General features: G+C 46.4%; 47 protein-coding genes and 1 pseudogene. 29 read left to right on the forward strand and 19 right to left on the reverse strand.

Going from position 1 to position 52201, the window contains the following annotated elements; genetic code table 11:
* Positions 1 to 101: 101 nt before the first annotated feature.
* A complete protein-coding gene (locus QUB10_RS10985; RefSeq protein WP_333201993.1) occupies positions 102 to 830 on the forward strand; it encodes a DUF3891 family protein in 729 nt (242 codons plus the stop codon).
* A gap of 246 nt (positions 831 to 1076) precedes the next feature.
* Positions 1077 to 2039 (forward strand): YegS/Rv2252/BmrU family lipid kinase, encoded by a 963-nt coding sequence (locus QUB10_RS10990; protein ID WP_333201995.1) that lies wholly within the window; start codon positions 1077 to 1079, stop codon positions 2037 to 2039.
* A gap of 58 nt (positions 2040 to 2097) precedes the next feature.
* Here the strand turns inward: QUB10_RS10990 and QUB10_RS10995 are convergent, their stop codons facing one another.
* Complete coding sequence (locus QUB10_RS10995) at positions 2098 to 2454, reverse strand: hypothetical protein (protein ID WP_190740317.1); 357 nt, start codon at positions 2452 to 2454, stop codon at positions 2098 to 2100.
* Between the two features lie 830 nt (positions 2455 to 3284).
* On the opposite strand from QUB10_RS10995, the gene QUB10_RS11000 reads away from it, so the two are divergent.
* Genes QUB10_RS11000 through QUB10_RS11010 form a run of 3 tightly spaced genes read left to right on the forward strand, consistent with a single transcriptional unit; the run spans position 3285 to position 8435 of the window.
* Positions 3285 to 7745, forward strand: a complete 4461-nt coding sequence (locus tag QUB10_RS11000; RefSeq protein WP_333201997.1) for a WD40 domain-containing protein — start codon at positions 3285 to 3287, stop codon at positions 7743 to 7745.
* A gap of 19 nt (positions 7746 to 7764) precedes the next feature.
* Entirely contained in the window at positions 7765 to 8004 is a 240-nt protein-coding gene (locus QUB10_RS11005) for a hypothetical protein (RefSeq protein ID WP_333201999.1), read from the forward strand.
* The gene (locus QUB10_RS11010) at positions 7992 to 8435 is read left to right on the forward strand and encodes a PIN domain-containing protein (RefSeq protein ID WP_333202001.1); all 444 of its coding nucleotides are present in this window, start codon (positions 7992 to 7994) and stop codon (positions 8433 to 8435) included. Before QUB10_RS11005 ends, QUB10_RS11010 begins: the two co-directional genes overlap by 13 nt.
* Before the next feature lie 211 nt (positions 8436 to 8646).
* On the opposite strand, the gene QUB10_RS11015 is transcribed toward QUB10_RS11010, so the two are convergent.
* Both QUB10_RS11015 and QUB10_RS11020 read right to left on the reverse strand, forming a co-directional pair.
* Positions 8647 to 10374 (reverse strand): ABC transporter ATP-binding protein, encoded by a 1728-nt coding sequence (locus QUB10_RS11015; RefSeq protein ID WP_333202003.1) that lies wholly within the window; start codon positions 10372 to 10374, stop codon positions 8647 to 8649.
* Between the two features lie 221 nt (positions 10375 to 10595).
* Positions 10596 to 11078, reverse strand: coding sequence for an FxLYD domain-containing protein (locus QUB10_RS11020; protein ID WP_333202005.1), 483 nt, complete (start codon positions 11076 to 11078; stop codon positions 10596 to 10598).
* A 284-nt stretch (positions 11079 to 11362) separates the two neighbouring features.
* On the opposite strand from QUB10_RS11020, the gene QUB10_RS11025 reads away from it, so the two are divergent.
* Positions 11363 to 12139 (forward strand): Uma2 family endonuclease, encoded by a 777-nt coding sequence (locus tag QUB10_RS11025; protein WP_333202007.1) that lies wholly within the window; start codon positions 11363 to 11365, stop codon positions 12137 to 12139.
* 139 nt (positions 12140 to 12278) lie between these two features.
* Here QUB10_RS11025 and QUB10_RS11030 read toward each other — a convergent pair whose 3' ends face one another.
* Complete coding sequence (locus QUB10_RS11030) at positions 12279 to 14006, reverse strand: NAD(P)/FAD-dependent oxidoreductase (RefSeq protein WP_333202009.1); 1728 nt, start codon at positions 14004 to 14006, stop codon at positions 12279 to 12281.
* Between the two features lie 93 nt (positions 14007 to 14099).
* On the opposite strand from QUB10_RS11030, the gene QUB10_RS11035 reads away from it, so the two are divergent.
* A complete protein-coding gene (locus QUB10_RS11035; RefSeq protein ID WP_333202011.1) occupies positions 14100 to 15014 on the forward strand; it encodes a PPC domain-containing protein in 915 nt (304 codons plus the stop codon).
* A 182-nt stretch (positions 15015 to 15196) separates the two neighbouring features.
* Here the strand turns inward: QUB10_RS11035 and QUB10_RS11040 are convergent, their stop codons facing one another.
* Positions 15197 to 15808 carry a hypothetical protein gene (locus tag QUB10_RS11040; protein WP_333202013.1) on the reverse strand — a complete coding sequence of 204 codons (612 nt, stop codon included), beginning with the start codon at positions 15806 to 15808 and terminating at the stop codon, positions 15197 to 15199.
* Positions 15809 to 15860: 52 nt separating this feature from the next.
* On the reverse strand, positions 15861 to 17036 hold the full coding sequence (gene ribD, locus QUB10_RS11045) for a bifunctional diaminohydroxyphosphoribosylaminopyrimidine deaminase/5-amino-6-(5-phosphoribosylamino)uracil reductase RibD (protein ID WP_333202015.1): 1176 nt from the start codon (positions 17034 to 17036) through the stop codon (positions 15861 to 15863).
* A gap of 11 nt (positions 17037 to 17047) precedes the next feature.
* Between ribD and QUB10_RS11050 the strand changes: the two genes are divergently transcribed.
* From QUB10_RS11050 to QUB10_RS11060, 3 genes are all read left to right on the forward strand, one after another.
* Entirely contained in the window at positions 17048 to 17206 is a 159-nt protein-coding gene (locus QUB10_RS11050) for a hypothetical protein (protein WP_333202017.1), read from the forward strand.
* Positions 17207 to 17357: 151 nt separating this feature from the next.
* Positions 17358 to 18218 (forward strand): FAD-binding domain-containing protein, encoded by an 861-nt coding sequence (locus QUB10_RS11055; RefSeq protein WP_333202018.1) that lies wholly within the window; start codon positions 17358 to 17360, stop codon positions 18216 to 18218.
* Positions 18219 to 18361: 143 nt separating this feature from the next.
* Positions 18362 to 18775: a hypothetical protein gene (locus QUB10_RS11060; RefSeq protein ID WP_333202020.1), complete on the forward strand. Its 414-nt coding sequence runs from the start codon at positions 18362 to 18364 to the stop codon at positions 18773 to 18775.
* Positions 18776 to 18894: 119 nt separating this feature from the next.
* Here QUB10_RS11060 and QUB10_RS11065 read toward each other — a convergent pair whose 3' ends face one another.
* The gene (locus QUB10_RS11065; protein ID WP_333141825.1) at positions 18895 to 19434 is read right to left on the reverse strand and encodes a cyclic nucleotide-binding domain-containing protein; all 540 of its coding nucleotides are present in this window, start codon (positions 19432 to 19434) and stop codon (positions 18895 to 18897) included.
* A gap of 148 nt (positions 19435 to 19582) precedes the next feature.
* Here QUB10_RS11065 and QUB10_RS11070 point away from each other — a divergent pair, with 148 nt between their 5' ends.
* The 10 genes from QUB10_RS11070 (at position 19583) to QUB10_RS11115 (ending at position 32936) form a co-directional block, all read left to right on the forward strand.
* Positions 19583 to 19861, forward strand: coding sequence for a hypothetical protein (locus QUB10_RS11070; RefSeq protein WP_333202022.1), 279 nt, complete (start codon positions 19583 to 19585; stop codon positions 19859 to 19861).
* Between the two features lie 231 nt (positions 19862 to 20092).
* Positions 20093 to 21202 (forward strand): hypothetical protein, encoded by a 1110-nt coding sequence (locus QUB10_RS11075; protein ID WP_333202024.1) that lies wholly within the window; start codon positions 20093 to 20095, stop codon positions 21200 to 21202.
* Between the two features lie 326 nt (positions 21203 to 21528).
* On the forward strand, positions 21529 to 21792 hold the full coding sequence (locus tag QUB10_RS11080; protein WP_333025420.1) for a hypothetical protein: 264 nt from the start codon (positions 21529 to 21531) through the stop codon (positions 21790 to 21792).
* The gene (locus QUB10_RS11085) at positions 21793 to 22257 is read left to right on the forward strand and encodes a type II toxin-antitoxin system VapC family toxin (RefSeq protein ID WP_333202026.1); all 465 of its coding nucleotides are present in this window, start codon (positions 21793 to 21795) and stop codon (positions 22255 to 22257) included.
* Positions 22258 to 22361: 104 nt separating this feature from the next.
* A complete protein-coding gene (locus QUB10_RS11090; RefSeq protein WP_333202028.1) occupies positions 22362 to 22637 on the forward strand; it encodes a hypothetical protein in 276 nt (91 codons plus the stop codon).
* Positions 22630 to 22971, forward strand: a complete 342-nt coding sequence (locus QUB10_RS11095) for a type II toxin-antitoxin system PemK/MazF family toxin (protein WP_190657517.1) — start codon at positions 22630 to 22632, stop codon at positions 22969 to 22971. The genes QUB10_RS11090 and QUB10_RS11095 overlap by 8 nt, the downstream gene beginning before the upstream one ends.
* Before the next feature lie 64 nt (positions 22972 to 23035).
* Positions 23036 to 26359, forward strand: a complete 3324-nt coding sequence (locus tag QUB10_RS11100) for an AAA family ATPase (RefSeq protein WP_333202030.1) — start codon at positions 23036 to 23038, stop codon at positions 26357 to 26359.
* Between the two features lie 377 nt (positions 26360 to 26736).
* Positions 26737 to 30045, forward strand: a complete 3309-nt coding sequence (locus QUB10_RS11105) for a PAS domain S-box protein (RefSeq protein WP_333202032.1) — start codon at positions 26737 to 26739, stop codon at positions 30043 to 30045.
* A gap of 159 nt (positions 30046 to 30204) precedes the next feature.
* A complete protein-coding gene (locus tag QUB10_RS11110; protein ID WP_333202034.1) occupies positions 30205 to 32079 on the forward strand; it encodes an adenylate/guanylate cyclase domain-containing protein in 1875 nt (624 codons plus the stop codon).
* A 254-nt stretch (positions 32080 to 32333) separates the two neighbouring features.
* Entirely contained in the window at positions 32334 to 32936 is a 603-nt protein-coding gene (locus tag QUB10_RS11115) for a Uma2 family endonuclease (protein WP_333202036.1), read from the forward strand.
* 9 nt (positions 32937 to 32945) lie between these two features.
* Here the strand turns inward: QUB10_RS11115 and QUB10_RS11120 are convergent.
* From QUB10_RS11120 to QUB10_RS11135, 4 genes and pseudogenes are all read right to left on the reverse strand, one after another.
* Positions 32946 to 33140 (reverse strand): annotated as a pseudogene (locus QUB10_RS11120) (YebC/PmpR family DNA-binding transcriptional regulator); the annotation flags it as partial.
* Positions 33141 to 33190: 50 nt separating this feature from the next.
* Positions 33191 to 35470 (reverse strand): restriction endonuclease, encoded by a 2280-nt coding sequence (locus QUB10_RS11125; protein WP_333202038.1) that lies wholly within the window; start codon positions 35468 to 35470, stop codon positions 33191 to 33193.
* Positions 35471 to 35592: 122 nt separating this feature from the next.
* Positions 35593 to 36360 (reverse strand): YebC/PmpR family DNA-binding transcriptional regulator, encoded by a 768-nt coding sequence (locus QUB10_RS11130; protein WP_333202040.1) that lies wholly within the window; start codon positions 36358 to 36360, stop codon positions 35593 to 35595.
* Between the two features lie 148 nt (positions 36361 to 36508).
* Complete coding sequence (locus tag QUB10_RS11135) at positions 36509 to 37147, reverse strand: histidine phosphatase family protein (protein WP_333202042.1); 639 nt, start codon at positions 37145 to 37147, stop codon at positions 36509 to 36511.
* A 339-nt stretch (positions 37148 to 37486) separates the two neighbouring features.
* Between QUB10_RS11135 and QUB10_RS11140 the strand changes: the two genes are divergently transcribed.
* From QUB10_RS11140 to QUB10_RS11150, 3 genes are all read left to right on the forward strand, one after another.
* Positions 37487 to 37705, forward strand: coding sequence for a hypothetical protein (locus QUB10_RS11140; protein WP_333202044.1), 219 nt, complete (start codon positions 37487 to 37489; stop codon positions 37703 to 37705).
* 543 nt (positions 37706 to 38248) lie between these two features.
* Complete coding sequence (locus QUB10_RS11145) at positions 38249 to 38503, forward strand: hypothetical protein (protein ID WP_242716968.1); 255 nt, start codon at positions 38249 to 38251, stop codon at positions 38501 to 38503.
* Positions 38503 to 38838 carry a type II toxin-antitoxin system RelE/ParE family toxin gene (locus QUB10_RS11150; protein ID WP_333153864.1) on the forward strand — a complete coding sequence of 112 codons (336 nt, stop codon included), beginning with the start codon at positions 38503 to 38505 and terminating at the stop codon, positions 38836 to 38838. Before QUB10_RS11145 ends, QUB10_RS11150 begins: the two co-directional genes overlap by 1 nt.
* 77 nt (positions 38839 to 38915) lie before the next feature.
* Here QUB10_RS11150 and QUB10_RS11155 read toward each other — a convergent pair whose 3' ends face one another.
* Complete coding sequence (locus QUB10_RS11155; protein ID WP_333202046.1) at positions 38916 to 39599, reverse strand: class I SAM-dependent methyltransferase; 684 nt, start codon at positions 39597 to 39599, stop codon at positions 38916 to 38918.
* Between the two features lie 333 nt (positions 39600 to 39932).
* Here QUB10_RS11155 and QUB10_RS11160 point away from each other — a divergent pair, with 333 nt between their 5' ends.
* The gene (locus tag QUB10_RS11160; RefSeq protein WP_333202048.1) at positions 39933 to 41798 is read left to right on the forward strand and encodes a polysaccharide biosynthesis/export family protein; all 1866 of its coding nucleotides are present in this window, start codon (positions 39933 to 39935) and stop codon (positions 41796 to 41798) included.
* A 201-nt stretch (positions 41799 to 41999) separates the two neighbouring features.
* Here QUB10_RS11160 and larE read toward each other — a convergent pair whose 3' ends face one another.
* From larE to fraC, 5 genes are all read right to left on the reverse strand, one after another.
* Complete coding sequence (larE, locus tag QUB10_RS11165; protein WP_333202050.1) at positions 42000 to 42827, reverse strand: ATP-dependent sacrificial sulfur transferase LarE; 828 nt, start codon at positions 42825 to 42827, stop codon at positions 42000 to 42002.
* 20 nt (positions 42828 to 42847) lie between these two features.
* Positions 42848 to 43627, reverse strand: a complete 780-nt coding sequence (locus QUB10_RS11170) for a Uma2 family endonuclease (RefSeq protein WP_333202052.1) — start codon at positions 43625 to 43627, stop codon at positions 42848 to 42850.
* A gap of 123 nt (positions 43628 to 43750) precedes the next feature.
* Positions 43751 to 44524 carry an ABC transporter permease gene (locus QUB10_RS11175; RefSeq protein ID WP_333202054.1) on the reverse strand — a complete coding sequence of 258 codons (774 nt, stop codon included), beginning with the start codon at positions 44522 to 44524 and terminating at the stop codon, positions 43751 to 43753.
* Between the two features lie 202 nt (positions 44525 to 44726).
* The gene (locus QUB10_RS11180; RefSeq protein WP_333202055.1) at positions 44727 to 45725 is read right to left on the reverse strand and encodes a DUF5357 family protein; all 999 of its coding nucleotides are present in this window, start codon (positions 45723 to 45725) and stop codon (positions 44727 to 44729) included.
* A gap of 5 nt (positions 45726 to 45730) precedes the next feature.
* Positions 45731 to 46249: a filament integrity protein FraC gene (gene fraC, locus QUB10_RS11185; RefSeq protein WP_333202057.1), complete on the reverse strand. Its 519-nt coding sequence runs from the start codon at positions 46247 to 46249 to the stop codon at positions 45731 to 45733.
* A gap of 225 nt (positions 46250 to 46474) precedes the next feature.
* Between fraC and QUB10_RS11190 the strand changes: the two genes are divergently transcribed.
* The 5 genes from QUB10_RS11190 to QUB10_RS11210 all read left to right on the forward strand — a co-directional run bounded on the left by QUB10_RS11190 (position 46475) and on the right by QUB10_RS11210 (position 51167).
* Positions 46475 to 47608 (forward strand): cob(I)yrinic acid a,c-diamide adenosyltransferase, encoded by a 1134-nt coding sequence (locus QUB10_RS11190; protein ID WP_333153872.1) that lies wholly within the window; start codon positions 46475 to 46477, stop codon positions 47606 to 47608.
* Between the two features lie 280 nt (positions 47609 to 47888).
* Positions 47889 to 48065, forward strand: coding sequence for a hypothetical protein (locus tag QUB10_RS11195; protein ID WP_333202059.1), 177 nt, complete (start codon positions 47889 to 47891; stop codon positions 48063 to 48065).
* Between the two features lie 6 nt (positions 48066 to 48071).
* A complete protein-coding gene (locus QUB10_RS11200) occupies positions 48072 to 50048 on the forward strand; it encodes a calcium-binding protein (RefSeq protein WP_333202060.1) in 1977 nt (658 codons plus the stop codon).
* A 407-nt stretch (positions 50049 to 50455) separates the two neighbouring features.
* Positions 50456 to 50587 carry a hypothetical protein gene (locus QUB10_RS11205; protein WP_333202062.1) on the forward strand — a complete coding sequence of 44 codons (132 nt, stop codon included), beginning with the start codon at positions 50456 to 50458 and terminating at the stop codon, positions 50585 to 50587.
* 406 nt (positions 50588 to 50993) lie between these two features.
* A complete protein-coding gene (locus QUB10_RS11210) occupies positions 50994 to 51167 on the forward strand; it encodes a DUF4926 domain-containing protein (protein WP_333202064.1) in 174 nt (57 codons plus the stop codon).
* Between the two features lie 135 nt (positions 51168 to 51302).
* Here QUB10_RS11210 and QUB10_RS11215 read toward each other — a convergent pair whose 3' ends face one another.
* Positions 51303 to 51491, reverse strand: a complete 189-nt coding sequence (locus tag QUB10_RS11215; protein ID WP_333054441.1) for a CsbD family protein — start codon at positions 51489 to 51491, stop codon at positions 51303 to 51305.
* Between the two features lie 346 nt (positions 51492 to 51837).
* Positions 51838 to 52086 carry a DUF167 domain-containing protein gene (locus QUB10_RS11220; RefSeq protein WP_333202066.1) on the reverse strand — a complete coding sequence of 83 codons (249 nt, stop codon included), beginning with the start codon at positions 52084 to 52086 and terminating at the stop codon, positions 51838 to 51840.
* Positions 52087 to 52201 lie beyond the last annotated feature (115 nt).

Consider the following 52201-nt stretch of genomic DNA (forward strand, 5'->3'; position numbering starts at 1 on the left):
AAAAATTCAATTTGATTGTGGGTTGGGCACGCGAGCCCGCCCAAACAGGCAAGATACCTGTTCCACAAAACCAACTTCACTTAATTCAGGAGAAAAATTCAATGATTGCTAACTTAACCGCCACCGGCTGGGAAATTATTTACCACCGCGCCCACGCTTTGCTCGCCGCCCAACTTGGCGGACAGTGGAAGCGATCGAAATCTCCGCTTCGCTTGTACGAAACCATAGCCGCGATTTCGCATCACGATGATTTGGAGAAAGAGTGGGAAGAAAATATTTTGACTGAAGCGGGCGCGCCCTTTGATTTTACCTTGCAGACGGAAACTTCTCTGCCGAAAATTAAAGCCATGACGGAGAATTCCCTATATCGTGGTAGGTGGGTAGCCATGCTGATTTCTATGCACATGAGTTATCTCAACGAAGGAAAGCGGGGAGAGTCGAAGGAACTCGACGAGTTTTTGGACGAACAACTGGAAAATCAAAAAAAATGGCAAAAAGAGTTGAATATTTCCGAGGAAGATGCTAAGGCAGCTTATGCTTTTTTCCAGTGGTGCGATCGGCTATCATTAATTCTTTGCTGCCGCGAGTTACCCGCCGGAGAACGAGCTTTAGAAATTGCTGTCGGCCCGGACGGCAAGCGCTACGATATTGTACAGCACAGCAACGAACTCGTGACTGTAACTCCTTGGCCTTTTGAAGAAGATAAGTTTACTGTGAACGTCGAAGCGTGCAATTTGAATCAAGTCAAGTTTGACAGCAACGAGGAAATTAAGGAAGCGTTGCACAAAGCTCCCCGCGAAGTCTTAGAGTGGACTTTTGTGAAGTCTTAACTAAACCTTTGAAAAATAGGTGAGGGTTGTTGTCGAAGTTTAGCGGGCATGGCATTTGTGTTAACTTAATGTTAAAACCATGTCTAAATAAGGGTTATAGTTGAGTATTGATCCCCCCTAACCCCCCTTAATAAGGGGGGGACAAGAACACTCAAAGTCAACCCCTACTCCCCTTATCAAGGGGGATTTAGGGGGAGCGAAACTTCGATATAAACGTTACGTATTACCTATTACCTATTACAAACTATGAAACGTTCAGCTTGCCTAATTTTCAATCCCGTCGCCGGCAACAGCGACCCCGACCAAGACTTAGCTAAAATTCAGGAACTTTTAGAGCCTTTTATTGACTTAGACATTCGGCTGACAACCCCAGAATTAGACGCAGATCAAATCGCCCGCGAAGCAGTTGATAGAGGAGTTGAGGAAATTATTGCTTGCGGGGGCGACGGCACATTATCAGCAGTTGCTGGGGCGATTGTCGGCACAAATATTCCTTTAGGAATTATTTCGCGGGGAACGGCTAATGCTTTTGCTAATGCTTTAGATATTCCGAATACAATTGAAACCGCTTGCGCCACTATTTTTGGAGGGTTGACGCGGGTGGTGGATGCGGCGATTTGCAACGGTGAAATGCCGATGGTTTTGTTAGCGGGAGTGGGTTTTGAGGCGGAAACCGTCGAACTAGCCGATCGCGAAATGAAGAATCGCTGGGGAATGCTGGCTTACATTCTGTCAGGAATTAAACAGTTAAACAATTTAGAAAGATTTGAAGCGGAAATCGAAACCGAAGATAAAATTATCAGCCTTACTGCTGTGGCCGTGACAGTGGCGAATGCAGCGCCGGCTACTTCGATTTTAGCTCAAGGCCCGGCGGGGATTGTTTTTGATGACGGCTTGCTGGACGTGACGCTGGTTGCGCCTCAGAATAAAGCAGGGGCGATCGCAGCTTCTTATCACCTTTTGCAAACAGCTTTGAGTGGCAATCCTACCGATCGCGACGACATCGGTTATTTGCGGGCAAAAAAAATAAAAATTACTACCGATCCGCCTCAAAAAGTGGTTTTAGACGGGGAAATCATCGGCATGACTCCGGTTTCTATTGAGTGCGTTCCGGGAGGTTTAACTATTTTTGTACCGCGAATTGAAGAAGAGCCAGTGGTAGAAAAACTTACTGGTTTAGCGGACATCGAAATTACATTGAAACCATGAAGTTAAATTTTTGAGCGACAGAAACAAAAAGAAAGACCGCCCGGGCGGTCTTTCTTTTTTAGGCTTCTAAAATTTGGCGAATGCGGCGCTCCAAACGTTCGAGATCGAGTCCGCCTTCATCGCGGCTGATGCGGCGCACGGTGACGTTAACATTGCTCAAATCTGCCAGCAAATCTTGCAGGATTTCTTGTTGCTGCCGAGCTTGAGTTATTTCGCGCGGTTCCTGCACCAAATCGCGAACAATTGTATCTTCCGCGCGCGAAGCAACGATCGGGTCTGCTTCGCCGTCTACGTGCACGAAAGTGCGCCGACCAGGCCCCCGTTCTTCTTCAATTGGTATTACTGCTGTTACTCGATCGGAGCGTACATATTTGCCAAATCCCAGGTGGACTAAGACAGAAGATTGTATTTTCATAGATAGCAAGTTTTATTTGTTAGTTATCTATATTTTAACTTTGTCAACTCTGAGATGACCACTAAGCTGAGAGCTATTATTACTACAATATATGTCGGTTTTTTCTCGATATTATCGTTGTCAGGTTGCGGAAAAAATGGTAATATTTTTGGTTGATTTTCCGCCGTCTGATTTCGCACTATCTGACAGTCCGGCAGGGGTTTCAACCCCTGCCTCAAAGCTAAAGTCCTCTTAATAGGACTGAAGAATTTATTCAAAATTCTCGGAGTTGTGAATTGAATTTCATCAAGCAATCTTATTATATATCATATCAATTTCGGTTGGATATGATATGTTGCACCATTCGTGTGAAGTAGGGGCGGGTTCGCCCAGAGCCTTTTGGGGTGCAAATAGGTTAAATAAACCCGCCCGACCCCATCGAAAATCCCTTTATTGACTCTTTGTGCAACATCGAGCGTTCGATCGGAATGATTTAACCACAGAGAACGCAGAGAACACAGAGAAAGAGAAGAGAGAGATTAATAATTCTGATGTTAATAGATTTGATATCATTCAATATCTGGGTTGAATCAAATTACTAAATAAAAATACGATTCCACAGTCCTATGCAAGAGGAGTTTCGCTCTCTCGACAGGGGTTTCAACCCCTGGCGGGATGTCGGACTGTGCGAATATCTGTGAAAATCTCGGAATGTCAGTGGGCGACAGTTCGCTGATGGGTTAACATAAAAATAGAGCAGTTTGCGATCGCCCGCAGCGCATTTCAGGGACACAGCCTACCGATTCGAGATTTGAGCATTACTTCCACGGAAAAACAGGAAAGCCTAAATCATGTTAATTAGTCTCGACTTAGTTATCAGTATCCTGACGACAATTCCCTTCGGCACCATCAAAGACAAGTTTCAGCGCAACGAAACTGTCATCAAACTCTTAAAAAAATTTAACCTCGACCCCGATGCTCCGCCGGCAGATTTTAGCGGAGTTTATGTTTATACTTTAGTAGAATACGGCGCTGGCAAACCCAAGCAGATTTTAGAACTGTTTCGCCAAAAAGAGATTGAATCAGCATTTCGCAAAGCCTTCGAGTCCGACAGCCCAGCCATTTTAATTAAAGCAGGCGATGAATATCTGAATGAAAGTGCTTTAGGCAAAGAAATTCGAGATTTAGGCATTGACCCCAGACGGGAATTCATGGCATTTGCCGCCGTGTTTATGGAAGTAGCAAAGCGGACGCGGACGCTGGGAGATGTGATGGTGGGAAATGCGATATCCTCTTTGCAAAAACGCCTATCTATGGTAATGGATCGCATCGAACGCCTTCCCACTATCGAAGGAATTCGCACCGAATTTGCGCGGTTGGAAGCCGAAGATTATCCCGCACTTCCGGCAGCAGCATCAACTAATATTCAAAAGTCTCAAGCTTTTATTTTATCACAACAAGTTCGTGGGTGGTTTGAAACATTAAGTTATAAGTTTGAAACCTATCAAATCTCGGAGGATAACTATTTTGAGTGGATTATCAATGTTCCTGTCAGACGCAATCGGTACGATCGCATTTTAGTGCGCGGAATTGCCGGAGAAGCCGGACTCAGAGACATCTCAGCCCTGCGCGAGTCGGTGGAAAAACAGCGCACCGATGAAGGATGGTTAGTCACAGCCCGCCGCATCAGTAGCGCTGCGCGGGATGAAGTAGAAAAAGATGAAAATAGCGATATAGCTTGCTTTACCTTCGATGAATTGCTCGACCAAGATGCCGATTTTACCGCTTATCTCGATTGGCTAGAAACTGAAATCAAAAACAGGGAAATTGATACCAAATATGTGCCGCTAGCTTGTACAAAAGAAGAAATTGACCCCGATACTCACCGCAAGATAGGCGTGAGTCATTATGGCGAGCGAGATGGCTGGATTGAAGGTTATATTGACCTGTGGTTGGATGACCCAGTAAAAGAACATATTTCAGTTTTAGGAGAATTTGGAACCGGGAAAACTTGGTTTGCGATGCACTATGCTTGGATGGCGCTGCAACGCTACCGAAATGCTCAAAAGCGCGGCTTAGAACGTCCGCGTTTACCGTTAGTAATTCCGCTGCGAGATTACGCCAAAGCAGTTAGTGTCGAGTCGCTATTTTCCGAGTTTTTCTTTCGGAAACACGAGATACCTTTGGCGGGTTATTCGGCTTTTGAACAGCTAAATCGGATGGGCAAGTTTCTGTTGATTTTCGATGGTTTTGATGAAATGGCCGCTAAGTGCGATCGGCAAGAAACCATCAACAACTTCTGGGAACTAGCAAAAGCCGTCGTTCCCGGCGCAAAAGTCATCCTCACTTGCCGTACCGAACACTTTCCTGAAGGCAAGGAAGGACGGGCATTGTTCAATGCAGAACTGCAAGCATCAACAACCATTTTAACCGGCGAAACTCCCCAATTTGAAGTCTTAGAATTAGAGAAATTTAACGACCAACAAATTAGCCAAGCGCTGTCATTTCAAACAGAAGCGGCGACAGTAGAAAAAGTGATGGGAAACCCGCAACTATTGGATTTAGCGCGTCGCCCTGTGATGACAGAGTTAATTTTGGAAGCATTGCCCGATATTGAAGCTGGAAAACCAGTCGATATGTCGCGGATTTATCTGTATGCGGTGCGGCGGAAGATAGAGAGAGATATCAAAGCAGAACGCACCTTTACTTCGTTAGCAGATAAGCTTTACTTTTTGTGCGAACTGTCTTGGGAAATGCTGTCTACCAACCAAATGAGCCTGAATTATCGCGGTTTTCCCGATCGCATTCGCAGCTTGTTTGGTTCCGTCGTCCAAGAGGAAAAAGACTTAGACCACTGGCACTATGACATGATGGGTCAAACGATGCTAATCCGCAATGCAGATGGGGATTATACTCCGGCGCACCGTTCGTTATTAGAGTTTTTTGTCGCTTATAAATTTGCAGCGGAATTGGGAGTTTTGGCCGCAGATTTTACTGAATTAGTTGCGCCGGAACAGTCTTGTGTAAATCCTAATACTGAGGCTCAATTATACACTTGGTCTAATTATTGTCGGCTTCAGGCTCAGAAGAGAAATAACAACGAACTTATCGCCCCCTTGCAGGGATTTGTTGCTGAAAATTTAAGTAAACTTCGTCAGAGTTTCGGGCAAGCACCACTGACGAAAGCAGTCATGGATTTGTTGTTGCCGATGGTTTCAGAAACCGGGTTGTGGCAGCTTATAGAAATTCTGGAAGCAACGCGGGGTCAAAGTGAAAGTGAAGTAGATTATGTGGGAGGGAATGCGGCGACGCTGTTGTTAAAAAAGGACAAGACTGCTTTAGAAGGTAAAGACCTCTCTAGTGCCGTTATTTTAGGTGCTGATTTTACAAATGCGACGCTGCGCCACGTCAATTTTGCTGAAGCTAATTTGGCTAATTCTGCTTTTACTAAAATCTTCGGCAGCGTTCGATCGGTAATATTTAGTCCTGATGGCCAACTGTTAGCTACAGGTGATACTGATGGCGTAGTTCGCTTGTGGGAAGCTAGCAGTAGCAGAGAAATATTGACCTGTACAGGACATACCAACGTAGTGGAGTCCGTCGCCTTCAGTCCTGATGGTAAAATCCTTGCTAGCGGGAGTTATGAAAATACAATCAAGTTATGGGATGTCAAGACTGGTGAATGTTTAAAAGTTTTGCATGGACATACCGGATCGGTAATGTCAGTCACCTTCAATCCTGATGGAAATATACTCGCTAGCGGGAGTTTCGATCGCACGATCAGGTTATGGGATATCCGCACGGGTGAATGCTGCAAAATTTTGCAAGACCATACTAAAGTTGTATTTTCAGTCGCTTTCCATCCTGTTGGTGAGATGCTTGCCAGTGGCAGCGGCGACAATACAGTAAGGCTGTGGAATGTCGGTACTGGTCAATGCCTCAAAATTTTGCACGGTTATACCAAAAACGTGTTTTCAGTAGCTTTCCATCCTGCGGGTGAAATACTTGCTAGTGGAAGCGCCGACAAAACAGTGAAGCTTTGGAATATCGGTAGCGGTGAATGTCTCAAAACTTTGGAGGGACATGGCGATCGAGTACGGTCAATAGCCTTCAGTCCTTCGGGCGAAATACTCGCAAGTGGAAGTCACGATCGCACAGCAAAACTATGGGATATCCGCACTGGTGAATGCTTGAATACTTTGCAAGGGCATAGCAATCAAGTAGGGTCAGTTGCCTTCCATCCGGCTGGTGAAATACTTGCTAGCGGTAGTTACGACCAAACGCTGAGGCTGTGGGCGATCGACAGCGGTGAATGCTTAAATACACTGCAAGGGTATAGCAATCAAGTAATATCGATCACCTTCAGTCCAAACGGTAAAATACTTGCTAGCGGCGATGACGAACAAACTGTCAAGCTGTGGGATGTCAGCAGCGGTAAGTGCCTCCAAATTTTGCACGGACACCTCGATCGGGTAAACTTAGTTGCCTTCCATCCTTCGGGTCAAATACTTGCCAGCGCTAGTTATGACCAAACACTGAAACTGTGGGATATTCGCAGTGGTGAATGCCTTCATACTTTGCCAGAATTTGGCAATGAAACACGATCGATCGCCTTCAGTCCTTCGGGTGAAATACTTGCTAGTGCAGGTTATGACCAAACGGTGAGGTTGTGGGATATCGGTACTGGCGAATGCCTCAAAACCTTGCAAGGACATAATAGTTCAGTAAACTCAGTTGTCTTCAGTCCTTTGGGCGAGATATTTGCCAGTGAAGGTTTTGACGGAACGGTGAGGCTGTGGGATATCCATACTGGTGAATGCCTCCAAATCTTGCAGGGGCATACGGGTTGGGTACGCGCGATCGCCTTTAGCCAGAACGGTGAAATACTTGCCAGTGGAAGTATCGATCAAACCGTAAGACTATGGGATATCAACAGCGGTGAATGCCTCAATATTTTTCACGGGCATACTGATTGGATACGTTCAGTTGCCTTTAGTTATTCGGGTGAAATAGTTGCTAGTGGAAGTGTAGATGGAACAGTAAGAATATGGGATATCCGTACAGGTGAATGTCTAAAAATTTTGCAAGATCATACCAGTAGAATTAACTCAGTTGCCTTCAGTTCAAATGAAAAAATTATTGCTGCTTGTAGTCGGGATGGCACAATTATACTTTGGGATGTTGAGACGGGTGAGTGCCTCAAAATACTTAAAAGTGACAGACCTTATGAGGAGATGAATATCACGGGCGTTACGGGTTTAACTGAAGTTGAGAAAGCCACGCTCAAAGCTTTAGGGGCTGTGGAAAATTAATCGTCGCAAAGGAGGAAGTATGCAGTCAGCAATACGGATTACCACCAAAGTTCTGGCAGGAAATAAACTTGAAATTCAAGTGCCGCCTGGATCTGTTGGTGAAGAGGTTGAAGTTTTTGTGATTATACCAGAAAAGCCTCAAGGGGGGCGGCGTAAAGTGTTGGAATTACTTACAGAAATCCGCAGCCGTCATGTTTCCAGAACTGTTGAAGACATTGACCGGCAACTAGAAGAAGAAAGAAACTCATGGGACAACTAAACCTACCATCCTCTGCTACAATTTACTTGGATACACAAGTCATTATTTACACCGTTGAAGCTAACCCGAATTACTATTCGCTTCTTCAACCCTTGTGGGTGAAGTTTCAAACAGGTGAAATTGAACTTATGACCAGTGAATTGACGTTAATGGAAACCTTAGTTTTCCCTCTTAAAAATGCTAACAATATCTTAGTCAGTGACTACGAACAACTTTTATTATCCTCAGATATACAGCTAGTTCCCATCACTCAATCTGTACTGAGAACAGCAGCTAATTTAAGGGCTAATACCCATCTCAAAACCCCTGATGCTATTCATGCTGCGACCGCCATCAGTGAAGGTTGTACGCTGTTTCTCACCAATGACAATGGATTTCGTAATGTGCCCCATCTATCTGTTGTCATCCTGAGTGATGTTTTGGCATCATAATCATAGGCGATCGCCTTCCCAAAAGAATGCTATTCTTCCCTTTGAATATATCTGAAAACCTGTTCAACCGTCAGGTTAAGTTCGGGGAAGGCAGATGACAAAATACGATTTCTGATAGGGCTGACCCACGGGTAGTCAGAAACCGGGTTTTTTACGAGCATACTTCGCTGAGGCCAGCAGAAACGGTCAAAAACCCGGTTTCTAATGTACCCTACTGACTAAATTGCTGAGCGTAGTAGCCAGCATATCGATCGCCCTTTTCGAGCAACTCCTCGTGCGTCCCCGATTCCACAATTCTGCCTTTTTCCAAAACTAAAATGCGATCGGCTCTCCGCACAGTAGCCAAGCGGTGAGCGATAATAAACACCGTGCGATCGCGCATCAATCTTTCCAGCGCTTCCTGCACTAAACCTTCGGATTCCGAATCCAGCGCCGATGTCGCTTCATCCAAAATCAATATTCTCGGATTAAGCAAAACTGCACGGGCGATCGCAATTCTTTGTTTTTGTCCCCCAGATAAATTTACACCTCTTTCTCCCACCCAAGTTTGATAGCCGTCAGGAAACTCACTAATAAATTGATGAGCGTTAGCAATTTCCGCAGCTTTTTGAACATCTTTCAGTTCATAATAAGATTGACCGAAAGCGATATTTTGAGCGATCGTACCCGAAAAAAGAATAGTTTCCTGCGGTACAATTCCAATTTGCCGCCGCAGAGTATTTAAGGTGACATCTTGAATATCAATACCGTCAATTAAAATCTGTCCCGCTTGCGGATCGTAAAATCTGGGTAACAAATTTACTAAAGTAGTTTTACCGGCACCGGATGCACCCACGAGAGCAATCATTTCTCCCGGAAGCACCAACAAACTCATGTTTTGCAGAATGGGTGTCTCTGAGTTATAGGCAAAATTAATGTTGCGATATTCGACTTTGCCTGTAACATGGGGAAGTTCGATCGCCCCAGGCTTTTCGACTACTGTTGGTTGAATTGCTAATAATTCAAAAATGCGATCGCTAGAAGCTTCTCCCTGCTTAAAATCCCCGTAATTAGCAGTGGTAATGGCGATCGGGTCAATTAAAAGTGCCACCCCTGCGATATAACTGATAAATTGAGTACCTGTGAGATTTCCTTGAGAAATTTGCCAACCTCCCAGGAAAAAGAGCAAAATTACGCTCATCGCTTCCAGAAAGCCAACTACAACGAATTGAAGTGCTTTTATTCGTTCTGACAAATACTTAGCGCGCCGGTTTTGTTCTGCTTCTTCTGCAAAGCGGGCAATTTCGTAGTCTTCAGCCACAAATGCTTTGATTAAGCGAATGCCGCTGAATACTTCAGTCAGCAACGCGGATAAATCAGAGATGCGATTTTGACTTTGGCGCGAGTAACTTAGCAGTTTCTCACCAAACCAACCAATTAAAATAGCCATCAGCGGTGCAATAATTAATGCACCCAAGGTTAATTGCCAGTTGAGATAAATCATATATCCCAGGACGGCAATTAGCTGCAAAACACAAGGGATAAACTGATGAAAAAATTTATTTACTACTTCGCCAATGCGGTCAATATCTTCGGTGAGGCGGTAGGATAAGTCTCCGGTTTTGGCGGTTTCAAAGTAGCCGATATTGAGATTTTGAAGATGGGAGTAGACTTTTTTGCGGATTTCCAAAGCAATAGTCAAAGCTGCTTTTGCCATCAGCGTATCTTGACCGTACTGGGCTGTACCGCGAATTAGAAATATAATGGCGCTGAGTGCAGCAATTTGAGCGAACCCTTGTAAATCTCCTTTACCTATAAATTTGGCTGTTTCGCCAACTAGCCACGCTATAATCGGCCAAAATATGGTAAATACTACGGTACAAGCTAATGCTTTACCGATGGTTTGTTTTTGGGGACGGAGGTAGGGTAAGATTTGCCAGTATGTCGATCGAGTTTTCAAGATATTTTGCCCTCGCAAATTCTGTTTTTGGGGATCTCTGCAAGAATATTCAAACTTCGATCCCCCCTAACCCCCCTTAATAAGGGGGGGACAAGATTATTTATTATTCAAAGTCCCCCTTCTTAAGGGGGATTTAGGGGGATCTCTGGGTCACTCATTGCGTAAGTCATAGAGATATCTGAGCCAGAATATGATAACAGCGATCGGACAAATCTCAACAATCATTCTTGAGCGTCTGCATGAGTAGCTACTACCTTAGCCCCCGCGACAACTGCACCCCGAAAGGTGGCTGACTGTCCGGGTGCAAGAGTAACTGGTTGAGCGAAGATAAATCCGTTGTCAATTAAATTGCCTGACTCGTCCAAAACTTCATAATTGACTTTGACATTTTTGATTGTTTTGCAGCCTTGATTAAGCACTTGACCGCTAAAAAAGTTGCCGTCATAATTTGCCGCCGCAATTGACACTTTTGCAGCGATGTTGGAACCGGGAATGCAAGTTTTGGCAGTTCCCGATGCTGGCTGTTTATCGCACAATTTGCCCAAGTCTACTGTTTTGCCGTCGGGGGTTTTCATGTAGCAAAACGGCTCATCAACTGGTAAATTTTGAGCCAGTGTATTTGTAGCGTCTGCAAGCCAAGGACGAGCAGATATCGGCGATATTAGCAAACTCGATAAAGCTACGGTTAAATGTAAAATTTTCATATTTATTCAGGATTTTTTCAAGTTAATTTTACTAAATAGTTTACCTAAAATTTCCGCTTACATATCTATATATAAATAGGTTTCAGTTAATGTTATAAAAATGAGATTGCGTAGCTTGGGCACGAGTGAACTAACCCTCCGTTTCACTGCACCCAACTTTTTCGCGGCAAGGATGTGTTGGGTTTCGTTCCTCAACCCAACCTACAAATCTAAAAAGCTCACTGTCAACTGTCAACTATTTAAATTATGCTATCATAAGACATCACAATTTAGAAAATAAAGTCATGGTCGTTACTCAAAATAACCCAGGACAAAAAACGTTAGAACTGATCGTAACTTGGGAGAAGTTGCCCGACGACTTCCAATTAGAAGAAAAACCAGTGGAGAATACAGGTCAACCGCTAATTGCTGGAGCACTGCGAGAAATCTTAGAACTGAGAGGATCGATCGGGCCACGAATGCTGATAGCCAGCAACTTTGGCATTTGCGCTACAGTCAACGGCGAGTTAGTCATCAAAGCACCAGATTGGGTTTATGTACCGTCGGTACTGCCTGCCGAATCGAGAAGAGACCGCAAAAGTTATACCCCAAACTTGGAAGGAGAAATTCCCACCATTGTCATGGAATTCTTGTCAGAAACAGACGGCGGCGAATATTCTGTCAAACGTACTTTTCCTCCTGGAAAGTGGTTTTTTTACGAACAAATTCTGCAAGTACCAACTTACGTCATTTTTGACCCAGAAACAGGCTTGCTGGAAGTATATCGCTTGGAAAATGGCAAATACGAATTAGAATTTCCCGACGCGGAAGGTCGTCACTGGATGGCAGATATTGGTTTGTATTTAGGAACGTGGCGGGGGGAGAAAGAACAGCGTTCAGGCTATTGGTTGCGCTGGTGGGATGAAGCAGGAAATCTGCTTTTATGGGGTGTAGAACAGTTAGCAGGAGAACGTGAACGGGCCGAACGCGAACGTGAACGGGCCGATCACGAACGTGAACGGGCCGAACGACTGGCTGAATATTTGCGCGATCGGGGAATTAACCCGGACGAGATTATTTGATAAGTTGTACGCCATAAGCTGTTGGGCATCTAAATTGTATTTTTGGGCGGGCTAGAAGCCCAACCCCTACTCCCCACAAGAATTAGATGCACGGGCTAGGAGCAACGGCAAACAAGCATTAAATACGCACCTTACGAGATTATCTAATACTCGGCTTTCTATTCCCAAGATTCCGCGCTCCCGGAATTTTCCGGCTGGGACGGCGATTGTTCAAACTACTCGCAGTTCGAGCATTCAAAGCATTAGCAGAAGGTATCAAACCCAAGTCTTGCAAAATTTCAAAAGCCGCCCTTTGTCCAGTTTCGCAACCGCCTTCCATGTAACCTTGATTTTCCAGCGAAGTGTGTTCCCCGGCAAAATATAAATTGCCAACTCGTTCGCCTTCAACGCCGTACATTTGCGTCCACTGTCCGACTAAATAGCAGGAATAAGAACCTTTAGAAAAGCGTTCTCCCGGCCAATATGCTCGCACAGCTTTGCCCGATCGCAAATTTCTCACTCCGGGAAAAACTCTTTCAAATTGGTTTAAAAATCTTTGTGCTTGGTCTTCTGGAGTTCCCGCACCGATCGCCAAACCCTGCTTTCCTCCTGTAAAATTAGTAACTAAACCGTTAGGAGTAGGGGCGAAAGGCGTAGCTTCCCAGGTACTCTGGAATCCTAAATCGCTATAAACAGAAGCAGTCGAGCGATAAAGTTCCCGCCAAATTCGGCTGCGGTAGCCAGTAATTAACTTAGAATTAGTACCGTAACCCAATTGCTCGATCGCCCTACGCTTCGGTTGGGGCAAAGGTACGTTAATTTTAACGTCTCGCAGAGTGCTAAATGGCAAAGTTAACAAAACTCGCTCGTAAGTGCGATCGAAGGCGCTTTGTCCCGATCGCAAATTTACGCGATAGCGGCCATCCGGCAAAAGAGTAATCGCTTCCAAAACCGTCCCCGCCTCGATCGAACCAGATAATTGACCGGCTAAACTGTTGATAATTTGACTGTTGCCGCCGTCAATTTGATAACGCTCATCGCTGTTGCCGTACAATTCAAAACTGCCAGATTCAGCACCGATTAAAAAAAGCAGATTTAACGCCGACTGTTCTTCAGGATCTCGACCGTATTCTCCCGTATAAGCAATGCGGAGTAACTGCCGGACAATAGTGCTAGTATCAGCTTTGTCTACATATTCAGCGATCGAAAGATTGTCCAATCTTTCCGCTGCTTCCGTAAAATCAAGATAGCTAATTTCATCGCCAACCGCCTGTAAATCTGCACTAATTTTACTAGCTAGGGGCGCAAAATCGGCGATTAATTGCTCAAGAGAAAAGCGCCGTCCTTCAAAGAAAAAAGTATCCTTCACCAGTCCACTCTGCACTTGGGCTAAGTCGATCGCCCGCAAACCCAATTCCGTCGCCAGCGAGATTAAATTAGTATGACCGGTGTCAATAAATTCTCCCCCCAAATCCGCCGGAATTAGCGTTCCAGCCACCTTGGGAATAGTGCGTATCCGCCCCCCCACGCGGTTAGTTGCCTCGATTATATCGGCGCGCACACCCGCTTGACGCAAGCGATAAGCCGCCGTCAAACCCGCAATCCCTGCACCCACAACCAAAATGGGCGATCGTCCGCCCTGTTGAGCAAAAGCTCCCCCTCCATCCCTGGTAAAAGTCGCAGCAGCGGCAGCCCCCGCAGCAGCTAAACCCCCGTGCAGCAACTGGCGACGAGATATGGCAGAATTAGGAATGCGATTCCCTACGGGATAGCTTCGCTTCACGGTCAGCATCCCCAGCAGTTCATCAGCCGGAATGCCCGTTTCCCTTGATTTCTGGGCAATACTCGCAGCGCGGCGCAGCATAGCCATCAGTGCAGACTTAGCCATAATTAAGACATCCTCACAAAACAAAACTTTGATGTAAACTGGATTCTCGATCGTGCACTTTCCAGACTAAAGTCCAGAGAGATTTTTTTAATAATGCTAACCCTCAGAACACTGTTCGACAGCAAATTTTATCTCGAAAACAACCCAGATGTCGCCGTAGCAGTTGCCAGAGGCACGGTATCGAGTCCCTTCGATCACTACCGAAAAATTGGCAAATTTGAAAATCGCGACCCAAATGCCCTGTTCGACGCCAGCTATTATTTAGACACCAATACAGATGTAGCGGTATCAGCCAAACTCAACGGCTTTTCAGGGGCCGATCACTTTATCAGATTCGGTCAATTTGAACTACGCAACCCCAACCCATTCTTCGATGTTAATTTTTATCTAACAAGCAACCCAGACGTGCTGACTGCAGTCCAAACAAATCAATTTACCCCATTTGAACACTACTTCAAAGCCGGTCAATTAGAAAACCGCAAAGCCAGCATTTTCTTCGATCCCGGCTTTTATCTAGAAAAATATCCGCTGGTAGCAGCAGCAGTCAATAGCGGCGCAGTTAAAAGTGCGATCGACCATTACATTCAATTCGGTCAACAAGAAGGACTGTTGAGCACTCTCCCCGATCCCGCCGACAATTTGAACGCAGCAAAAAGCCTGGGCATTCTGACTGAAATTCAAACTGCGAGCGATTTTGTGGGATCTGCTGAACCCGCCGACATTTACAGTTTCATCCTCAATACTCCCAGCCTTTTCAGTGTAACTGTTGACGGCTTGAGTGCAGATGTTGATGTAGAATTAATTCAGGATCTCAACGGCAACGGCGCAGTTGGATTAGACGATATTATTGCTTCGTCTAACAATTTAGGCACGGCATCAGAAACAATTGTCAGCAATGGGGCTTTACCTGCGGGGACTTATTTTGTCCGCGTTTCTCAATTTCAAGGCGATACAAATTATGACTTGAGATTGCTAGCTGCTCCCTCAGTAATACCGCCCGAAATTTAAATCAAAACAACGTATATAGCAAGCTTAAATCACTCACCAAAACCCAGATTTTCCCTCAATTCTCCTCTCTTGCTTCGCGGTATTTGCGCCTTCGCGGTTCGTAAAAAACATCTGGTTCACAAATGATTTAGACTTGCTATAAAACAGGTTGCAAAAAGGACGATCGACAATTTGCCAAGGTTTCACTTATTAGTTGCTGGCTCGCTGGGAGAAGGCAAAGATTGAACAGGTGCCGGAGGCCAATTAGAGCGACTTCTGCTTAGAGTAGTAGACACCAAAGCATAGCCCAAAACAGCAGGAAGGACGATCGCACTCAGAAACACGATCGCCACAGCCCAATTCATCGCAGTCGAGATTGGGCCGTAATGAGTGCGGTAAGGGTCAAACAGTGGTAAATTAGGCATCGGCGCGTCCCGCAGCGCGATCGGACGTTTGAACCGCACCCGCCTGTCGTCTAGCTTTTCGAGCAAAATCCAGCCAACTTCCGCCTCTTCCCGGCATAGCTTCTGAAAAATCGCAGGATTGCGGAACAAATCGTTGCTAGCCCGCACAATCTTGTACTCCCAAACCGTCAAATCAACAGAATTGGGAGCGGGTTTGGGATTGCCATTGGCTCGCGCATTTTCAGGCGTATTAAAATTATCCTCTTGAGATTCGTACCGAGTCAAAACTTCCTCCTCCTCATCGCATTTTTGCCCCGCATCCAATTGCTCGTAGCTCACCAAAAGACCCACAACCGCAGCCTCCAAGCCGAGACTGCCAAGCATCAAACTCCAAATCAGAATTTCAACCATAAAAGGAGTTAAAAGTTAAAAATCAAAAACTCAAAAGACTCGCTTTTAACTTTCAATCTTTAATTTTTAAATAGCCCTCTACCACACAATCTGCACCCACCGCGCGCCAAGAAACCCGCTCTAAAGTCAAAGCCTGAGTCATTGCCGAAAAGCCCAAATCTCCCACAGGAGTTGGAGCTCCTTGGCCACCGACAATTTTAGGAGCAATAAAAGCCATAATTTTTTGAACTGCACCCTCAGCAATTGCCTGAGCGGCCAAAGTGCCGCCGCACTCCCAGAGTACAGAAAGAAAAGATCGATCGTACAAATAAGCCATAACATTAGTCGGTGTCAGAGGCGAGAGTTCCACAACTTCCACCCCTTTGGCGATCAAAAATTCCTGAAATTCCGGGTTAACCCCAGGCTCAGTCAGCACCAAAGTAGCCGCCACAGAGGTTTCCCACAACCAAGCCGACTTCGGCAAATCCAGAGTGCGACTCATCACCACCCGCAGGGGATTATTCCTATCAGGCTTGTGACTCGTCAGTAGGGGATTGTCCAGACGCACCGTATTTCCCCCAACAATCACAGCATCGCATCCGACGCGCACCCGGTGAACCTCGCTGCGAGCCTCCTCGCCTGTCACCCAAGCGCTGTGGCCGCTACTGGTAGCAATTTTACCGTCCAAAGTCATTGCATATTTCAAAATTCCAAAAGGCCGGCGGTGCAAAATCCGGTGCACAAAAGCCTCGTTGAGTTTTTGGCAAGCCTCCCCTTCCACTCCCGCCACCACTTCAATGCCAGCCTCTCGCAACCGGGCCAGCCCAGTTCCAGCTACCAAAGGATTCGGATCGACCATGCCAGCCACTACTTTTGCCACCTTGGCCTTAACTAAAGCTTCAGAACAGGGGGGAGTCCTGCCGTAGTGGTTGCAGGGTTCCAGGTTCACGTAGACGGTCGCTCCTTCGGCAAGTTCCCCCGCTTCCCGGAGCGCAAAAACTTCGGCGTGAGGTTGACCGGCACCGGGATGAAACCCTTCGCCGACAATCTTGCCGTCTCGGACAATTACAGAACCGACAAGGGGGTTGGGTGCGGTTTTGCCCAAAGCACGGCGAGCCAATTCTATGCAGCGGCGCATCATGGCTCGATCGAACTCTTGAACTTCGCTGTTTTCCAGTTGTTTTGTACCTTGCTGCTGTCGGTTAGCTAAGCTGGCGATCGCTTTAGCGTGCGCCGGAAAAGTTTCCATGAGATTTTGCTATGATATCTATCCCTGAGTGTACTGACTTTGATGCTAATTTTGGCTACGAACCGACGATCGATTGCTGCTGGGGCAAACTGTACGTTACCACTGAGATATTGCACCATTCTCAATTAGCCTTTATGAACAGGCTTTTCGGCCTGTTCCACAAAAGATAAATTTTCTTGTGGAACAGGCCGAAAAGCCTGTTGCTAACAATGGTGCAAGATGTGAGTTACCAGGAGTGAAGGGCTATTTAGGCCGATCGACCCGCACGCTCGATCGAATAGCTTTAACATGAGGAAAGAATAGCAGGCGCTTGAAAAAACAATGAGTCAGGACATGAAGCGGGAATTTGCCAACCGCGACGAATTAATTGCCTACGTGCGTGAACAGTTCCCCGAAGCCGCCGCCCGCGACAGCAGCGTACCCCCAACCCCAGGGGGGCGGAAAGCAGCCGAGACAGCCCTGCAACAAGTCGATCCCGGCCAGTACGCCTCAACCCGCAATTTCCTCAACGGTGCGGTAACGCGCTTGTCGCCCTATTTGCGCTACGGGGTTTTGAGTCTTGCCGAAGTCCGGGATGCCGTACTGGAGAAGGTGCGTCATCCAGAAGAAGCCGTAAAACTCGTCAACGAGTTGGGTTGGCGGGATTATTGGCAGCGACTGTATGCCGAATTGGGCAACGGGATTTGGCAAGACCGGGAACCCTACAAAACTGGTTACACTGCCTCATATTACAGCGAAACTCTGCCGCAGGATGTCGTCGAGGGCTCGACTGGTTTGGTTTGCATCGACAGTTTCAGCCGCGAGTTACGAGAAACTGGTTATTTGCACAATCACCAGCGGATGTGGACTGCCGCTTATCTGGTACACTGGCGCCGTGTGCGGTGGCAAGCCGGAGCTCGCTGGTTTTTGCAACATTTGCTAGATGGAGATCCGGCGAGCAATAATCTTTCTTGGCAGTGGGTAGCAAGCACTTTTAGTCACAAACCTTATTTTTTTAATCGGGAAAATTTGGAGCGTTACACTAAAGCGGTTTATTGTCGCGATTGTCCTCTGTATGGGCAATGCGATTTTGAGGGAACTTACGAATATTTGGAAGGGCAGTTGTTTCCTCATGGAGAAAAGGTCGATCGTAGTGGCGGTTCTAAAAGTTGGGATCGCCCTAAAAAAGGTCGCAGAAATTAAAATGTCATTAGTCATTAGTCATTAGTCATTAGTCAGTAGTCATTAGTCATTAGTCATTAGTTATCAACAGTTAACAGTTAACAGTCAACAGTTAACAGTCAACAGTCAACAGTCAACAGTCAACAGTTAACAATTACTAATTTATGAACAATCCGATTATTTGGCTGCACGGTGACTGTTTGAGTCCTGAATGCCCGGCTTTTCAAGCGCACCCAGAGGCACCGGCAATCTGGGTTTGGGATGATGCGCTGATTGATGAATGGCAGTTGAGTCTCAAACGAATGGTTTTTATTTACGAATGTTTGCTGGAGTTGTCGGTAGTTATTCGGCGGGGCGATGTGGCTGCAGAAGTTATCGCTTTTGCGATCGAATCCGGCGCGAATCAAGTGGTAACTACCGAAAGTCCCAGTCCTCGGTTTCAGGATATTTGCGGGAAAATTAAGCGATCGCACCCAGTAGAAGTTTTGCCACCGGAAGCCTTTGTCCGCTACGATGGTTACATTGATTTGAAGCGTTTTTCTCGCTATTGGCGCGTCGCTGAAAAATATGTTTTCTAATTGGGAATTGGGAATTGGTAATTGGAAATAGGTGTTCTTTTCTCTTCTTCCTTTTTCCTGAAATCCGTTACATCCGTTACATCCGTCGAGCGAATCCGTTGCCGAACTTCCTTCTTCCTTCAACTTCCCTTCAAACGCTCCAACAGCCATTGAAATCTCGATGCCGCCAAATCTGGATTTTCGACATTTTGCGGGATGCCGTCCTCGCCGTCGGGATCTTCATATATTAAACCATCACTATCATCGCCGAAGCGTTTGACTGTACCCCGCAGTCTCGACGACAGAAATTTGGTAATCGCCCGATAAAACCGCAGGGAAAAAAGCACGTCTTGCTCGAGTTTTTCAGTTAACAGCCGCCTCGGAATTGACAGGATGAGGCACTCTTCAATTGCCGTGACGCTAGCAGAAGGAAGCCTCCCGTCTACAAAAGACATTTCGCCTAACACTTCCCCGGAAATAATTTTTCCAATTTCTTTGTCGCCTAAAGATGATACAGCAACGCTCAAAGTTCCCTCCAGAACTATATAGAGGGCGTCTAAGGGCTTACCTTCGGTGATCAGGGTTGTGCCGGGGAGGACTTGGGTGCGGGTGCCGTTGGCGAGCATCCAATCGATGTCGCGATCGCTCAATTCGCCTAATATGACTAGAACTTTGCTCATAAAGTCAGGTTGAGATGAGAGAATTTGTATTTTTTTACTTGTTTAGTTGCGTGCTGTTGTGAGATGGTCAGACCCTGAGCGAAAGCGAAGGCTAAACTTTACAAATAGAACAGTAAATTTTACACAATTTTCATAATATTCAGTAATTTTGACACGATCGAGCCACAAATCTTTCTCGGATCGGTGGTATTATTCTACATTACTTGTCAGGGACTGTGTAGCAGCCGATCGCGTTGTATTAACTGCACTTGCTGTGGACGGCGGGGCTGCCAAAACAGTTTTGAAAGCTTGTTGTCTCTTGGTTTCGAGCTGGTGCGCGCTCAAAAACAGGATTTTTTCGGCGTGGCTGCGAGTGCAGCGCCCCCAAGTACAGTATTCTAGAATGCAAGCGAGACGCGCGCCCGACCCCTCAATTAAACAGGATTAAGGATGAAATCATCCCTAGGATTGATTTTTTGCCGATCGATCGGTAAATTTAAATTAGCCTCTAAACCTGCCGTCAGTTCTTAAATCTAATCAGCTTGAGAGTTGACTCTTCAACGGTTGAGTGCCAATGTAGGAACAACACAACTCATATTTGTGTCTTTTTTTCCCAAAGCTCTCGACGTTCTCCCTCAAACACTTACACTTTTAACACACCCTTCATTGAGGAGTTGCTATGAATAGTCTATTTTCCAAGTCTACTTTTGCGTTAATAAATCTTGCAGCTTTAGCTGTTTGTTTCAGTACCATGTCAGCGAAAGCTGAAACTGGCAACTTGCCCGATGTCGCTACAACTGCAACAATCGCAGCTCAAAATATTGACCAAATTTCTGAGCCAGCGGCAACTTCAGCAGTTAAACCCGACGCAGAAACAACGGCTAGTAATAAAAAAATTGATTCAATCAGTTGGAGCGAACTAACAGAAGCGGCAGAGCCAGTCGCCTCTGAACCGGCCGCCAACTTGCAAGTATCTATGGCTGCACCCGAAAAATCGGCAGCAGCAACATCTGAAATTGCTGAGACAGAAACAGCGCAAAATACATCCATTGCTGCTGAGACTGAAAATTCGGAAGAAACCGCTAAAATTGCTGATAATGGTGTGAAAGTGCAGTCAACAGTCGAGACTGTCAAAAAGAGCGATCGACCTACCTCAATTGTTGCCGAGAGCAATAATTCTGAACCGACTGCAACCAAAGAAGAAAAAGAAGTCAAAACCGCACAAGAATTGTTGAGCAATCCTGTCAGCACTTCCGCCTCAGCTTTGACAAACCAACCGAAAGTTGCTGAAAAACCGGCAACTGTCTCGGAACCAACTGAAAAAGTAGCTCAAGGAACTCAAATCCGACCAGGCCGAGCTACCCGTTCTGGGCCCAGCTACATCGGCATTGGCGGCAATCTAGGTTTTGGCGGAGATTCAGCTTTAGGCGACGGTTCTTTTGCGATTATTAGCAAAATCGGTTTGACGAACAATTTGTCGGTGAGACCGACTGTTTTGTTCCGCGACAACTTAGCTTTTCTAGTTCCCGTTACCTTCGATTTTGTATCTCAAAATACCGTCGAAGTCACCGAGGATTTTGTGATTACTGCTGCTCCTTATGCAGGTGCTGGCGTGATAATTTCTACCGGGGATGACGGTACTTTGGGCTTCCTGATTTCGGGGGGTGTAGATGTGCCGCTGACGAGAAATTTTACAGCAACAGCGGGACTGAATGTTGGTTTTGTAGACGGAGCTGAAGTGGGATTGTTGGTCGGTGTCGGCTATACGTTCCCGAATATTGCCCGGTAGTGTTGCTGTTTGAGCAAACGCACGACAAATAAATATGTGGGGGGTTGGCTGTAGGAATACAGTCAACCCTTTTTGATGATGGAAAATCTGCCTATCTATGCGATGATGTAGGGTGCGCCATAAGCACAGACCGGTAATGTAGGGTTGGAAATCTTCGTAGAAACCTGGTTTCTTTACTCGTCCTGGACGCACAAGCCCGATCAATGAATGATAATAGGTCGTTTCAGCCATCAATCTAAGTCCAGAAAGCCGGAATATTCGTGACAGTGTGCAAGTCTGATAGTTGTATAATAGACAGACTAGCCAAGTGTAAAAAGTAGAATCCTATGCCGCAGGGAATCTTCAACAAAATCCTCAATCAGCTTGACACTCTGGAACTGCTAGAACTACAGCAACTAGAGCGCGCTATAGGGATATATCTGGCCCAGAAAGAACAAACTGCTCAACGGACAAAATTGCACCAAGCGCTGTTAACTTCTGGTTTAGTCAAAAAAATCAAGCATTCTTCTGGGAGTCAGCAAACAGAACGGCGACTAATTCAGGTACAGGGCAAGCCTGTGTCTGAGACAATTATTGAGGAACGCCGCTAGATGACAATTTATTTTGTAGATAGCAGTGCGCTGGTCAAACGCTACATTAATGAAATAGGTTCGGCATGGGTTTTGAGTTTGTGCGATCCTGCACTTAACAACGATATATTGATTGCTGCTATTACAAGTGTTGAAATTGTTGCTGCAATTACCAGAAGGTCGCGCGGCAGAAGTATCAATGCGACAGATGCTACAGCAGCGTGCAATCAGTTCAGGAGTGACCTACAATCTGAGTATCAGGTTGTAGAATTCACGGAAAGCATTATTAACTCTGCAATGGCATTAGCTGAAACCTACGGATTGCGAGGCTATGATGCTGTGCAGCTAGCAACAGGCTGTGGCATAAATAACCTTTGCACAGCTAACAGTTTGCCTGCGATGACTTTTGTATCTGCTGACGGGGAGCTGAATGCAGCAGCAACAAGTGAGGGTTTGATAGTTGAAAATCCCAACAATTACCCGTAAGGTCGCAAACCCGTACAGTAAAAACAGCACAAATCTCGTTTGTAGCCGAGTATCGGGATGCTCCCGGATCGATCGTACTTTCTCACCAACCACCCGAAAAAACCGTGACCAAAACAGAAATCTTAGCTGCACTCAAAAATCTGACAGCAGAAGAACGCCTAGAAATCATCGAAACAGCTTCGCGGATGATGCGCGAAGAAATAGAAGAAAAAGCCCAGCGCAAAGCTGAGAGAAAGCGGAGACTCAGAGCCGCAGCAGAAGCAGCAGTCCAAGATTATATGCCGGGAGGTGCTTTACATGATTTGTGGTCTGCTGACAGCGAACCCTATTTTGAATCCGAGGAAGAATACCTGAACGCAGGGATAAAAACTAATGCGTAGAGGCGAAATCTGGCTGGTTGCGCTTGAACCTACTGTGGGCGCCGAAATCGGCAAAACCCGTCCGGTAGTAATTGTCAGCGATGAAACGGTGGGAATTTTGCTGCTTGAAGTTATTGTTCCCATCACTGACTGGAAAGAGCGATACACCGAGAGAAATTGGATGGTTCGACTAGAACCGAGTGGCGAAAATGGCTTGGCGAAACTCTCCGCCGCCGATACTTTTCAAGTCCGTTCCGTCTCGCAACAAAGATTTGTCCGACAACTCGGAACCCTGTCCGAGACAATTATGGAAGAAATTGCAGAAGCACTGACAATTGTTCTGGATCTAGATTGAATAACTAGGCAACAGCGTACAAATAGTGTTATTTATAGATAGATTGTATGGCGCGATGGCCTAAATGATTCCTATACAACTTACACTCAAAAATTTTCTCAGCTATCGCGAAGCTGCTTTAGACTTTCGCGGCCTGCACACTGCTTGCATTTGCGGGCCTAACGGTGCTGGCAAATCCTCCCTCTTAGAAGCCATATCCTGGGCACTTTGGGGCTGTTGCCGCAGCGATACAGAAGACGATATCATCCATATCGGCGAAACTGATGTGCGCGTTGATTTCACTTTCTCCACCGGCGGCCAAATCTACCGGGTGATTCGCAACCGCCGACGCGGACAATCGGGAAGTTTGGAATTTCAAGTAGCAACAAACCCCCCCTTCCCCCCCCTTGGTAAGGGGGGGCCACAAGAAGTGAATTCTTCCCTTGGTAAGGGGGGGCCACAAGAAGTGAATTCTTCCCTTGGTAAGGGGGGGCCACAAGAAGTGAATTCTTCTCTTGGTAAGGGGGGGCCACAAGAAGTGAATTCTTCCCTTGGTAAAGCGAACACAGAAGAAGTGAATTCTTCTCCCCCCCTTAGTAAGGGGGGGTCGGGGGGGGTGAATTTTCGCACGCTCACAGACAAAGGTCTGAGAACAACTCAGCAAAAAATCCTCGAACACATTAAACTAGATTACGATACTTTCATCAACTCGGCGTATTTGCGACAGGGGCGAGCTGATGAATTTATGCTCAAAAAGCCGATCGAACGCAAACAAGTTTTAGCCAACCTGCTCAAGCTCGACTCCTACGATACTTTATCCGAACAAGCCAAAGATACCTCCAAACAATTTAAAGCTCAAGTCGAAGTGCTCAAACAGAGTTTGCTAACCGTACAAGAGCAACTGCAACAAAAAGAAGCTCTCGCCTCAGAACAAACTCAATTGCAGCAAGCAACCGATTTGCTTCAGCAGCAGCAGCAAGCCGACACAACCGAGTTGCAGCAACTGCAACTCCTGCACCACAACCGCCAAACTTGGCAAAAACTCCTCGCCGGCCACCAGCAACAGCACTACAATATCACTCAAGAATGCCGCCGCTTGCAGCAAGAACTCAGCGCCGCCAAACAGCAGCAAAATGAGCTGCAAGCCCTCCTAGTCCAAGAAAATGAAATAACAGCAGGAATCGCGTATTTCCACAGCTTGCAAGCAACAGAAGAAACTCTGGCTGGTAAATTCAAGGTTAACCAACAAGCCCAAAGTCAGCGCCAACAATTGCAAGAACAGCAGCGGCAAGAACTGAGCTTTTTGCAAAGCAAAATTCAGCAGTTGCAAGCTCAATTAGAGGTTTTAGAACAAGATGAAAAAGATGTTCTGGAGATTCTCAAACAGCAGCCGGAGGTTGACAAAGGACTCGCACAGTTGCAAGCAGTTCGATCGCGCCTCAACGAACTAGAGCAACTGCAACTGCAAGTTTCGCCACTGTTACAACAGCAGCAGCAAAAGCAACAAAAGCTCGATCGCGCCCGCGCCGGTTTAACCGCCCGCTTAGAGGAAATCAACCGACAGGTGCAAGTTCAGCAGCAGCAGCGACAGCCGCAGTTACAGCAGGAAATCTCGGCCATCGCCAATCAAATTTTGCAGTTGGAAAACAAGCGAGTTTATCAGCAGCGAGTCCGCGAAAAAGGTCAAGAAAGGCACGACTTTCTAGGAAACCTGCAAGCCAAAAGCCGCGACTATCAAACCAGACTCGCCGAGATCGACCAAAAACTGCAACTGCTGCGGAAACATGAAGGAGAAAAAACCGCAGGTGAAGGTAAAGCCTCGAATTTTGCGGAAAACGAGCCATCGAATTCGCCTTTAATGGTGCGGGATACAAATTTTGGCAATTGTCCTTTGTGCGATCGACCTTTAGACGAACACTACTGGAATTTAGTAGTCACAAAACACCACACCCAACAGCAGGAAATCTGGAACCAACTGTGGGTTGTCCGCGAACAGTTAGCCGTCTCCGAGCGCGAAATTCAAGTTCTCAGACATGAATACCGCGAACTAGAAGAGGAATTAGCGCCCTACCAAGAATTGCGGGAACGCCGCAGCCATTTACAAGCACAATTAGATAGCCTGAGTCAAGATGAAAACCGACTGCAAAGTATGCGTCAAGACGCGGCAGAAATAGAGCGGTTGCTACGCACCGGCGAGTATGCAGCGGAGGATTTGGGCGAACTCCAGCAAATCGAACAGCAACTGCAACAGCTCAATTACAGCGATCGCAGCCACTCCCTCGCCCGCAGCGATGAAAAGCGCTTGCGGTGGGCGGAAATTAAGCAAGCTCAAATCAAAGACGCTCAGCAGAAACTTAATAAAATTAATGCCCGTCGCCCGGATTTGCAAACTCAATTAGCCACCGTACAGCAACAGTTAGAACAGCAAAAAAACAGCTCGGAAATACAGCAGCAAATTCTATCTTTAGATAGATACATTGCGGAAATTGGCTATAATTTGGAACAGCACGAACACGTGCGGAGCGAAATGCGCCGATCGCAGTTTTGGATCGCCCGCGCCGAAAAATTGCGATCGGCAACTGTGCAGTACCCGCAAGTGCAGCAGCGGGTTAATGAAATAGCAAATTCCATCGCTGTGCGCGATCGAGATTTGCAAGCTGTCAGCGCTCAAACTTCAGCGATGAACCAGCAATTGCAAGAACATCCCGATCCCACAGCCCGCATAAGTGCGATCGAACAGCAAATCAGTCGCCGCCGCCAGCAGTTAGACCAACATTTGGGAAGTCTCGGACGCCTCCAGCAGCAGCAGCAAAATCTGGAAAATCTGCAAGTTCAGCTAGTAGCTCAAAAAGAGCAAATGCAAGTTGCAAAACGCCAGCAGCGAGTTTATCAAGAGTTGGGTCAAGCCTTTGGTAAAAACGGCATTCAAGCTTTAATGATTGAAAATGTTTTGCCTCAACTCGAAGCTGAAACTAATCAGATATTGTCGAGATTGAGCGCGAATCAATTGCACGTTCAATTTATTACTCAGCGGGCTGCTGCTTCTAAAAAAGCAACTAAATTGATTGACACTTTAGACATTTTAATTGCTGATGCTCGCGGTACTCGCGCCTACGAAACTTATTCGGGAGGTGAAGCTTTTCGGATTAATTTTGCGATTCGGCTGGCGCTGGCGAGACTGCTGTCTCAGCGGGCGGGTACGGCTTTGCAAATGTTGATTATTGATGAGGGATTCGGGACTCAGGATGCTGAAGGGTGCGATCGGCTGATTGCTGCAATTAATGCGATCGCCTCCGACTTCGCCTGCATCCTCACCGTTACCCATATGCCCCACCTGAAAGAAGCTTTTCAAGCCAGGATTGAAGTAAGCAAAACTGCTCAGGGTTCTTGCATCAGCTTGTCTATTTAAAAGGGTTGACGAACCGGATGGAAGGAGGAGAAGAAAAAAAGTTTAACACATCAGTATTTTCACCTTCTATTTTCTTTGGGAATTCGGTATTTTTACCTTCTGTTTTCTGGATAAGTGCCTAATGCCTTCTGTGATACTAATTTCCCAAAAGAAGGCAACTGTAGACCCATCATCTAAACCATGATGGAATCAGTCATTGCCAATCCAAAATCTAACATCTAAAATGGTATTAGTCGTCTCCCTCGCCGACTTTTTTGGGCTGCTGACTTTGTTAAAAAAGCTAAATTAAAAATAAGATTATAGAATAAGAATAGCTTAAGGTGTGTATAGTTTTTTATTCTTCTGTCCGCTCCGCAGGAGCGTGAATATTGCCACCGATGACAACAGACTCTTTCAACCTGACTCTCCTAGAACGGGCGATCGCAGCGTCGAGCAACAGCATTCTCATAGCGGATGCTCGCAAGCCTGACATACCTATAATCTACTGCAATCCTGCTTTTGAGAAACTGACCGGTTACAGTACCCAAGAAGTTATTGGACGCAACTGCCGATTTTTGCAGGGCCCCGATACCGATCAGGCCGAATTAAATAAACTCCGCCGCAGCTTGCAAGCAGGAACGGAAATTCTGGTAGTTCTCAAAAATTATCGCAAAGACAAAACTCCTTTTTGGAACGAATTAATGGTTTCCCCCATCCTAGATAATGAGGGAAAATTAACTCATTTTATCGGAGTTCAGAACGATATTAGCAAAAGAGTAGCAGCCGAAACAGCCAGGGAAGAAAGCGAAGAAAGATTGCGGGCGATCGCCACTGTGACTCCCGTTCCGATGTCAATTACGCGCCTAGAAGATAGCGTAATTTTGTATGCAAATCCCGCCCTCGGAGAAAGTTTAGGTTTGAGTTACGAACAACTTATCGGACGAAAAAAAAATGAACTTTATGCCAATATCAATGACCGCAGTCAATTGATAGAATTAGTCAAACAAAACGGCTTGGCCGACCGCGAAGAAATCTGCCTCAAGAAAGCAAATGGCAGTTTTTTTTGGGTAAAAATGTCGATGCGAGCGATTAATTTTAATGGCGAAGCCGCAATTTTATCGGCATTTTACGATATTACCGATCGCGTAGAAGCAGAAACAGCACTACGGCAAAGCGAAGCGAGGTTTCAAAAACTAGCCGCCAACGTTCCGGGAATGATTTATCAATTTCAGTTAGCAGCAGACGGCACTATGTCATTCCCCTACGTCAGTTCCGGCTGCCGCGAACTCTGGGAATTAGAACCAGATGTACTCCAAAACTCAGCTATTCCCGCGATCGAAATGATTCATCCAGACGATGCGCCCAGCTTCCAGGAGTCTGTTGCTATCTCAGCTAAAACTTTAGAGCCTTGGCGGTGGGAAGGCAGATTTGTTTTTCCGGGCGATCGGATTAAGTGGATTAGCGGGGCTTCCCGACCAGAACCGGGCGAAAAAGATAACATTATTTGGGATGGCGTATTGATTGACATTAGCGATCGCAAACTAGCAGAATCAGCACTGCGGCAAAGCGAAGCCAGATTCCAAAAAATGGCCGCCAACGTGCCGGGAATGATTTATCAATACTTGCGGCATCCCGACGGTTCCGATCAATTCACTTATGTCAGTTCCGGTTGTTGGGAACTCTACGAATTAGAACCCGAAAAAGTTGAACAAAACTCCGATTTAATTTGGGCAACGGTGCATCCAGAAGACCTAAAACCTCTGTTAGAATCAATCGCAATTTCCGGCGGAACTCTCAAACCTTGGAAATATGAAGGGCGGATCGTAACTCGATCGGGAAAAGTGAAATGGATTCGCGGCATTGCCCGCCCCGAAATGCAGCCTGGGGGCGATATACTGTGGGAGGGAGTGACAATCGACATCAGCGATCGCAAGCTAGCAGAAATCGCCCTCAGCGAGTCAAAAATCGCCCTGCAACAAGCCAATCAAGAACTGGAAAAGCGCGTCCGAGAACGCACGGAAGCCTTGGAAACATCTAAAAAAATGCTATGGTTGGTAATCAACAACATCCCTCAGTTAATCGCCTGGAAAGATCGAGATTTAGTTTACTTGGGAGGCAACAAAAACTTTGCCAAAGTCGCAGGTTTCAATCACCCCAGTGAAATCGCCGGTCTCACCGACTTCGATATGCCCTGGAAGCCAGAAGAAACAGAATTTTTTCGAGCCGCCGACCGCCGCATCATGGCAACCAACACCCCAGAATATCACATCATAGAATCCAAAATGCAAGCCGACGGCACGCAGTGCTGTCTGGATACAAATAAAATACCTTTACACGACAATTCCGGCAATGTTGTCGGCATTTTGTCTACTTTTGAAGACATCACCGATAGGCTTTCCCTAGCAGCTCAAGTCCGGGCCAGCGAGGAACTATTTCGCACAATTTTTGAAGATGCACCCATCGCTATCTACTTAGCTAATTTAGATGATAACAAGTTAGTGAGAGTCAATAAAACTTACTGCGAAATGCTGGGATATACTGCAGCAGAATTGCTCGGCAAAACATTTATTGAACTTGGGCATCCCGAAGATTCTCCAAAAAATCTCCAAGTTGCTGATTCTCTGAAGCGGGGAGAAATTACTCACTATCAAATCGAACTCCGCCAGATTGCCGCTACAGGTAAAATTGTTTGGGTAAATGTGACAGCTACTTTGATTCGAGACGGCGAAGGAAAACCTATTTACAACTTAGGGATGATTGAAAATATAACGAACCGCAAAATTTCCGCCGCCGCACTCCAAGCTTCCGAATCTCAATTAAGAAAACAAGCCGCCCAATTGCAAGAAGCTTACGAACAGCTACAAAACGCTCAAATCCAATTAGTTCAATCCGAAAAGATGTCGAGTCTCGGTCAGATGGTGGCTGGGATTGCCCACGAAATCAACAATCCGGCAACTTTTATTAACGGCAATATTTCTCATACTTACAACTATTTTCACGATTTAATTGAACTGTTAACTCTCTACCAGGAATGCTACCCGTCCCCTGGGCCTCAGATTGCTGAAAAAATTAAGGAGTTAGAGTTGGATTTTCTGAAGGAAGATTTGCCAAAAATGCTAAATTCCATGAGAGTAGGAGTAGAAAGAATCAGTAATATTGTGTTGTCGCTGCGGAACTTTTCGCGACTGGATGAATCAGAAATGAAGTTGGTAGACGTTCATGAAGGGATTGACAGTACACTGTTAATTTTGCAGCACAGATTGCATCAGGCAAGTATAAAAAGCGGGATTGAAATTATTAAAGAATACGGAAAAATATCGAAAATACACTGTTGTGCGGGTCAGTTAAACCAGGTATTTCTCAATATTATCAGCAACGCGATCGACGCTCTAGAAAACCAACCGCAACCTCGGACGATCGTGATTCGCACCCTCATGAAAAAAGCTGGGTTGAAAAGCCACAGTAAAAACCAGCTCAGTAATTGCGATCGCATTGTAATTTGCATCGCCGACAGTGGCCCGGGAATGAGCGAAGAGGTTCGCAAGCGGCTATTTGACCCGTTCTTCACCACCAAGCCCGTAGGCTCTGGAACTGGCTTAGGATTATCCATCAGCCATCAAATTGTGGTAGAAAAACATAAGGGAAGCCTGCGGTGCATCTCAGCGCCCGGACAGGGAGCGGAATTCTGGATTGAAATCCCCTGCTGAGCGATCGTCCATTAATCTAAAAGTTTAAATATCTAACTTTTAATTCCAAATTGCCGTCGGTACTTGAGTTATCAGGGTTTGGAATTAACCGCACTCAGAGGCCGGAACAAATCGCACTCAGCGGTGTGCTAATCTGCTGCCCTTATTCGCTAGGCAAATATGCTGAAAAAACTACCTTTATCCTGGTCTCGCTACATTCCAGCCGGGTTGACGCTGGCTTTGGGTGTCGGGCTGTCGGCCCTGGCATTCGCCTTGGTTTGGGACTGGGAAGACAAGCGCCGCGATTACGAAATGCACCGCCGCATTGACGATATTTCGATCGGCATCGAACGCCAGCTCAACTCCGACTTAGATACTGTTCTCGCCCTCAGCGACTACATGAAAGCCTTCAGCGCCGTCGAGCGTTCCTCTTTTGCCCGGTTTGTCGCCCGTCCCCTAGCCGTCCACCCCAGCCTGCAACTCCTGGCTTGGGCCCCCCGCGTCCCCCAGGACGAGCGGCGCAACTACGAAACCAAAGCTAGAACCGAAACAGATCCCAGCTTTGAGATTACAGAGCGCGGCCCGCGAGGAGAACTCCGCAAGGCCCTCCAGCGTTCCGAATACTTCCCGGCTTTCTACGTCGAACCACCCACCGGAAACGAGACAGTATTAGGCTTTGACCTCGCCTCCCACCCAGAAATCCGCGCCGCCCTCGATCGAGGACGCGATACAGGAGAAATGATTGTCACCAACTACATCGGCTTAACTCAGGGCAATTCCCCGGAACTAGGTCTTTTGGCAATAGTTCCGATTTACGAAAACAGCAGTAAACCGACTACCCTGGAATCCCGTCGCCAACTGCTACAAGGATTTGTTCTGGGCGTATTTCGAGGCAAAGATATTTTCCAAACCTCTTTAAAAGGACGCAATACCGACTACCTCAATATTTATCTCGTTAGCGAGGCTCCAGACAAGCAACAAGCACCCTCGCTATTACCCCAAACGGCCAACCCGGTTCTCAAAAATCTCCCTGCTGAGAGGCAAATTCAGCAATTTGCGGTGCAGTTCCAATCCGCGAGCCAACAAGTGCTTCCAGCATCAGCCGCTGCTGACCGATCCCTCATGCAAAACTGCCCGATTCTTGACAATCCAGGCCCGAACTATACAGCTTGCAGAAGGCGGCTGAAAATTAGCGGCCGCCAGTGGTCTATGTACGTGTCTGCAACGCCGGAAATTCGCCGGATTCGCAAGCACTGGCGCTCTTGGGGAACTCTGACGATGGGGATGCTGTGGACTCTGATTCCGGTGACATATATGCTGACATCTTTGAGCCGCACCGCCCAAATCGAAAAGCTAGCCGGAGAAAGAATTCGCCAAGCCGAACAGTTGCAGGCTGCTTACCTACAGTTGGAACTCGAACAAGCTAAATCCGAGCAACTGCTGCTAAACGTTTTGCCCGCAGCGATCGCCCTACGTTTGAAGGACAATGAACACAATATCGCCGAAAGTTTTGCGGAAGTAACTGTGATGTTTGCCGACATTGTGGGGTTTACAGAGCTTTCGTCGAGAATTTCAGCGACGGCGGTAGTGGAAGTGCTCAACGATATTTTTTCGGCTTTTGACCACTTGGCCGATCGCCACGGTTTGGAGAAAATTAAGACTATTGGTGATGCTTACATGGTTGTCGGCGGTTTGCCTACGCCCCGAGACGATCACGCCGAGGCGGTGGCGAACATGGCGATCGATATGCTGCACGAAATTAGGCTGCTGAGTTTAGAACATTCGGAACCTTTCAGCATTCGGATCGGGATTAGCAGTGGGCCTGTCGTTGCCGGCGTTATCGGCTTAAAAAAGTTTATTTACGACCTCTGGGGCGACACAGTAAATATTGCTTCGCGCATGGAATCCCACGGGATTACCGGCTGCATTCAAGTCACCGCCGAAACCTACGAGATATTAAAAGATAAATATACTTTTCAGAAGCGCGGCGCCATTCAAGTTAAGGGCAAGGGATACATGGTTACTTATTTACTGACTGGGAAAAAAGATTATTAATCCAGCCCAAAAACGGATACAAGCCTCCGCCTCCTGTTGTGGATAGAGCAACATTTTAGACTCTTGTTCAAGCTCCCAGATTTATCTATGGAGTCAATCTAAAATCTAAAATCTAAAATCTAAAATCGATTAATCCAGCCCAAAAACGGATACAAGCCTCCGATTCCCCGATCGACTAAGACTTTCGATCGCCAAGCTAAGATATGATAAGCTCAAGGTATTCTATCACCCCTGCACCAAAAAAAGGAAAAACCATGACGACGCTGCTAATTCAAACCGAAAGCGTCCCACTGACGGTCAATTTCCCTGCGATCCAATCGATGACTGTTGAACAGTTCTATGAATTCTGTATAGTTAATCGCGATTTGAGAATTGAGCGTACTGCCAGTGGGGAAGTTATCATTATGTCACCAGCCTTTTCAGATACAGGGAACCGCAACTTCAAGATTGCCCTACAATTGGGGAACTGGGCAGAAGAAGATGGCACAGGTGAAACGTTTGACTCCAGTGCAGGCTTTACCTTGCCAAATGGAGCAACCCGATCCCCCGATGCCTCATGGATTAAACTAGAGCGCTGGAATGCCTTAACTGAAGAACAAAAAGCCTCATTCGCACCGATTTGTCCAGACTTTGTGATTGAATTGCGGTCTGCTAGTGACACTCTCAAGGGATTGCAAAACAAGATGCAAGAATATATTGAGAACGGTGTATCACTCGGCTTTTTGCTCGATCGCAAAAACAGAAAAGTCTACATCTACCGTCCCGATTGCGAACCTGAAATCTTGGATAATCCTGAAACAGTCAGCGCCGATCCAGAGTTACCGGGATTTGTCTTGCGGATGGCAAAAATCTGGTGATTTAGATCGTTATACCATACTCAAAGACATCAATTCATCTGTCATTTCAAAATTAGCCGTCACACTTTGCACGTCGTCCAAATCTTCCAGTGCATCCATTAACTTAAGGAGCGATCGAGCTTTTTCAGGAGTGTCTATTTCCACTGTATTGCTCGGAATCCAGCGATTTTCCGACTGCAAAACTGCCAAGTTTTTGTGTTTCAAATGACACTCCCCGCTCTTTCAGAGACTGGGATTCTTGGTTCATAGATACCTTATTTTTTAGCTCGAATCACTAAATCAATTAACTGTTCTCTTCCCCAGAGTTGTACCCCATTCGCTTGAGCCAGTTTATGAGCATTGGATGTAAACATACTGTTTGTAATAACGATCGCATCTTGCGCCCCGTAATACTTAACCGCACTAACCACTTCTTGCACGGCGGAATTTCCCACTTTTCCTTGATAGCGTTTTGCCTGGACAACGGTTTTCTTGCGGGCTTTAGAGAGAATCAAGTCCGCACCAAAATCCCCCGTTTTGGGTGTCATTTCGACCGCATAACCGAGATTGCGGAAACAGCAGGCTAAAAATTCCTCAAACTCTTCTCCCGTCATGCGATCGACCTGATCGATTAAATACCCAATCTCTGGGACTTCTAACCGCGTAGAACCTGCTAAAATCTGCTTGAATTTTTTCAGCAGAATTGCACTCAATTTAGCAGAAGGAGAATGAGAAGAGCGAGAGGGAGTTTGTGATTCAGTATCGATTAAATCAGCAATCTTTGGCACGTCTAATAGTGTAGCAACTTTTAAGATTTTTTTGAAGTTTTGCAGCATACTTGAACTCAATTTATTAGTAGAAGAATCCGAAGATAAAGAGGGAGTTTGTGATGCAGCTTGGACTTCAGTTTGTGCTTCAGTGGGTTCCGATACCGCATCCTCGATCGAAGTTTGCTGGGGTGGCTTTTGAGCTTGCTTTCTTTTGCTCAAAACAGCCCGTTGAATTGTCAGCAAAATTTTCCCCTCTTGTTGATTAATTTCACCGTCAGCCTCGATGATCTCAGTGCATCGCTTTAAAAGTGGTTCGGCAAAGTCAAGTTCGAGTTGTTCGAGTAAAATATCCAACTTGGGAAGTAATTTAGACTTATTTGTCACAGCTTCAATCTCAGCTAAAGTCCTGGGATTTAAATTCGCCGCTCGTAATTCCGGTAATAACTCATCCCATCGGGTGAATTTTTTGCTCGCATAGACGACATACACCAAAATCCAATCCATCACCGTTTCTTGTGCGATCGCTGTCTCTAAATATTGCTCACTTTCCGCTTGCAATACCTCTTGTAAATCTTCGAGCTTGGTTTCGATTTCCGAGGAATCGAGATCGGCTTCATAAAACCGACAAGCACCGTATCCCAGCGCGTAAATCATTGCCGCACTGGCGCTAGCATTAATTACCGCACCCGCCAACGGAATATTGCTGACAAGCGTAACTCCAGCTTCGATCGCTAAATTGCTACCCAAGGATAAACCGAAAATAGCGACAACTTCTTTTTGGCGATCGCTCGATTGCAAATCCTTTCCATAGGTGGCAGCTATTTGATAAACCAACTCGGCGGATAACACCGTCATTGCCGCTAAATCCATGCCAGCCAATGCCAAAGCTGCGCCCGGAACTAAACTGCTAACCAAGCCACTTCCTGCCGCTAGCAAGGCTTTTTCCACCATTAAGCGATGTGCGATTTCTTGAGGTTTCTCGTGAGGATATTGGCGCTGCAACTCTCGAACTTGCGCCTCGGCAGTCACGACATCAACTTTATTGATCGCATTAACTAACCAGTCGATTTTGAAATTTTCAGTCAGTTTTTTCAGGATAGGACTCTGCGAAATAAAAACTAGAGATGAACCAAAAAAATTGGGAACTTGCATTGCTGCACTTCCCGCACTCGCCGCTGCATTCCCCACCGCACTCGCGGTATTAACAAAAATCGCACTTCCAGCACTAACGGCGGCATTCCCCACCGCACTCGCCGTATCAACAATCGCACTTCCAGCAGTGCCGGCTGCATTCCCCACCGCACTCGCCGTATTAACGATCGCACTTCCGGCATTGCCTACCGCACTGGCGGTATTAACAACAATCGCATCTCCAGCACTGCCTACCGCATTCCCTACCGCACTCGCAGTATTAACGATCGCACTTCCGGCATTCCCTACCGCACTGGCGGTATTAACAACAATCGCATCTCCAGCACTGCCTGCTGCATTCCCTACCGCACTGGCGGTATTAACAATCGCACTTCCGGCATTCCCTACCGCATTCCCTACCGCACTCGCCGTTGCAGAGACGGCTCCGAAAACGGAACCGAACCAATTAGATTTATCCCCTGGTTCAGCCTGCACCTCCGATTTGGATCGATCCTTGGTTTCTGATACTTCGCTTGCTGAGAGAACTTCTGGTGAGTGGGTGCTGTCTTTTTTGCTTTCGTTGTTATCTAGCATGGCTTTACTGTGGGTTGAGATTTTCAATGCAGCTTTTTCAGCAATGCGTTGGATTGACACTCCCCACTCGCCTACAGATGGGGATTCGTTTCCTGGTAATAGTGTAGCGCGATCGTCCCGCTGGCTAGTTTTCGTCTTTTGCAGTGCCAGCAGGACGATCCCGATCCCTCATCTTTCAACCATTAAACCATGACCGAAGACATCAATTCATCGCTCATTTCAAAATTCGCCGTCACACTTTGCACGTCGTCCAAATCTTCCAGTGCATCCATTAACTTAAGGAGCGATCGAGCTTTTTCAGGAGTGTCTATTTCCACGGTATTGCTCGGAATCCAGCGAGTTTCCGACTGCAAAACTGCAAAACTTTTTTGTTTCAAAACATCAGCCAACTGTTCCAAATTAGCCACGCTTGTAAATACCTCTGCACCTTCAGTATCCTCATCAATTAATATCAAATCATAAGATTCCGCAGCCGCCTCTAGGGACGCTTCAAACAATTGTTCCTCATCAATTGGGCCGCGTACCGTACAAACTCCTTTGTGGTCGAACATCCAGCCCACACAACCAGTTTCGCCCAGGTTGCCGCCATTTTTAGTAAAAGCTTCTCGCAAGTCAGCCGCTGTGCGGTTGCGGTTGTCTGTCAGCGCTTCAATTAGAATAGCAACCCCGCCAACGCCGTAACCTTCGTAGCGAATAGCTTCTAAATCCGAACTTCCCCCCGCCAAGCCGGCACCTTTGGCGATCGCCCTTTCTATGTTTTCATTAGGAATATCGGCCGCCTTGGCTTTTTCAATAGCCGTCCGCAGTTGAAAATTGCCAGCGGGATCGGGAACTCCACTGCGGGCCGCGACAATAATTTCGCGAGATATTCTAGCAAAAACCTTGCCTTTAACGGCATCAACTCTAGCTTTTTGGCGTTTAATATTCGCCCACTTACTGTGTCCAGCCATACCGATTTAAGATTTTCGATTTAAAATGTGCGATCGAGATTAAACAATAACACCCAGATTCGGACTAATCAGATTAACGTAGGGTGCTCTTCTGCCGCGCACCTTACACACATAGCATAAAATGCGATTTTTCGCACGAATCTCAACTTTAATTAAACCGGATCACGGTTTCAGAGTCAGTCAGGTGAGAAGTATCGCCATTAAGTGCGATCGACCATTCTCCCTCGCCCCGCACCACTTTCACCAAACAGCACAAAGAAGCGTTAATTTCCGTTTCTGCACAGCCCGCCAGCCCGATCGCAGTTCCTAAAACCGACGCACCGTGACCTACTAATAACATATCTTCGGGAAACTCAGCCGCGAGGCGTTTAGCAGTTTCCCCCGCCCTTTTGAGACAAGCTTCCCCTGTTTCGGGATAATTAGCAATACCGCCTTTGTAGGAAGCATCAATCCTGGGAAAACGCCTGCACAAAGCTTCGACGGACTCAGTTTCCGGCATTTCTGTCATCCATTCAGGATTCAGCCATTCACACAGTCCCCACTCTAGTTTAATTGATAAATCGAGAGCTTCTGCCGCGTGATTTGCTGTTTGGACAGTTCGCAGAAAAGGGGAAGCAAAAATATGAGAAATTCCTTCACCTTTGAGGCGATTGGCTAGTTGTTTGGCTTGAACGTGACCGTCTTCGGAAAGGTGAGGATCGTAGCGGCGTTCGGCGGTAAGAAACCAATCGGGGTTAACGAAGTCGATGCGGTTTCCGTGTCGTGCGATCCAGACTGTTTGTGGCATGAGTTGGTTTTAGTTTGGCTTCTAGGTGTAATATTATATCAAAGATGCTGATTTGGGATCTTTCTGAAATTCGAGTGGGATGAAAACAAGTTAATCCGTAGGGTGCGGATCTGCGACATCTTAGATATAACTTGCATATTTTTGAGGGCGACGCACCTTACTGACGAGAAGATTATGTGTACCACATCTACATGGAATATGCTGTATATCAAATATCTTGAAGTTTATGAATAAGAATAAAACAGGGATGAACGATGAACTGCGATCGGAATATGATTTGAGGAAGTTACGTGTAAGAAGGGTAGGCTCTGGACGAAAGACCTTTGGGGGAGCATCTCAATGAAAGCAGCAAAGCTCGAAATTGGAATTAGGAGTCAGGAGTCAGGAGCCAGGAGAAAAGAGTCAGAAGGAAGAAGAAAGAAGTGTTGTTGCAAATATGAGATACTCCCGACCTTTGGTGGTCTAAATATTCGTTTAGAACCGGATGTTGCAGAGATGTTTCCAGATTCTGAAGCAGTGAATGAAGTTCTGCGGTTTTTGATGAGAATTACTAAATAAAACGTAGTGTCTGAGAAATAAGCTCGTCCCTCTATCCGTGCGGCTTTTTTTTCAAGCATCCACTCTAACATGGATTTTAAAATTATCAAAAATATGCGGAAACTGTGCGTTATAGTTCCACAACTATTTGACACTGCGCTAAAATTACATCAGTCACTCTGTATTGTCGAATGGCTCAATCTATAAAGCAACTTCACGCCCAAATTCAAGCCATGAAAGCACGATTCGGTTAAGGCGATCGTGCTTTCATGGCTGAATCAATCCAACGGTAATCTCAGCGACTTTGAACAATCGCAGAAATTGCCGAGGAAACGGAGGGATATCAGTGGGGCGAAATTGACACAGCAAATGAGTTTCAACCCCTCAGCGAAGAAGAAACGATCGCCTTGAGTCTCGCAGCCTTGCAAGATTACCAAACAAACAAGACGGGCCGAAGAGCACGATCGGTTTCAGGAATGGGCCGATAGTTTAGGAAGCGATCGTTTTGGCTACCTATGCCAAAATAAAGTTAGAAAATAAAGTTAACCATTCATCATAACTTTTATGACTCTTACACTCACCTTACCCCCCCAAATCGAAGCACTGCTGCGCCAACGGGCGGAAAGTACAGGACAAGATATAACCAGCGTTACCCTAGCTGTTATCGCGTTCGGACTTAGCTTTGATGAAAGCGATTTCTTCGAGGCATTAGAAGGGATTCAACGCGGACTTGATGACTTCGATCGGGGTCAGTTTTCTACTCTGGAAGAGTTTGTCGATAGACAAAACCAGAAATACGGACTTTCTTTGGAAGCATAATGTATCGCATTGACTTTTCCAGTACAGCTCAATCTGAAGCTGATGCAGCGTTTCTGAACTTTTCCCAATTCACGACTCCCGAACGCGCTCAAGCATGGTATCAGGGCCTGATTAAAGCGATTTCCTCACTGAAAGAAATGCCGCGTCGTTGTGTTTTAGCCCGTGAAAACGCGTTTTTCAGCCAAGAGATTCGCCAGCTTCTGTATGGAAGTGGTAAAACCACGTATCGCATACTCTTCACTATTTTTGACGATCAACCCATACCAACGGTGAGGATTATCCACATTCGCCATGCAGTCCAGCGTGCGATTGGCGAACCCCAAGATGAGGCATGACCTTATGCTTAGCTTATCTAATTTTTTTGAAATAAGCGATCGCAAATTGCCATGCCCTCCGCAGCCGCGAATTACATTCACCCCCTAACTCGCAGCATCTTATTCCCGCCTTTTTGAAACTCATAAGGAGCCTCTTGAATTTCTACACTAAAACTTCTCTTTTTTAATTCGGTGATAATCGGATTTAAGTGATCTGATTCTTCCCCGCTAAAACTCTGCAATAGAGGGAATACCCGGACTTCCTTCGCAACCCGACACATTTCTGTAATTGCTGACCGATGAAATTCTTCCGAAAGCAGGTGAGAATAAGCAAATAAGAAATGGCTGCACAAAGCTAAATCGAATTGACCGTTCTCGAAAGGCAAAACTGGCAACTCAGCATTAATGTAGCGGCCTTGTTGCAAGCCTGATGGAAAATCTTCTAAAAATTCCTGCATCGCCTTCATTCGCACTTCGCCTAGCTGGTAGGGCGATTCAAAATTATTCCACAGGTAGCCGTCTACATTGGCTTTAACACCGTCAATCACAGTTTGATATGTTTCTTGGATGCGATCGCCAATTTCCACCGCAGTAAACTGATAAACTGGATCGCAAGAAATTACCTTGTTACCTTGGCGAGTCATTTCCGCATTGAAACTCGCCGGGCCGCCCGCACAATCAAGAATTGCTAGCTTGAGGTCACTTGAGGTCAAGCTAAACATTCCTATGTATTCATCCAAGCAGCGCCCCCAGGGAATTACTTTATCCAATTTTAGTGACACTTGTCTTTGTCCTGCAGATAGAATTATCTAATATTTTACCTCAAATTAGGGCGGTTTTTTCCTATCTCCTTTCTTCGGCGGGTTGATTTGTATGCGGACTTATGTATGAATAATTTTGCTCAAACGAGATATTAATCCTGACAACAGTTGGCGGGCTTTACACTTTCTTTACAAACAAGGCACAAAATAGTTAAGTACGATCGCACAATTTTTATGCTTGCACCTGTGGATTTTGCAGCAAAGCGAGGCTACACTGGACAGCAGGGAAAATAAACTAAAATCAACTAGCTAAATGGCTCTTGTTCATTGACAGGCTGCAACCAGGGAAGAAAGATGAAACATACCATTCAAACCGCTACAAGTCTGAGTTTGTCAGCACTCCTGGTGCTATTGAGTTCGCTGCCCAGTAGAGCTCAGTTGCCGGCCGTCAGAACTCCAGCAGGAACTCCTAACCCAAACAGGCCGAGAGTACCGCCGCCGCCACCTGCGGGATCGAGTTTGCCGGCGAGCGGCAATTCGGGTTCGCTGACACAAGAAGCAGCTTATACTTTAGGGTCGGGCGATCGCATTGCTTTAGAGATATTCGGCGTCCCTGAATTCAGCAGAGAATATCAAGTGTTAGTTGACGGGACGCTCAATTTGCCAATCATTCGCAGCGTCTCAATTCAAGGGTTGACGCTGCAACAAGCTGCTAACGTAATTACCCAGCGATACGAACCCTTCATCAATGTTCCCGTTGTTACCGTGACTCTGATGGTCGCTCGCCCCCTAAATATAGGTCTTGCAGGTGAAGTTACTCGCCCGGGTTCCTACAAGATTAATCCCACTAGAGATGGAGGAGGAGTAAAATTCCCGACTTTGATGGAAATGCTGCAACTTGCACAAGGGGTGACATCAGCAGGAGATATGCGAAATGTCCAAATTCGCCGTCCCCGCAGAGGCGGGCCAGAGCAAGTTACTAATGTTGATTTGCAGGATTTTTTAGACACGGGAAATTTGCGTCAAGATGTCACGATTCGAGATGGAGATACAATTTTTGTACCGACAGCAAGGGCCCTTAATACTCAAGAAGTTCGTCAAAGAGCCAGTGCTAATTTTTCCGCTGATATTACTAAACCAATTGGTGTGGTAATTGTCGGGGAAGTAAACCGGCCGGGGCCTTATACTGTATTTGCTTCGGATGTGCGATCGAGCAACCAACAAACAGAGTTGAGTTTTGTATCTATCGACCAACAGCAAGGAGCAGTTGTGGGCTTACCAACGATAACTAGAGCATTGAAAATTGCTGGTGGTATCACTACAGAAGCTGACATTCGCCGCGTGCAAATCCGCCGCCGAGTCAGAGGTGGCAATGAACAAACTATCATGGTAAATCTGTGGGATTTGCTGCAAAAAGGCGACGCCACTCAAGATATTTTGCTGCAAGAAGGAGATAGCGTAATTATCCCGACGGCAGCTACTGTAGACTTAGCTGAAGTTTCTCAAGTGGCAAATAGCAGTTTTTCTCCGAACGCCATTAGCATCAATATTGTAGGAGAAGTAATTAGGCCTGGGGCTTTGGAGGTGCGGCCTAGTACATCCCTGCACCAAGCTTTGCTGACCGCAGGCAGTTTCAATCAATTGCGGGCTAAAAAAGACAAGGTAGAACTATTGCGATTGAACCCCAACGGTACTGTTTCTCGCCGCACGATCGAGGTGGATTTTGCTCAAGGCTTGAATCCTAATAATAACCCAACTCTCCGCAACAATGATGTGATTCTGGTAGCGCGATCGGGCTATGCTAGGGTAGGAGACAATATCAACAGTTTCTTGCAGCCAATAACAGGAGTAGCAACTGGGGTTAACACTGTTGGTGGCATTTTTACGGGGTTTCAAGCAACTATCAACGCTTTTGAAAACTTATTTTTGGGAGGGGATTTCCAGCGGCGAAATCAGCTCAGACAGCTTCGCGAACAACGTCAAGACAGACAAGAGCAACGTCAAGACAGACTGCTAGACAGAGAGCTACAACGTGAAGACAGACAGCGGCAAGCTGAAGACAGATTGCTGCAACTTGAAGACAGACGCTTGCAACTCGAAGACAGACAGCGGCAAATAGATATTGAGAATCAGCAGCTTCTGATTCAGCAGCAGCAACTTCAGCAGCAAAATCAGCAGCAGCAAATGCAGCCACAGCAAATTCAGCCAACTACTCCTTGATAAGACTCGGGCGTTGAAAGTTAGCCACCCTCTTTATGAATCGGCGGTTGAAACCGCTGCAAAGAGTCAAACTTTCGTCCGAGCAAAGGGGGACTAAGAAATAAAGGGGGTATTAAAACCGGATTTGCTTTACATGGCACATCCCAAATCTAAGGCAAACATCCTAGGCGTTTCATACCGTAAATCAGCAACGCCAATTAATCAACCTTTCCTTCCCAACAACTGCGGTTGCAAAACCTGATTTAATTTGCCGCTGCGAAACCCCTCCAAATCCAAAGTCGCGTACACAAAACCAAAATCCTGAAACACTGCCACCAATGCAGGCAAATCCGTATTTAGCACAAACTCCTGAATCTCCTCTGCGGGTAACTCAATGCGCGCCGTATCTCCGTCCGATCGCACTCGCAAATTTTTTAGTCCCAACTGCCGCAAATACCGTTCGGCGCGCCCCACTCTTTGCAACTTTCCAACGGTGATTTCTTCGCCGTAAGGAAAGCGCGAACTCAAACAAGGTTGAGCCGGTTTGTCCCACCAAGGCAAATCCAATTCTTTTGCCAACTGCCGCACTTCAAATTTAGTCATGCCTACTTCTGCTAAGGGCGATCGCGCGCCGCGTTCCTTCGCAGCCTGAATCCCCGGACGGTAATCCTTTAAATCGTCACCATTAACCCCATCCACCACATAAGGATAACCCTTTGCTAGTGCTAGGGGTTTCAAAGTATCATGGAGTTCGCTTTTGCAGAAATAGCAGCGGTTAACTGGGTTAGAAGTATAATTGGGATTTGCCATTTCCTGAGTTTCTACTTCCTGGTGGGCAATGCCAATTTCGGCTGCTTGAATCCGTGCATCTTCTAAATCTTCTGGCAGTAAAGACGGCGACACAGCCGTCACTGCCAAAGCGCGATCGCCCAACACATCAAAAGCGATTTTGGCTACCAAAGTGCTGTCAATTCCGCCGGAGTAGGCAATCAAAGCCCGTTCCATTTGTGCGAAAATATTTTTTAATTCTTCGAGTTTTTCTACTAACATGATTTCAACTTTTATTACTGCTATTCTGGATCGATACCGAGGGCTGCCAATCGACCCAAAAGCTCTTGATTTCGCTGTCTTTCCTGTTCCAGCAGCGTCTCGGCTAACTCTTTGTCTTGCTGTTGGCGATCGACCCGCTGGCGTTCATTTTCTGCCCGTTCTTCGGGCCACAAAAGCAACTCGCCCGCCGTATTCCACCAGCGCAGCCAATATCCCGTTCTCCCTTCGCGAGTTCCCTGCCAAACTCCCAAAAATAGATTTAATCCAGGTATTAAATAACGGCTGTTTTCATCAGGATTTTGATTGTCATAACGCTCTGATTCAAGCGCATAAACTTCTATTCTGCCTGTATGCGGTCGAAAAATGACATAGCGAGGAACTTTGATTACTTGTTCGTAAAAAAACCACTTACCGATTTCTTCTGTGTGTTCCACAGAGTATTCATCGCCGTAAGTAGCTGATAAAAATTCCATCACTACAAAAGGGACTGTTCCTTCGGTATGAGGCGTGTAACTGCGGCGGGGATAGTTGTGAGGCCTCTTTTGAACCGGCTGCACGTACATCCAGTCTGGGGCTTTGCAAATAGTGCGATCGTCCACAGCAGCACACAAAGCAAAATTAGAAACTATTAGTGCGTCTTGCATTAGTTCCGGGCAATCCACTACAGACTGGCGCAAACCGTTAGCTAGCAAGGGATGGTCTATATCGTCTACAGGGTCGTCTGGTAGGATGAAATCATCGGGTAGCAGAGGCCAAGTAATCTTGAGCTGCGATATCGGTTTGTGAATTATAGTAGTCATAAGTCACCTCATTTTACCAATAAAAATTTTAGTTTTAGTCGAGATTTCTGAGCGATCGCCTCCTTTATATTTTAGCGTGATAATTTGATATACTCACACTTTTGAAAGTAGCGAAGGCGCGTTTTAAAATTCCCTACGGGAAAATATGGCGATCGCAATTGACAACAGCAGCACCACATACAGCAAACCGTAGCCAGCATCTGTAATCAAACCTGCCAAGTAAGGAACTTGTCCGTAAACAGCATCATTTCTCAAATTGAATCTGGCTAAATCCGGCAAAACCAGATAAAGTCCCATCATCAATTGTTCAAGACCAGGATTTTTAGTTAACTTGCCCAAAGCCACTAAATCCCGCGTAGAATGTCCCATCAAATAAACGCCAAATGTCAGTAAAGTTGCCAACAGCGAACTGCTGAACACCCCAAATAAAATCCCTACACCAGCCATCAGACATAGCTCAAACCAGATAAACAGCGAAGCGATTAAAATGCTTTCCAAAGGGAAAGGAATGCGGCTCAAACTCAGAATAGCCAGATAGATAACAGTCATTGCTGCTACAAGCACCGCCAGCACCGCCGACAGTCCTAAGTGCTTGCCCACAATTAACTCAGCCCGACTTATCGGCTTAGCAACTAACAGATAAACAGTCCGCTTTTCAATTTCTTTGTTCACCAGTCCGGTAGCCACAAAGACTGTGGCAATTAGACCGAGAATGCTCATAGCAGCTAAACCGACATCTAAGATAATTTTATTTTCGGTTGTCGCCGCCAATTCCGGTATCAACCGTACCGAGGCGCCCATCAACAGAGCAAAAATAATAATTAAGTAAAGGATGCGATCGCGAATTACTTCCCAAAATACATTGGTCGCGACTGTCAAGATTCTTCTCAAATTCATCTAGTTATTAACCCACTGGAAACTTTTGCCATACTTTTAGTGTAAGGAAGAGGGAAGAAGGAAGAAGGAAGAAAAAAGAGGGAAGAAGGAAGAAAAAAGAGGGAAGAAGGAAGAGGGAAGAAAGAGGATTTTTTCCATCTCAGACTCTCAGACTCTCCCACTCTCCCGCTATACCGATCGCAATTAGTTAACAGAGACAGACTCAAACTTGACTGTCCCCCGCCGTTCCATCTTTTTTCTGTCCGGGTTGAGAGCGTTTGATGGCATCGCAGGTTACAGTCGCCCTATTGGCCACTTCGAACACCTCGCAAGATTTGGTAAACGAATATATTTCCGGTCTAAAAACCACTCCCAGCCAAGTTGCCTGCATCTCTAACTGATAGCGGGACGCTCCTTGGACGATCGAAGTTTTGACATCCCACCTCCCATCTTCTGCGACTACCCCAGTTGTTTTTAAGGCTTGATTCCGCAGAAAAAATCGCTCGTTGTCAATATCTATTAACATTTGCTCTACTTGCGCCCACGGTTTGGTGCGGGCTTCATTTTGCAGGTATCGCTCCATTTCATTGAGGATGACAACTCCTCGGGAGCGATTAATAGTTGGCCGTTGAAATGTCACCACATAATCGCTTTGCCTTAAATCCTGGGATAAAACGCTCGGATACTGTTGTATCCAACCTTGAATTAAAAAGTGAAAAGCAAACCAACAGGAAAACAGCAGGTGAACTAGAGTAATCATCAAAAACTGAGGGCGCACCAACGACCTGATACCTTCCCGTTTTGACTCGCTATTCCAAATCTCTATTATAGCAAGAACGACTACTGCTATAATTGGGCCGGATATCCATGCTATTTCCTTTCTATCCGACGGCAATCTTACCAGCAACCACAACCCAATTAAAATGCTTGTCACCCACGGACTCAGACTTACTCCTTTAATCACAAAAGGTTGCTGACTTGTCAGTAAACCCATTGAAAGTGTAAAAAATAACCAGCTCATATCAAAAAGCAGAGTTCTCGTCCGCCAGTCAGTGACTGCCGCCACTGTCAGCAAAGCTAAAAAGATGCTGAGTAGTAAAGGAGTCTTCCAGTGAACAACTTTAGGCGGAATCATCGCCTTTTGGATTTTTTTATTGGTTTCCCAAAGGTTGTTCGTCAGCTTAGTGAGTTGCTGAGTGACATCTAAAAATTGCTTCATCATAAATTTCAATAGACGCTTTGCAAAAACAACACGGTTAAAATAACGACATTGCTAACAGTGTGGGCGATTAAAATTCCCCCAAACTGGGTAGTTACTTGAAAAGTTCTTTTGGGAGGACGGCGGGTGAGGGTGGGCGGGCCTAAAAACTGAGGTTGGGAAGCTTTTTTATTGCCGACAACCATGTTTTCTATGAATTCTAAGCCCTGCCATTTAGCTAGAAAAGTTACTGCTAATACGGAGAGTGCTATCATAGTTATTGGAGCGTAAACATTATCCCCACGTCCTAATAAAATATAACCGATAAGCTGTTCCCGCAATTCTTTGCTAAGAACGCTTTCAATGCCGAAGAAAACTAACCAGCCTACGCAAGTGCAAGATAGATTGAGGATGGCTGTATATTCAATGCTGGTTTTGGGGCCGAGTTTAAGTAATTTTTGCAAAAACCACGATTCGATCGCGATCGCCAAAAACATAATTAAAATTTGCACCAAAACAGTCCGAAATGGGAAAACACTCGCAATCATAAGCCTTTAGGTATATCAGTCCGTGTTAAATTTTAATTGTACAGCACAAACGGAATAATCTTAACCGAAGGTTTGAGCACCTGATTGCGTTAGATCGCTGCTTAAAAGATTGGGGGTTAGGACTTATCGTATAATCTGTTGAGATCCGCCAACAGAATGGAAAAATTAAACATTCAAGGCGCGCGATCGAATACCCACCCCGATAGACTCAAACAACTGCTGATTATGGTAAGGAATGGCATTGGTATTCGGACAGCCTCATCCCGTTCGGAACGCGCCGCAGGTCAGATTCACGTCTACGACGGCGCTGGTAAAGGCAAGTCTCAGGCAGCTTTGGGAGTAGTGTTGCGCTCGATCGGGCTGGGTATCAATTCAGACTCGCCCACGCGAGTCTTGTTGCTGCGCTTTCTCAAAGGCCCCGGCCGCTCCTACGACGAAGACGGGGCAATAGAAGCCTTGCAACGGGCATTTCCGCACTTGATCGACCAAGTGCGTACCGGCCGTGCCGAATATTTTGGGGCCGAAGCAATCACCCGCTTCGATCGCGCCGAAGCTCAGCGAGGCTGGGATATCGCCAAAGGAGCGATCGCAAGCTCGCTCTATTCCGTCGTGGTACTAGACGAACTAAACCCCGTATTGGACTTGGGTTTGCTGCCTGTTGACGAAGTAGTCCAAACCCTCAAAAACAAACCAGAATATTTAGAAGTCATCGCCACAGGCCGAGCGGCCCCCGAAGCTTTGCTGGAGATTGCCGACTTACACTCAGAAATGAAGCCCCACTATCACCCTGCTGCGGCAGATCATCATATTTCCGGTATCGAAATATACACGGGAGCGGGGAAAGGCAAGTCTACGAGCGCTTTGGGCAAAGCTTTGCAGGCAATAGGTAGGGGTATCAGTCAAGACCAATCTCACCGGGTGTTAATCGTGCAATGGCTCAAAGGTGGCACCGGTTATACAGAAGATGCGGCGATCGCAGCTTTGCGGCAAAGCTACCCGCAGCTAGTAGACCACCAGCGGTGCGGCCGAGATGCTATAGTTTGGCGGGGGCAACAGCAAGAGCTAGACTGCATAGAAGCAGAACGCGGCTGGGAAATCGCCAAATGTGCGATCGCCAGTGGCTGGTACAAAACGATTATTCTCGACGAACTCAATCCCACAGTAGACTTAGAACTGCTGCCGGTAGAGCCGATCGTCGAAGCCCTGCTACGCAAGCCGCGGGATACAGAAATTATTATCACCGGGCGCTGCCACAAACCCCACGCTTACTTTGACTTGGCAAGCGTACACTCCGAGGTATACTGTCACAAACACTACGGCGATCGGGGCGTAGAACTAAAGCGGGGCGTAGACTTTTAAAGCCCGGAGCGGTACTCGGTTCAATCCGGGTCAGAATTATTAAATGATGGCCCTGCCTGGAAAACCGGAAATTGCCACAAAGCCTTGTTAGCAAGTAACCAATCTCCCAATTTCCCTGGTCTTCCCGATCACCCAGATCTGCCTTTTTTAATCTTTAATTTCCTCCCCCGGACGCGATCCCCGACCGCCAACCCAGAACGGAACATTAAGAATATGAGCCGCGTCTTATGGAGCGTGAGCACCTGAGACAGTGCACCAGGATTATTAAAGGGTGAAGACATTGAATATAAAAGCTTACAAGCAAAACAACCGCGAGGGAGAAAGTCTAGACAGGGTTAACGCCAGTAGGCTAGACTTGCGGCTGGCAAACAGGTTAAACTACAGCGGAATCCAAACATTCGGTGTTCTAGGCAGTGTCTGTAGTCGCACCAGCGATGACCAACAAGTAGAGGAGTGAAGCTTTATGACAACGTTAAATGACGATTCTAATCAACTAGATTTAAACCTTCCGGGACTGAGCCCGGATACAATCTTCGCCGCAGGCGGGGCGGATTTCGTTAGAACTTCCACCCTGGGCGGCAGCTTAATATTTGGCCAAGCCGATAACGATACTCTGATTTCAGTTGGCCCGAACGATACACTGTACGGCGGCGAGGACGAAGACTCAATCAGATCCCAGCGGACTCCGGCTTTGCTGTTTGGCGACACAGGCAATGACACCATAGTCGCTGAAGCCCGCGCTAGCCTGTACGGCGGTGGGGGAGAAGATTTCGTCCAAGGTACTGTCGAAGCTAACCTCATGTTTGGTAATGAGGGCGCAGATACGATGCTGGGAGGGGCCCAGAGAGCAGATTCCCTCTACGGCGGTAAGGACAATGACTCGATCGGCTTCTTCATCGCAGGGGGTGGCAACAACCTCGGTCTTCCCCTAACCGGAGGCTTCGCTGGCAATGAAGGCAGCAACTACTTGCGGGGAGATTTGGGCGACGACTTAGTTGTAGGTATCAATGTAAGAGACAGTCTCTTTGGCGGTAAAGGCAACGATACCCTAAGAGGTGTCGCCAGCAACAGCTACCTGTCGGGCGATCTGGACGACGACATCTTATTCATTACCAACCGTACCCAGACAAGCCCGTTTGCTCAGGGCAGCGTCATTACGATCGGCATTGAGAGAACCACCTTGATTGGCGGTGGCGGCAACGATTCTCTCACCGGCGGTATCGGCGAGTTTGAGGCCGGCAGAAACTTCTTAGACGGCGGCGACGGCAACGACACGATCAGGGTTTTCGCAACTTCTGATACCGCGCTGGGAGGTGCAGGCGACGACTTAATCCGGTCGGAGACGGCACTGAATCTAACTTTGAGCGGAGGCGCCCAGAGTTCATTTGGAGGCTTCGCGGGTCGCAACTCGCTCGACGGCGGAGTAGGCAATGACACGATCGTTGCAGCTTTTGCGACTGATACAATGATCGGTGGTGAAGGCAACGACAGCCTGAGCGGTACCTTTACTAACGCAGCCGGTGGAGATGGCAACGATACTATCAATGCTACCGCTGCCATTTTTGCTGGTACTGGTACTGCTTTGATTACTCTCGAAGGCGGACTGGGAGGCGATCTGTTAATTGGCTACACCAATCCTACTGGCAGCAGCTTCACTGTCACCAACCTCATGAACGGTGGCGTGGGAAGTGACACCATCTTCTTTGGCAGCGAGCGCGATCGCCTGATTGGCAACTTGGAGGGTAACGACTTCATCTCCTACGCTAGCGGCGTCAGCTTTGCCGGTCTTACAGCGCCAAACTTGATTACCGATACCTTAGGCAGCAACTTCATTACTGGTGGCAACGGCACTGATGTGATCACTACTGGTAGCGGGGATGACATCCTGTTCGGCGACTCATCCAACGCTACCGACGCCGCTGGAGGAGCCGGGGACGATACCTTAAATTCCGGTGCCGGAAACGACACGCTCCTGGGCGGGTTTGGTAACGACTATTTGATCGGCGGCGAGGGTAACGACTCTCTCGGCGGCGGGCCTGGTGCTGACACCCTGATTGGTGGCTCAGGCAATGACAGCTTCTACTACAACAACTTCGGCGAGGGCGCCGTGGGTACTAACGTAGACCAAATCGGCGATTTTACGAGCGAAGACCAGTTTATCTTCCAAATCAATGGCTCCAACGGCTTCCCGAACTTGAGGGGAGTGAAAAATACGAATCAACTTTCTTCGCAGGCGTTCTTGGCGCTTGAGAGTGGGCAGTACAACGGCAGTTTTGGTCCAGCCGGGGCGGGTGCGTCAGATTCGTTCGTCTTTTATGAAAATGAAACCGGACGACTAGGATTTGACTCTAACGGTTTTGGTACTGCTGACGGAGTAGTTACCCTGGCAATTCTGAATGGCAGACCGGGCGTGACGGCTGCTGACATTACCCTGATTTAATTTGGGTAAAAGTGGGTGGGATCGATTCTGAAACATCGCCCTACCAACTCTCAAAACTAATTGTGCTTTGTTTCGAGCTGGGGATATCCATCCCTGGCTTTTTTGTGGGCATTGGGAATTGGGCCGAAAAGTAGAATCTGTAGGGGCGGGTTCACCCATAAATTTTGCCACCCATCAATAATCTTGATAAACCCGCCCCCACCCAACGAATAACCCCGATCGACCATAGTCGCCCAACCGTTAAATTTAATTAATGGGGAATTGGGCCTTTATAGCATGGGGAATTGAGCCGAAAATTAGAATCTGTAGGGGCGGGTTCACCCATGAATTTTGCCACCCATCAATAATCTTGATAAACCCGCCCCCCAACTCAAAGACGATACCAGTCAAAAAGGAAGGTAAAAACAATGAAAACAATTAAAGACCTAGATATTGTTGCTTTAACTGAAGATTTAGAAGCCACCCATTTTGAAACAAAACAAATCATTAAATTATCAGAGATATGGGTTGAAGACCCCATCCTTTTAGGACGGCTTTAATTTCTTAAATCCATTCTTAAACATCAGGAAATTCCTAGTATTTGTGGTATACTACAATAGTCAAGGTTAAACTCCTTCGCCATCGTGAAACAGGGACTCAGACACACTTTTAGGCGTTAACCGGGGGACAAAGAGCGGCGAAAACTCTATAAACAGCTAGAGGCTTAATACAGTCTCACAACCAGAAAAATAAACAATTTACTTTTGTTAGGTAGGGTAGGGCATACCCAAACTCGCTTGTCAATATCCTAGTACGCTTTTGGAGATAGGCCCTAGGCGGGTGACTGCGAATCAGACTCGTTAATTGGTAGGATTTCTACGGTTAAAAGGTTTGAGTATTGCCGTAAGGACGCAACACTTAAAGGTCAGTCGCTGAATTAAGAATCCCCATCCTTTAGGTTGGGGAGTGTCAAATAAAGGACAAGTAGGAACGGTCGTGATGGAATTTGATGGCAGTGCTTTTGAGGTAGAATTTTCTCATCAAGATGGCACAACTTATGCAATCGAAACAATTCCAGCCACAAAATTAATGCTTTTACACTATGAGTTAGTAGAATCTGTAGGGGCAGTTACCCGATGAATTTTGCCACCAATAATCTTTATAAACCCGCCCCTACATATTGGTACAAATGATTTAGGCTAATTATAAAAAAAATCCCGCAAACATATCGTTTGCGGGATTTTGTAGGCAGGAAACTTGTAGGGAATACTGTTACTAAGCTCGGTCTACAATCTCTTTTGCTTTATCTTTGAGGTCTTCTTTCAGGTGAATTGCTGATGCTTCATCCTGCTTGGCTTGACCTTCTAATTTATCTTTCTGATTGCCTGTAACTTCGCTAACAGCTTCTTGGATTTTGCCTTCAATATTCTTCGCTGTTGCTTCGACTCTATTTTCAATGTTCATAATTTTTTATTCTAACTCTACAACTACTAATATATGATTTTAAAGTTGAGTTTGTATCTCTCTTTAGATAGACTTGCTGTTAACTTTATAGATATCCGGTAGGGAGACGGCACCGTGCCCTTCTTCGTGTCAACTTAAGCTCAAACCAAGTTACAGATTGCTGTTTGACTATTAAGGCCAGATCCCCCCTAACCCCCCTTCTTAAGGGGGGGACAGGAAGCCTCTTTAAGTCAACCCCTACTCCCCAACAATCAGGGGGATTTAGGGGGATCTAGACTCGACTATTAGCGAGATTTCTCAAGGGTTTTAGTCTTAAGTTGACACGACGAAAGGCACTGCCGTGTCCCTAGGGAGAAATATAAGTTGCAGGTTCGATCGCAACTTCGACAAGTTTATTTTTCGAGGAAAGACCTGATTTAATGCCGATAGCAGATTTCGGCACTTTAAACTTTTTGGCCAACAGCATGATTAATTCTTGGTTTGCTTTACCCTCCACAGGCGGCGATTTGAGATGTATTGTGAGGCTGCCGTCGGGTTGTTCTGCGATGCTTTGCTGTTTGGAATTCGGTTTAACTTTGACTGTGAAAATTTTCATGTGACTAATAACTAATAACTAATGACTAATGACTAATAAGGAATGAGAATTAAATAACTTCCACTCTTGAAAGTGGGATGGGCGTCCCGCCCGTCCTTTTTGGACGGGCGGGACG

The sequence above is a fragment of the Microcoleus sp. B5-D4 genome (genome assembly GCF_036705145.1).
Taxonomy (GTDB): domain Bacteria; phylum Cyanobacteriota; class Cyanobacteriia; order Cyanobacteriales; family Microcoleaceae; genus Microcoleus.

Bases quoted from the DNA above. Each gene is read 5' to 3' on its own strand.
- QUB10_RS11110 (WP_333202034.1), top strand. From the start codon at position 30,205: ATGCTGAAAAAACTACCTTTATCCTGGTCTCGCTACATTCCAGCCGGG.
- QUB10_RS11170 (WP_333202052.1), bottom strand. From the start codon at position 43,627: ATGACTACTATAATTCACAAACCGATATCGCAGCTCAAGATTACTTGG.
- QUB10_RS10995 (WP_190740317.1), bottom strand. From the start codon at position 2,454: ATGAAAATACAATCTTCTGTCTTAGTCCACCTGGGATTTGGCAAATAT.
- QUB10_RS11180 (WP_333202055.1), bottom strand. From the start codon at position 45,725: ATGATGAAGCAATTTTTAGATGTCACTCAGCAACTCACTAAGCTGACG.
- QUB10_RS11130 (WP_333202040.1), bottom strand. From the start codon at position 36,360: ATGGCTGGACACAGTAAGTGGGCGAATATTAAACGCCAAAAAGCTAGA.
- QUB10_RS11020 (WP_333202005.1), bottom strand. From the start codon at position 11,078: ATGAAAATTTTACATTTAACCGTAGCTTTATCGAGTTTGCTAATATCG.
- QUB10_RS11190 (WP_333153872.1), top strand. From the start codon at position 46,475: ATGGTAAGGAATGGCATTGGTATTCGGACAGCCTCATCCCGTTCGGAA.
- QUB10_RS11220 (WP_333202066.1), bottom strand. From the start codon at position 52,086: ATGAAAATTTTCACAGTCAAAGTTAAACCGAATTCCAAACAGCAAAGC.
- QUB10_RS11100 (WP_333202030.1), top strand. From the start codon at position 23,036: ATGATTCCTATACAACTTACACTCAAAAATTTTCTCAGCTATCGCGAA.
- QUB10_RS11065 (WP_333141825.1), bottom strand. From the start codon at position 19,434: ATGAGCAAAGTTCTAGTCATATTAGGCGAATTGAGCGATCGCGACATC.
- larE (WP_333202050.1), bottom strand. From the start codon at position 42,827: ATGTTAGTAGAAAAACTCGAAGAATTAAAAAATATTTTCGCACAAATG.
- QUB10_RS11025 (WP_333202007.1), top strand. From the start codon at position 11,363: ATGGTCGTTACTCAAAATAACCCAGGACAAAAAACGTTAGAACTGATC.
- QUB10_RS11040 (WP_333202013.1), bottom strand. From the start codon at position 15,808: ATGGTTGAAATTCTGATTTGGAGTTTGATGCTTGGCAGTCTCGGCTTG.
- QUB10_RS11000 (WP_333201997.1), top strand. From the start codon at position 3,285: ATGTTAATTAGTCTCGACTTAGTTATCAGTATCCTGACGACAATTCCC.
- QUB10_RS11055 (WP_333202018.1), top strand. From the start codon at position 17,358: ATGAGTCAGGACATGAAGCGGGAATTTGCCAACCGCGACGAATTAATT.
- fraC (WP_333202057.1), bottom strand. From the start codon at position 46,249: ATGATTGCGAGTGTTTTCCCATTTCGGACTGTTTTGGTGCAAATTTTA.
- QUB10_RS11030 (WP_333202009.1), bottom strand. From the start codon at position 14,006: ATGGCTAAGTCTGCACTGATGGCTATGCTGCGCCGCGCTGCGAGTATT.
- QUB10_RS11060 (WP_333202020.1), top strand. From the start codon at position 18,362: ATGAACAATCCGATTATTTGGCTGCACGGTGACTGTTTGAGTCCTGAA.
- QUB10_RS11215 (WP_333054441.1), bottom strand. From the start codon at position 51,491: ATGAACATTGAAAATAGAGTCGAAGCAACAGCGAAGAATATTGAAGGC.
- QUB10_RS11175 (WP_333202054.1), bottom strand. From the start codon at position 44,524: ATGAATTTGAGAAGAATCTTGACAGTCGCGACCAATGTATTTTGGGAA.
- QUB10_RS11050 (WP_333202017.1), top strand. From the start codon at position 17,048: ATGATATCTATCCCTGAGTGTACTGACTTTGATGCTAATTTTGGCTAC.
- QUB10_RS11115 (WP_333202036.1), top strand. From the start codon at position 32,334: ATGACGACGCTGCTAATTCAAACCGAAAGCGTCCCACTGACGGTCAAT.
- QUB10_RS11150 (WP_333153864.1), top strand. From the start codon at position 38,503: ATGTATCGCATTGACTTTTCCAGTACAGCTCAATCTGAAGCTGATGCA.
- QUB10_RS11205 (WP_333202062.1), top strand. From the start codon at position 50,456: ATGAAAACAATTAAAGACCTAGATATTGTTGCTTTAACTGAAGATTTA.
- QUB10_RS11080 (WP_333025420.1), top strand. From the start codon at position 21,529: ATGCCGCAGGGAATCTTCAACAAAATCCTCAATCAGCTTGACACTCTG.
- QUB10_RS11200 (WP_333202060.1), top strand. From the start codon at position 48,072: ATGACAACGTTAAATGACGATTCTAATCAACTAGATTTAAACCTTCCG.
- QUB10_RS11085 (WP_333202026.1), top strand. From the start codon at position 21,793: ATGACAATTTATTTTGTAGATAGCAGTGCGCTGGTCAAACGCTACATT.
- QUB10_RS11075 (WP_333202024.1), top strand. From the start codon at position 20,093: ATGAATAGTCTATTTTCCAAGTCTACTTTTGCGTTAATAAATCTTGCA.
- QUB10_RS11105 (WP_333202032.1), top strand. From the start codon at position 26,737: ATGACAACAGACTCTTTCAACCTGACTCTCCTAGAACGGGCGATCGCA.
- QUB10_RS11005 (WP_333201999.1), top strand. From the start codon at position 7,765: ATGCAGTCAGCAATACGGATTACCACCAAAGTTCTGGCAGGAAATAAA.
- ribD (WP_333202015.1), bottom strand. From the start codon at position 17,036: ATGGAAACTTTTCCGGCGCACGCTAAAGCGATCGCCAGCTTAGCTAAC.
- QUB10_RS11135 (WP_333202042.1), bottom strand. From the start codon at position 37,147: ATGCCACAAACAGTCTGGATCGCACGACACGGAAACCGCATCGACTTC.
- QUB10_RS11140 (WP_333202044.1), top strand. From the start codon at position 37,487: ATGAAAGCAGCAAAGCTCGAAATTGGAATTAGGAGTCAGGAGTCAGGA.
- QUB10_RS11160 (WP_333202048.1), top strand. From the start codon at position 39,933: ATGAAACATACCATTCAAACCGCTACAAGTCTGAGTTTGTCAGCACTC.
- QUB10_RS11035 (WP_333202011.1), top strand. From the start codon at position 14,100: ATGCTAACCCTCAGAACACTGTTCGACAGCAAATTTTATCTCGAAAAC.
- QUB10_RS11095 (WP_190657517.1), top strand. From the start codon at position 22,630: ATGCGTAGAGGCGAAATCTGGCTGGTTGCGCTTGAACCTACTGTGGGC.
- QUB10_RS10985 (WP_333201993.1), top strand. From the start codon at position 102: ATGATTGCTAACTTAACCGCCACCGGCTGGGAAATTATTTACCACCGC.
- QUB10_RS10990 (WP_333201995.1), top strand. From the start codon at position 1,077: ATGAAACGTTCAGCTTGCCTAATTTTCAATCCCGTCGCCGGCAACAGC.
- QUB10_RS11010 (WP_333202001.1), top strand. From the start codon at position 7,992: ATGGGACAACTAAACCTACCATCCTCTGCTACAATTTACTTGGATACA.
- QUB10_RS11145 (WP_242716968.1), top strand. From the start codon at position 38,249: ATGACTCTTACACTCACCTTACCCCCCCAAATCGAAGCACTGCTGCGC.